Here is a 56,956-nt window from a genome sequence, read left to right as displayed (position 1 = left end):
CCGTCGCGGCGTGCGCATGGCGGGCGGCCTGTTGGTGATCCTGTTTGGCCTGTGGACCCTGCCCGGCCCGCACCAGGCCTGGCTGATGGGCCACTAAATCAGCGTCGCCCCAGGCCACACCTGCATGATCCAGGTCAAAACGCCTCCAGCCCAGCCTGCTTAGACTCCCGGCATTGCTTGCCCAACCTGGGACCACCCGCATGCTTGACGCCATTCGCTGGGACACTGACCTGATTCATCGCTACGACCAGGCCGGCCCACGCTATACCTCCTACCCGACCGCCGTGCAATTTCACGACGGTATCGGCTCGTTCGAGCTGCTACATGCCCTGCGCGATAGTCGCAAAGCCCAGCGACCATTGTCGCTGTACGTGCATGTGCCGTTCTGCGCCAACATTTGCTACTACTGCGCCTGCAACAAGGTCATCACCAAAGACCGCGGCCGCGCGTTGCCCTACCTGGAGCGCCTGGAAAAAGAAATCGAACTGATCAGTTGCCACCTCGACCCCAAGCAACAGGTCGAACAACTGCACTTCGGCGGCGGCACCCCGACCTTCCTCAGCCACGATGAGCTGCGTCGGCTGATGGCCAAGCTGCGCAAGCACTTCAATCTGCTGGATGACGACTCCGGCGACTACGGCATCGAGATCGACCCGCGCGAAGCCGACTGGTCGACCATGGGCCTGTTGCGCGAACTCGGTTTCAACCGCGTCAGCCTCGGCGTACAGGACCTTGACCCCGAGGTGCAACAAGCCGTTAACCGCTTGCAAACCCTGGAACAAACCCGCGCCATCGTTGAGGCCGCACGCACCCTGCAGTTTCGCTCGGTGAATATCGACCTGATCTATGGCCTGCCCAAGCAGACACCGGAAAACTTTGCCCGCACCGTCGACGCTGTAATCGCCCTGCAACCCGATCGCCTGTCGGTGTTCAACTACGCACACCTGCCGGAACGTTTTCTGCCGCAGCGCCGCATCAACGCCAGCGATCTGCCTGCGCCCGCCGACAAGCTGCAGATGCTGCAAAGCAGCATCGAGCAACTCACCGCTGCCGGCTACCGCTACATCGGCATGGACCACTTCGCCCTGCCGGATGACGAGCTGGCCAGCGCTCAGGAAGACGGCACCCTGCAACGTAACTTCCAGGGCTACACCACCCACGGCCATTGCGACCTGGTGGGCCTTGGCGTGTCCTCGATCAGCCAGATCGGCGACCTCTACTGCCAGAACACCAGCGACCTGGCGTTGTACCAACAGTCCCTGGACAACGGCCAGCTAAGCACCTGCCGCGGCCTGCAATGCAATGACGATGATCGCCTGCGCCGCGCCGTGATCCAGCAGCTGATCTGCGCCTTCAGCCTGGAATTTGCCACTATTGAGAAGCAGTTCAACATTGAGTTTTATCGCTACTTTGCTGACATCTGGCCGCAACTGGAGCAAATGGCCAACGATGGCCTGATCGACTTGAACGACGAGGGCATCGACATCCGCCCCGCCGGCCGCCTGCTGGCCCGCTCGGTGTGCATGCTGTTTGATCGGTACCTCAGCAACATGACCACTCAGCGCTTCTCCCGAGTGATCTAAAACGGCCATCAAACCCTTAGTTCAGTGGCGTTTTTGGGGCCTGGCCAATCCTGATTAGTTGAACAGATTGCACAGCCGTCTGGTCCTGCAGATGCGGCTGCGTTACCCTTAGTGGCATTGCCGGTAAACACTAAGGAATTGTCCATGTCCGAGACCATCAAGGCGCGCGCGTTACCCCAGGCTCACTGCAAGGATTGCAGCCTGGCCTCACTGTGTTTGCCGCTGGCGCTCAACACTGAAGATATGGATTCGCTCGACGAAATCGTCAAACGTGGCCGTCCGTTAAAGAAAGGCGATTTCCTGTTTCGCCAGGGCGATCCCTTCGCTTCCGTGTTCGCAGTGCGCTCCGGCGCTCTGAAAACCTTCAGCGTGACCGATGCCGGCGAAGAACAGATCACGGGCTTCCACCTGCCCAGTGAACTGGTCGGCCTGTCTGGCATGGACAGCGAGTTTTACCCGATGTCCGCCCAGGCCCTGGAAACCACTTCGGTATGCGAAATTCCGTTTGACCGCCTAGACGAACTGGCCCTGCAGCTGCCCCAGCTACGCCGCCAACTGATGCGCATCATGAGCCGCGAGATTCGAGACGATCAGCAAATGATGCTGCTGTTGTCGAAAAAAACCGCCGACGAGCGCATCGCCACGTTCCTGGTCAACTTGTCTGCGCGTTTCCGTGCTCGCGGCTTCTCCGCCAATCAGTTCCGCCTGGCCATGTCGCGCAATGAAATCGGCAACTACCTCGGCCTGGCCGTAGAAACCGTTTCGCGGGTGTTTACCCGCTTCCAGCAAAACGGTTTGTTGGCTGCCGAAGGCAAGGAAGTGGAAATCACCAATGCGATCGAGCTCTGCGCCCTCGCGGGTGGCAACCTCGACGGCTGATTGCCTGCGTCAACGGGTCTACGCCCTGCAGACCCGTGCTCCATCCCCTCGCATCACCTGCCTGCTAGCCCCAACGGCCCCCAACCTACATTCAAGCCGCCCTGCGCCCGTCGAAAGTTGGCCCGCATTAGGCGCATTTGGCCATATTTGACCTCGCAGCAATCGCCTGTAAATCCAATAGTAGTGAGCAGCGGTCGCGCCTCTCCAAGGCACTCGACCAGCCCATAACAATCAAGGTCGCGCACTGTCTGCGACCCTTACTACCGAGGACTTTGCCATGTCGACCAGCGCCAGCGCAGCCCCTGCTCCCCAGGCCAGCTTCCCCGTCCGCCGTATGGATTTCAGCTTTGCCGACGGCAAGAAATACTGGTGGAGCGGCAACCCGTTCATGACCCAGTTCATGAACAACCTGTCGTCCCTGTTTCCCTACGGGGAGAAGTTCTTTGTCGACAGCGTGCGTGCCGTGCGTGAAGAGATCAAAGACCCGCAACTGCAGAAGGACATCAGCGCCTTCATCGGTCAGGAGGCCATGCACTCCAAGGAGCATGCGACCTACAACGAATACGCCGAGGCCCATGGGATCGACCTGCACACCCTGGAACTGCGCATCAAAGTGCTGCTGGAGTGGATCACCAAGTTCACCACGAAAAAGCAGCGCCTGGCCGCCACCTGCGCCCTTGAGCACTTCACCGCGACCATGGCCGAACAGCTTTTGCTGCGCGAAGACCTGACCACTCAGATCGACGACGAGAAGATGTACAAGCTCTGGCTGTGGCACGCCATCGAGGAAAACGAGCACAAATCGGTAGCCTACGATGCCTACCAGGCCATCGGCGGTGGCTACTGGATTCGCACCATCACCATGGCCCTGAGCACCGTCATGTTTATCGGCGTGATCGCCTGGTTCCAGGTCGACCTGCTGCGCAAGGATGGCCAGTTGTTCAACTGGAAGAGCTGGGGCTACGGCCTGAAAACCTTGTTTGGCCCGCGCAACGGCTATCTCACCGGCCTGATCCTGCCGTATCTGCAGTACTACAAACCTGGCTTCCACCCCGCACAGCAAGACACCCAACGCCTGGAAAAACGCTGGCGTACCCGCCTGGGCTTTGACGGCTAGGCATTAAGCACCTGAACACCGCAGGGCTGCGCAACGCAGCCCTGCAGCTGCAGCCCCCACCACACTCCCCCTGCGACAAAACCTCCCTGTGACACCACGCCACGGCACCCCTTGCCAATTTCTCTGCTTCAATACTGGTACCCGTATGCACAGCGCCGTGCACACCCGAGGGTCACCACGATGCAAACACCTGCAAAATCCCATTGGCGCATTCCTCTGGTCCGTGAACTCGCTGCGATCCTGCTGATCAAGCTGGTGTTGCTGCTGGTGATCAAACACATCTGGTTCGACGCGCCGACGGTGCCACCGGATGGCACCGCCCAGGTTGCTGCCCACTTGCTTCGCCCTGCCGCCACCCTGCCTTCGCCTGCTATTGAGGAGACACCGAGATGATCTCGGAAACCGTCGTCGACCTATCCCGTCTGCAATTTGCCATGACGGCCATGTACCACTTCCTGTTCGTGCCGCTGACCCTCGGGCTGGCGTTTATCCTGGCGATCATGGAGTCGGTGTATGTCATCACCGGCAAACAGGTCTACAAGGACATGGTCAAGTTCTGGGGCAAGCTGTTCGGCATCAACTTTGCCCTGGGCGTGACCACCGGCCTGACCATGGAGTTCCAGTTCGGCACCAACTGGGCCTATTACAGCCACTATGTCGGCGACATCTTCGGCGCGCCATTGGCCATCGAAGGGCTGATGGCGTTCTTCCTCGAGTCGACCTTTATCGGCCTGTTCTTCTTCGGCTGGGATCGCCTCACCAAGGTGCAACACCTGGCCGTGACCTGGCTGGTGGCCATCGGTTCGAACATGTCGGCGCTGTGGATTCTGATCGCCAACGGCTGGATGCAGAACCCGGTGGGCGCCGAATTCAACTTTGAAACCATGCGCATGGAGCTGACCAGTTTCAGTGCCCTGTTGTTCAACCCGGTAGCCCAGGTCAAGTTTGTGCACACCGTCGCCGCCGGCTATGTGACCGGCGCCGTCTTCGTCCTGGCGATCTCCAGCTGGTACCTGCTCAAGGGCCGCGACCTGGGCTTTGCCCGCCGCTCCTTTGCGATTGCGTCGGCGTTTGGCATGGCCTCGATCCTCTCGGTGATCATCCTTGGCGACGAATCCGGCTATGAGATCGGCGACGTACAAAAGACCAAGCTGGCCGCCATCGAAGCCGAGTGGCACACCGAACCGGCCCCCGCCGCATTCACGCTGTTTGGTCTGCCTAACCAGGCTGAGCAACGCACGGACTACGCGGTAAAAATCCCCTACGTGATGGGCATCATCGCCACCCGCTCCCTGGACACCGAAGTCACCGGCATCAAGGACCTGGTCAAGCAGCACGAAGTGCGCATCCGCAACGGCATCAAGGCTTATGCCCTGCTGGAGAAGCTGCGCAGCGGCGAGAAAACCCCGGAGAACCTCGCTGCCTTCAATCAGCACAAACAAGACCTCGGTTACGGCCTGCTGCTGAAGAAGTACACCCCGGCAGTCGTCGACGCCAGCGAAGCGCAAATCAAGCAGGCTGCCCTGGACACCATTCCTAATGTGGCCACGGTGTTCTGGAGTTTCCGCCTGATGGTGGCCTCGGGCTTCTTGATGCTTGGGTTGTTTATCTGCGCCTTCTGGGCCTCGGCACGCAAGAATGAAGAGAAAAAGCGCTGGCTGTTGAAGTGGGCCCTGTACAGCCTGCCGCTGCCCTGGATTGCCGCGCAAACCGGCTGGCTGGTGGCCGAGCACGGCCGTCAGCCTTGGTCGATTGCTGAGGTACTGCCGGTGCATCTGTCCACGTCCACCATCAGCGCCGCCGATGTCTGGGGTTCGCTGCTGGCGCTTCTGGCCTTCTACAGCGTGCTGCTGGTGATCGAGATGTACCTGATGATCAAGTTCGCCCGCTTGGGACCAAGCAGCCTGCACACCGGCCGTTATCACTTCGAACAGCAGCCTGCCTGAGGAGAGAACCATGTTTGATTACGAAAGCCTCAAGCTGATCTGGTGGGTACTGGTTGGCGTCTTGCTGATCGGCTTTGCCCTGACCGACGGTTTCGACCTTGGCGCCGCCGCCCTGATGCCCTTTGTCGGCAAGACCGACAGCGAGCGACGGGTGGTGATCAACACCATCGCCCCGCACTGGGATGGCAACCAGGTCTGGCTGATTACCGCTGGCGGCGCGCTGTTTGCCGCCTGGCCACTGGTGTATGCCGCCTCCTTCTCCGGTTTTTACTGGGCCATGTTGCTGGTGTTGTTCGCCCTGTTTGTGCGCCCGGTAGGTTTTGACTACCGCAGCAAACTGGACGACCCACGCTGGCGTCAGGCCTGGGACTGGGGTCTGTTCGTGGGCGGCCTGGTACCGGCCCTGGTGTTTGGCGTGGCCTTCGGCAACCTGTTGCTGGGCGTGCCGTTCGAGTTGGACAGCACCCTGCGCAGCAGCTATCAGGGCAATTTCTGGCAGTTGCTCAGCCCCTTTGGCCTGCTCGCCGGCCTGGTCAGCTTGAGTATGTTGCTGTTGCACGGCGGCACCTGGCTGATGATGCGTACCGACGGCGACGTGGCCCGGCGCAGTCGCCGCGCGGTGCAGCTGTTTGCTGTGCTGTTTCTCCTGTGTTTCAGCGGCGCCGGCCTCTGGCTGTGGCTGGGCAATATTCAGGGACTGGTCATCAGCTCCGGCTTCGATGCCAATGTTGGCCTCAACCCGCTAAGCAAAAGCGTCGTCACGGGCAACCCGGGCTGGCTGGCTAACTACACCACCTACCCACTGAGCCAACTGGCACCGCTGGGCGGCATCCTCGGTGCTCTGCTGGCGCTGGCTGCAGCCTCAGGCCAACGCGCAGGGCTGGCCTTTGTCGGCTCCAGCCTGGCCATCACCGGCACCCTGTGCACCGCCGGTTTTGCCCTGTTCCCGTTCATCATGCCCTCCAGCATCGACGCGGCCTCAAGCCTGACCGTCTGGGATGCGGTATCCAGCCACAAGACCCTGGGCATCATGCTGGTCGCCGCCTGCATCTTTATTCCGCTGATCCTCTGCTACACGCTGTGGGGCTACGTGAAGATGTGGGGCAAGGTCACCACCGCACAGATCGAAGGCAACAGTCACGGGCTGTACTGATCGCAGATTGATTGAGGGTTACGCACATGTGGTATTTCACCTGGATTCTCGGCGTATTGCTCGCCTGCAGCTTTGGCATCATCAACGCCTTGTGGTTGGAGGCCACCCAGGACCTGGACAAGGAGCCGGCGGTTGACGACTGACCCCCGCCACTGGCTGCACAGCGGCTGGGCACGCAGCCTGTCGTTACTGCTGGCCAGCCCGCTGGCTTTGCTGCTGCTGATTCACCCCGCCGCCATGCTGGATGCCAACGGCCACTACAGCCACAACCTGCTGATGCTGGTGATGCTTGGAGTGGCTGGCGGCTTCGTCCATGGCGTGGGGTTTATCCCCCACGCCTGGTATTGGCGCGCAGTGTTTGGCCCGTTGCTGGCCTGGCCTTTGCTGTTCCTGGGCTATGGCTTATTGCTGCGGGCGCAGCAGCTATGCCCCGCCTGGCTGTGTGCCTGACCCGGCGCCACAGCCCCTCTAACATCACGCCGATTAACTTTCCGGCAGTTGCAATAAACCAAGGCTCTGCAGCACGGCAGCACCGGTAAATTGCATGATGATCTGCTCTTCGGCCAGCGCCCTTATCGCCATTTTGCGCTCTGGCTGGGCAAGGTAATCGAGCGCCTGGTTAAACAGACCATGACTGACCAGGGCAGAAATCTGCCGCACTTTGCCTTGATCGAGGTTGTCTGGCAGCAGATTAAACTCAAGCAAGTCGATCGCCATGTCCTCAGCGAACTCATCCATCACCTTGACCAGCGCCTGGCGCAACACCGGTGATGAGCCATGCAGCTCGCGCACGCCAATGATGAACACGCTGGGGTGCTGATCAACAAAGTCGAAGAACAACTGCACGGTTTCGTGGGTCACCCGCCGGCCACGCTGCAGATCGATGCCGAACAACTGTGGCTGGCGCAACAGATCGCAGCAGGCCGCCCGCGCCGCAGCCTCACGCCGCAGGTCCCGTAGCGGCTGGCGCAGCTGGCTGGAAATATCATCGATCAGGGCCATGCCCAAATCATCGACATCGCGAAAGTGCCGGTAAAACGTATTGGGGTTCAAACCCGCCTCACGGGCCAGCTCGCGCAAGCCAAGGCTGCTAAGGCTGCGACTGGTTGAACTCAAACGCAGTGCCGCCGCCATCAACTGGCGCTTGCCCGGAGCCTCAGTGGCTTTTTGACGTGCGGGCACATCTTCTAGTTCTGCGTCCATAACCCTACCTAAAGTTGGCTTGCCGTGAGGCCGCTTGCCGGCAAGTATACACTCGTCTACATTGGTAGACACTTGTATACGCCAGCCATAACGATAACAGGAGTCTGGTCATGAACGCACCTGCAGCCCCCCTGCCCACCCGCCATTGCAAGATCGCCATCATCGGCACCGGATTTTCCGGCTTGGGCATGGCAATTCGCCTAAAACAGCAAGGCGAGAACGATTTCCTGCTGTTTGAAAAGGAGTCTGGCGTCGGCGGCACCTGGCGCGTCAATCATTATCCAGGCTGCGCCTGCGATGTGCAGTCGCACCTGTACTCGTTCTCGTTCGAGCCCAACCCGAACTGGACGCGCATGTTCGCACCGCAGCCAGAGATCAAAAGCTATCTCGAGGGCTGCTGGAACAAATACGCCCTGCAGGACAAAACCCTGCTCGGCACCGAAATCCGCAGCCTGCGCTGGGATGAAAACCGCGAGCTGTGGCTGATCGAAGACGCCAGCGGCCAGCACTTCACCGCTCAATTCGTGGTTTCCGGCATGGGCGCCCTGTCGACCGCCTCGATTCCACAGTTGAATGGCGTCGAAACCTTCAAAGGTGCGATGTTCCACTCCCAGCAGTGGAACCACGATTACGACCTCAAGGGCAAACGCGTGGCGGTGATCGGCACCGGCGCCTCGGCCATTCAGTTCGTGCCAGAGCTGCAAAAGCAGGTCGCCCAACTAGACCTCTATCAACGCACCGCGCCGTGGATCATGCCCAAACCGGACCGCGAGATCAGCGCCCGCGAACGCAACCGCTTCCAGCGCCTGCCGCTACTGCAAAAAGCCTGGCGCGGCCTGATCTATGGCCTGCTGGAAAGCCGCGTGATCGGTTTTGCCATGGCCCCGCGGATCATGAAAGTGGCCGAGTGGGTGAGCAAAGGCTTTATCAAGCGCTCGATCAAAGACCCGGTACTGCGTGCCAAGGTCACCCCTAATTACCGCATGGGCTGCAAACGCGTACTGATCTCCAACAATTACTACCCGGCGCTGGCCCAGGCCAACGTCAACGTAATCAGCGACGGCATCCGCGAGATCCGCGCCAACAGCATCGTCACCAGCGACGGCCAGGAACGGCCAATCGACGCCATCATCTTCGGCACCGGCTTCACCCCAAGCGACCCATTGCCACGCAACGTGCTGTTTGGCCGCGATGGCGTCGACCTGCTGGACACCTGGCCGGAAGGCCCTGAGGCCTACAAAGGCACCATGACCGCTGGCTTCCCCAACCTGTTCTTCCTCATGGGGCCGAACACCGGGCTGGGCCACAACTCGATGGTGTACATGATCGAGTCGCAGATTCACTACATCCTCGGCGCCCTCAACTTGCTCAACAACCGCCAACTGGCCAGCCTCGAGCCCAAGCGCGAAGCTCAGGACGCCTTCAACGGCAAGATCCAGAACAGCCTGGGCAAAACCGTATGGAATGCCGGCGGCTGCAACAGCTGGTACCTGCACCCGGTCAGCGGCCGCAACTGCACGGTATGGCCCGGTTTCACCTGGCGCTACCGTTTGCTCACCCGTAACTTTGACCCGGCGGCCTACCACTTCAGTCGTTTGAGCCCCGCCCACCCGGCGCAGAAATTCGCCATCGCCAGCCAAACCATCACCGAGGTCAGTGCATGAAATCGTTCGAGAATAAAGTTGCCGCCATCACTGGCGCAGGTTCTGGTATCGGCCGCGCCCTGGCCCTCGGGTTGGCGCGCCAGGGTTGCCACGTGGCCCTGTCGGATGTGAACAGCGCCGGCCTTAAGGAAACCGCCGAGCTGGTACGCAAGCTTGGGGTCAAGGCCAGCGAGGCCCTGGTCAACGTCGCTGACCGTGACGCGGTGCAAGCCTGGGCCGACCAGGTGATGGCTGAATACGGCCAGGTCAATGCCATCTTCAACAACGCCGGCGTCGCCCAGGGCGGCACCGTGGAAGGCAATGACTACGCCGACTACGAGTGGGTGATGAGCATCAACTTCTGGGGCGTGGTCAACGGCACCAAGGCGTTCCTGCCGTACCTGAAAAGCACTGGTGAGGGCCATATCGTCAACACGTCGAGCATCTTCGGCCTGTTCGCCCAGCCCGGCATGAGCGCCTACAACGCCAGCAAGTTTGCCGTGCGCGGCTTTACCGAATCGCTGCGCCAGGAGCTGGACATGGCCGCCTGTGGCGTTTCCGCCAGCTGCGTGCACCCTGGCGGGATCAAGACCAATATCGCCATCACCGCGCGAATGAACGACAGCCTGGCCAGCGTAACCGGCCAGGACGCCAACCAGGCGCGCCAGCAATTCAATGACCAGTTGCTGCGTACCACGCCAGAACAGGCCGCCAAGGTCATCATCAATGGCGTGCTGGCTAACAAGCGGCGGATTCTGATCGGTGGCGACGCCATCGCCAGCGACCTGATGCAGCGCCTGCTGCCGGCCTTGTACCAGCGCCTGGTAGTCGCCTCCATGGGCCTGGCGGCGCGCTTTGCGCCAAAAGGCAAAGGCAAGCCGCTGACCGAATAAACGCCAGCAGCTGAAACGCAACAGGCCCCGCAATGCGGGGCCTGTTGCGTTTCAGCGAGCCAGCTTAGCTGGCGATCACCGGGCCGCCTTTGGCCAGAGCCCGCTGGTAGGCCGGACGCGCCTGCATGCGCGCGTTGTAAGCGCAAATATGCGGATAGCGTGCCGCCTCGGTGCCCCGCGACAACAAGGCCTCCACCGCGAAACTCATCTGGAAGTCGGCCATCGACAGCTGCTCGCCGGCAAACCAGGTGTGCTCAGCCAGATGCTGCTCAATAAAGTCGCGGGCACTCTGCAAGTTGGGCTCGATCAGCGTGGCCTGCACCTTGCCGCACAACACACGGGCAATCGGTCGCACGAAAAAGGGCATCGGCTGGGTGGGAATTACCGTGAACACCAGCGTCATCACCAACCAGTTCATCAGCGAGCCTTCGGCATAGTGCATCCAGAAGCGGCACTGGCGGTGTTCTGGCGTACCCAGGGCGGGCTGCAGGCCAGCCAGCTCGGCGCCGGCCAGATGGCCGTAGGTTTCCACCAGGTATTCGATGATGGCTGCCGACTCGGCCACCACTTCGCCGTCATCGCTGATCACCGGCGACTTACCCAGCGGGTGCACGGCTTTGAGCTCTGCCGGTGCCAGACGGGTCAGCGGGTTGCGCGCGTAGATTTTCAGCTCATAAGGCACGCCCAGCTCTTCGAGCAGCCAGAGAATGCGCTGCGAGCGCGACGTTTGCAGGTGATGGACGATAAGCATGACGACATCCTGAGTGATTTCGCCATGCACAGGCACGGCCAGAGGACCGCGAGCATAAGGACTGTGGCCCGCAGAAGTAAATCAATCAGGCACGGCGCCCATTCCAGACCTTTGGCCGGCCTGGCCCACCCCCCCACATTCGGAAAACCGAACGCCACCCAGGCCGCTATTCGACATCCCGAACAAGTCGACGTCAGACCGCCTCTAAAAGATAAAAATAATTGTTTATTTTCAATGAGTTAAAAAACAAATCAAAAACAAAATCACTGGCACAGTTTCTGCTCTTAGGTAATCCAGCAAGCATCAGTGCCTGACTCGACTCAGGCGCCTGGTCGCATTGCCCCTACAACAATAAGCCGAGGAAAAGACTCATGCGCATCGTCCCCCATTTGCTGGGTGCAGCCATTACCGCTGCCCTGTTGTCGACATCCCTGCAGGCTGCCGAACTCACCGGCACCCTGAAAAAAATCAAGGACAGCGGCACCATCACCCTCGGGCATCGCGATGCCTCGATTCCGTTTTCCTACCTGGGCAATGACCCGCGCCAACCAGTGGGTTACTCCCACGACCTGCAACTGAAAGCCGTCGAAGCGATCAAGCAGGAGCTGGGCATGCCCGAGCTTAAAGTGCGCTACAACCTGGTCACCTCACAGACCCGTATCCCGCTGGTGCAGAACGGCACCGTGGACCTCGAGTGCGGCTCCACCACCAATAACGTCGAGCGCCAACAGCAGGTGGATTTCTCCGTCGGCATTTTCGAGGTCGGCACCCGCCTGCTGACCAAGAAGACCAGCGGCGTCAGCGACTTTGCCGACCTCAAGGGCAAGAACGTGGTGACCACCGCCGGCACTACCTCCGAGCGCCTGCTCAAGGCCATGAACGCCGACCAGCAGATGGGCATGAACATCATCTCGGCCAAGGACCACGGCGAATCCTTCCTGATGCTCGAATCCAGCCGCGCCGTGGCGTTTATGATGGATGACGCCCTGCTCTACGGTGAAATGGCCAAGGCCAAGAAGCCCGCTGACTGGGCCGTAGTCGGCACGCCACAATCCTTTGAAATCTATGGCTGCATGCTGCGCAAGGGCGACCTGGCCTTTAAACAGGTGGTTGACCGCGCCATCAGCAACACCTTCAGTTCCGGTGATATTCACGCCATCTACGCCACCTGGTTCCAACAGCCGGTGCCGCCCAAAGGCCTGACCCTGAACTTCCCCATGAGCGCCGAGCTGCAAAAGCTCATCGCCAACCCCACCGACAAGGCTGCCGAACAGCTCTGACGGGGTCCGCGCGGCGCCTTCACAAGGGGCGCCTGCGCTGGCCAACCGCGCGGCGTTAACGCGCCGAACGGTCTCCCCCCGAATGAACACCGCGTCCAGTCGCTACCCGTGACTGTGGGCCACTGCGCCCGGCGCCGGTGTTCGCCCTTTGCCTCATCCGATGGAAAACGCCATGAATTACAACTGGGACTGGGCGATGTTTTTCAAGCCCACCGGGATTGGCAGCGAAATCTACCTGGACTGGTTTGTCAGCGGTCTCGGCTGGACCATCGCCATTGCCCTGGCCGCCTGGGTTATCGCCCTGCTGCTGGGTTCGCTACTGGGCGTGCTGCGCACTGTGCCCAACCGCTGGGTGGCCGGCATGGCTACCACCTATGTGGAAATCTTCCGCAACGTGCCGCTGCTGGTGCAGCTGTTTCTTTGGTACTTCCTGGTCCCCGACCTGCTGCCAGAGCCGTTGGAGCTGTGGTTCAAGCAGGACCTCAATCCTGCTACGTCAGCCTACATCAGCGTGGTCGTGTGCCTCGGCCTGTTCACCGCCGCGCGGGTCTGCGAGCAGGTGCGCACGGGCATCCAAGCGCTGCCCAAGGGCCAGCTCGGCGCCGCCCGCGCCATGGGTTTCAAGCTGCCGCAGATCTACGCCTACGTGCTGCTGCCACAAGCCTACCGGATCATCATTCCGCCGCTGACGTCGGAGTTCCTCAACATCTTCAAAAACTCCTCGGTGGCGTCGCTGATCGGCCTGATGGAGCTGATGGCGCAAACCAAACAGAGCGCCGAATTCAGCGCCAACCTGTTCGAGGCCTTCACCCTGGCCACGCTGATCTACTTCACCCTGAACATGAGCCTGATGCTGCTGATGCGCGTGATTGAACGCCGCGTGGCGGTGCCCGGCCTGCTCGCCGCAGGAGGCAAATAATGGACTTCAGCGCGATAGTGCCGGCCCTGCCCGGCTTGTGGGAAGGCATGCAGATGACCCTGCAGCTGATGGCCCTCGGCGTGCTGGGCGGTGTAGTACTGGGCACCCTGCTGGCGCTGATGCGCCTGTCATCAAGGCCGTGGATCGCCAACCTGGCCGGCGCCTACGTCAACTACTTCCGCTCCATTCCGCTGCTGCTGGTGATCACCTGGTTCTATTTCGCCGTGCCGTTCATCCTGCGCTGGATCACTGGCGAAGACACCCCAGTGGGCGCCTTCAGCTCATGCCTGGTGGCGTTTGTGATGTTCGAGGCGGCGTATTTCTGCGAGATCGTCCGGGCCGGCATCCAGGCCATTCCCAAGGGCCAACTGGGCGCCGCCCAAGCCCTGGGCATGAGTTATGGCCAGTGCATGCGTCTGATCATCCTGCCCCAGGCGTTTCGCAAGATGACCCCGTTGTTGCTGCAGCAAAGCATCATTTTGTTCCAGGACACCTCACTGGTGTACACCGTCGGCCTGATGGACTTCCTCAACGCCGCCCGCTCGCGTGGCGACATCATCGGCCAACCCCATGAATTCCTGATCTTCGCCGGTCTGGTGTATTTCGCCATCAGCTTCTCCGCCTCCCTGCTGGTGAAGCATCTGCACAAGAGGTTAGCCGTATGATTTCCATCCAGAACGTCAACAAGTGGTACGGGGACTTCCAGGTGCTGAGCGACTGCAGCACCCAGGTCAACAAGGGTGAAGTGGTGGTGGTGTGCGGCCCGTCCGGCTCCGGCAAATCGACCCTGATCAAGTGCGTTAACGCCCTGGAAGCTTTCCAGCAAGGCGACGTGGTAGTCGACGGCACCTCGATCGCCGCCCCTAAAACCGACCTGCCCAAGCTGCGCTCGCGGGTCGGCATGGTGTTCCAGCACTTCGAGCTGTTCCCGCACCTGAGCATCGTCGAAAACCTGACCATCGCGCAGATCAAGGTGCTCGGTCGCAGCCAGGCCGACGCCACGGAAAAGGGCCTCAAACTGCTCGACCGCGTTGGCCTGCTGGCCCATGCCCACAAACACCCTGGCCAACTCTCCGGCGGCCAGCAGCAACGCGTGGCCATTGCCCGCGCCCTAGCCATGGACCCGATCGTGATGCTGTTCGACGAGCCGACCTCGGCCCTCGACCCGGAGATGGTCAACGAGGTGCTGGATGTCATGGTGCAGTTGGCCCAGGAAGGCATGACCATGATGTGCGTGACCCACGAGATGGGCTTTGCGCGCAAGGTCGCCGACCGGGTGATCTTTATGGACCGCGGGCAGATCGTCGAAGACTGCGCCAAGGAGGCGTTCTTCGGCGACGTTTCGGCGCGCTCCGAACGTGCCCAGCAGTTCCTCGCCAAAATCCTCCAGCACTGATCCGTGTGACCGCGCGACAGCGGCTTCCCGCCTTGTGCGGGGCGCCGCTCGCCGCGCACAACTGGTCAGCCTAGGATGACTGTGATGCAATGCCCCTCCTCCAGCCTTCGCGCCGTCCCGCCCGCCCTGACCGTGAAACCACGCCTGCTACGTCACCTGCTGCTGACTGTGCTGATGCTCCTGCTGGTGCTCGGCTGCGGCTACGCGGGCTATTTGATCAGCGAAAAATTCGCCATCGCCGCCCTCACTGACAGCGGCGAACGTCAACTGGGCCTACATGCCCGCGCGCTGGAAAGCGAAATCAGCACCCACACCTACCTGCCCAGCCTGCTGGAACTGGAGTCCGGCGTCAGCCAACTGTTGCTCAACCCCAGCGAAGCTCGGCGCCTCAAGGTCAATCGCTACCTCGAAGGCCTCAACCGCCGCAGCGGCAGCCGGGCGATCTTTCTGCTCGATCTCGGCGGCCGCGTGCAGGCCACCAGCAACTGGCGCGACGCCGACAGTTTCCAGGGCGAGGACCTGTCCTTTCGTGCCTATTACCAAGATGCCGTGCAGGGTAAGCCGGGACGCTTCTTCGGCGTCGGCAGCACCACCGGCGAGCCCGGCTATTACCTGGCCCACGGCCTGCGCCAACGCGACAAAATCATCGGCGTGGCGGTGGTCAAGGTGCGCCTCGAACCCATCGAGCAACGCTGGGCCCGCGCGCGCCTGCAGGCGTATGTCAGCGACGAGAACGGCATCATCATCCTCTCCAGCGACCCCGCCTTGCGCCTCAAATCCATTCGTCCCTTGAGCGAACAGACCCGCACCAGCCTGGCCAGTAGCCTGCAATACCACTGGACCCGCCTGGACGCGCTGCAACCTCTGGCGCGCCAGCCGCTGGACAGCAACACCGAACTGCTCACCCTGGCGGCCAACACGGCCCAGAACGATCCGACCCAAGCCGTCAGCTACCTGGCCCAAACCCGTCGCCTGGAGGCCTCGCCCTGGAGCTTCACCCTGCTCTCACCGCTGCAGGATGTGCGCCGCCAGGCCATCAGCCAAGGCGTACTGGCTGCGGTGGCGGTGGCCCTGCTGGCCTTTCTGCTGATTGCCTGGAACCAGCGACGCAAGGTCATCGCCACCCGCCTGGCGGCCCGCGAAGCGCTGCAGCAAGCCAACGATCACCTGGAGCGCAAAATTGCCGAGCGCACCCGCTCGCTACGCGCCAGCAACGACCGCCTGAAGGCGCAGATTCGTGAACGCCGGCAAGCCGAAGAAACTCTGCGCAAAGCCCAGGACAGCCTGGTGCAGGCGGGCAAACTGGCGGTCATCGGCCAGCTGTCCACCAGCATCGCCCACGAACTCAACCAACCGCTGGCGGCCTTGCGCACCCTGTCCGGCAACACCATGCGCTTCCTCCAGCGCGGCGCCCTGGACACGGTCACCAGCAACCTCGCCACGATTAACCAATTGGTCGACCGCATGGGTCGCATCACCGCCAGCCTGCGCGCCTTCGCCCGCCGCGCCGATGACGGCGGCGAGGCACAACTGGGCAAGGCCATGGATGCGGCGTTGTTTCTCCTCCAGGGTCGCCTGCAACAGACCCCCGTGCAGTTGCATACCAACTTCGCCGATGCGCGCCTGGCCATCGACCAGACGCGCCTGGAGCAAATTCTGGTCAACCTACTGGTCAACGCCCTCGACGCCATGCAGGCGCAGCCCGAGCGCCAGCTGTGGCTCAGCGGTCAAGCCGCCGACGGCGTCTATCGCCTGCAGGTGCGCGACAACGGCCCAGGCATTCCACTGGCGTTGCGCAAACATTTGTTCGAGCCCTTTTTCACCACCAAACCGGGCGAACAAGGCCTCGGGCTGGGCCTGACCTTATCAGCCAGCCTGGCCGTGGCCGCCGCCGGCAGTCTGGCGGTGCAGTATCCTGAAGCAGGTGGCACGGCCTTTGAGCTGTGCCTGCCGCTGGCCACCCCTTCCCCCGTCGAGCCCCCTACCGATGCATGAGCCCCTCAGCGTCCTGATCGTCGAAGACGACCCCCATGTACTCCTCGGTTGCCAGCAAGCCCTGAGCCTGGAAGACATTTCCAGCATCGGCGTCGGCAGTGCCGAAGAGGCCCTGCAGCAGATCGGCGATAACTTCGCCGGGATTGTCATCAGCGATATCCGCTTGCCCGGCATCGACGGCTTGCAACTGCTGGCCCAACTCAAGGCCCGCGACCGCAGCCTGCCGGTGGTGTTGATCACCGGCCACGGCGATATCAGCATGGCGGTCGGTGCCATGCGTGATGGCGCCTACGACTTTATGGAAAAACCCTTTTCCCCGGAGCGTTTGGTCGACGTCACCCGCCGCGCCCTCGAACAACGGCGCCTGGCCCGCGAGGTGGCGCAACTGCGCCGCCAGCTCAGCGGCACTCAGGACTTGGCCGAGCGTCTGCTGGGCCGTTCGCCGGCCATGCAGGCGCTGCGTGAATTGATCGCCAACGTCGCCGACACCTCCGCCAATGTGCTAATCGAGGGCGAAACCGGCACTGGCAAGGAATTGGTCGCGCGCTGCCTGCACGACTTCAGCCGACGCAAGAGCCAGCAATTCGTGGCCCTCAACTGCGGCGGTCTGCCGGAAAACCTGTTCGAAAGCGAGATTTTCGGCCACGAGGCCAACGCCTTCACTGGCGCCGGCAAACGCCGGATCGGCAAGATCGAGCACGCCAACGGCGGCAGCCTGTTTCTTGATGAAATCGAAAGCATGCCCCTCAGTCTGCAAATCAAACTGCTGCGGGTGCTGCAGGAACACAGCCTGGAACGCCTCGGCTCGAACCAGAGCGTGAGCGTCGACTGCCGAGTGATTGCCGCCACCAAGGCCGACCTGGATGAACTGGGCAAAGCCGGACAATTTCGCAGCGACCTTTATTACCGCCTGAACGTGGTCACCCTGGAGCTGCCGCCGCTGCGCGAACGCCGCGAAGATATCCCGCTGTTGTTTGAGCACTTCGCCCAGCAGGCGGCGCTGCGCTTTGACCGCAGCGCCCTTGAGCTCGACCGGCAGAGCCTGGCCAAGCTGTTAGCCCATGACTGGCCGGGTAATGTCCGCGAACTGCGCAACGTCGCCGAGCGCTTCGCCCTTGGTTTGCCGCTGTTTAAAAAGGGCGAGCAAGCTCTGGAAAACGCCGGCCCATCATTCGCCGAGGCGGTCGAAGCGTTCGAGAAGAACCTGCTCAGCAGTGCGCTTGAACGTCATCAGGGCAACCTCAGCCAAGCCAGCGTGGCCCTGGGCATGGCCAAAACCACCCTGTTCGACAAGGTAAAAAAACACGGTCTGCAATAACCGTAGCGCAGGTCATGTCAGCAAACGCTGCCGTCATACGCTGGCTGGTCGACTTCTTCGCCAGCGCCTGTGCGTCGAATTCGTGGCCAGTGGCTTGAGTCAGGAGTGAACGTCGGCGAAATCAGCTGCGCCCATGGGCGCGCTGGATCTGCTTGATGCGCTCGCGGGTTTCCTCATTGGCACCAGGGCCTGCACTCAGGCCGATATCGGCCAACGCCAACGGCGTGCCCTCTTCATCCTGAAAACACAGCGGCGCCAGCGGCACGCGCGTCTGCCGGTTGACCAGCACTACAGGCGGGCCTTCGGCTTGCGGATACCAGCGGTCACCCCATTGCAGCAGGCTGACGATGACCGCCTGCACCTCACGGCCTTTGGCAGTGAGGTGGTAATCAACGCTGCTGCCCTGGCTGCGTTTTTCCAGAATCTCGTGCTCCAGCAGCAGCTTCAGGCGCTTCGACAGAATGCTCTTGGACATCCCGAGATGACGCTGAAACTCATCGAACTTGCAGGTGCCCCACAGCGCCTCGCGGATGATCAGCACGTTCCACCAATCACCCAGCACATCCAGGGCGCGGGCGATCGAGCAATTGCGGTCTTCGAAACACACTCTTTCCATGGGGCTGTCCTGACGGTCGGATGATTCCAGCGGCAAGGCGCTAAAGGCCTTGACAGGTTCTGTTATGAAACCTAATGTCGATCCCAGGTTCCATCATGGAACCAGATGCCACAAACGTCAAACCCAAGGAGCAATCACCATGAGCCCACTACTGTCTGTGAGTCTGGCGGCCGCGATCGCCGTCAGTGCTGCATTTCCCGTTTCGGCGGCACAGCCGTACTGCCTGACCACCGAAATCGAGCCCGAATTGATCGACAGCCGCCTGGCGCTCGGCATTGGCCAGTGCCACCTCGAAGCGGCTGCAGCCGAGCCCGCACAGGCACTGAGCCATGCTCAATATGCCTACAGCTGGTTTGCCCAAGCCGAACAACTGCAGGCTGGCAGTGCGACCGGCAACCTCAAGCAGACCCACCAGATGCTCAATGACATTGCCCGGCAAGGCCTCACCCCAGCACTGACCGCACACGTCAGTGGGCAGTGATCTGTTTCTCCATACCCAAGTCGCAACGAGGAAAAGCCGATGAATACCGAGCAGAACATGTCCTGTGTCGAAGTGGGCGAACCGCAGCAGTGGATGAACTACCTGTTTGCCCATCCTCTGCTACCAAGGCCAGCCAAGGGCAAGCACTTCCTCAAAGAAGCGCTTGGGCTGAGCGGGATGGAAATCTCCATCAACTCGCTGCCCGCAGGCGTCTCCATGCCGTTCACCCATACCCACAGGCTCAACGAAGAGGTGTATTTCTTTCTCAGCGGCGCCGGCGAGTTTTGCGTGGATGACCGCAGTGTGCCGGTAGGGCCGGGTTCAGTGATCCGGGTGGCACCGGAAGGACAACGCTGTTGGCGCAATACCGACGACCAGCCACTCAACTACCTGGTGATTCAGGCCCGCCACGGCAGCATGGCATCGAGCGCCATTGAAGATGGCCTCGCTACCCCCGGCAATCCATGGCAGTGACAGCTGCGCAGCGGTTATCCGCACGTGGCGTTCAGGCAGGTGCGAATCAGCCCACCTGCCTATCCAGGACTACTTTACTTTTGACCGTGCACGCGCTGCCTCTGCCACCGACTGCACACCGCGACTGAACAAGGCGGCCAATTGCTGCAACACAGCAGCATCACCGTCCTGCACAAGCTGATCCAAGTGTTGCTCGATGCGCTGCAGCGAGGTCTCCCCCGGCAGGGAGAATTTCAGGTGTTCTTCAAGGATCTCCGCACCGCTTACCAACAGGGCAAAGTGCATGACGTTTTCTAGCTCCCGGGTATTGCCGGGCCAGCCGTACGTCTCCAAGGCTAATTGGGCCTGCGCACTGATCTGCGGGATCGGCAGATCGAGGCGCTGGGCGTACAAGCCGAGGAAGTACTCCGCCATTGGCAGGATATCCGCCGGCCGCTCGCGCAGAAGCGGTAGATCCAGGCGTCCCTCATTGAGGTAGTGATACAGGCGCTGATCAAACTTACCGACCAGCACCGCCTGGGCCAGATCAATGCTGGTGGCCGCCACCAGGCGCACATTGACCGGCGTCGGCTGCAGGGCATCGACCCGAGTAACCTCATGGTTTTCCAGGGCCGCCAGCAACTTGCCTTGTAACGGCAAGGACAGGTCACCGATTTCATCCAGGTACAAGGTGCCGCCATTGGCCGAGCCAAACCAGCCCGCCCGGCTACTGGCGGAGGCGCCACGGCTGCCGGCATGGCCAAACAACTCGGCCTCGGCAAACTGCTTGCTGATGGCGCCGCAATTGACCGCCACAAACAGCCCTGCGCGCTCACTGCGCTGATGAATCTGCCGCGCCAACAATTCCTTGCCGGTGCCCATATCGCCCTGAATCAGCACTGCAAAACTGGTCGCCGCCAGTTCCTCCAGTTGGTGAAGCAGGCGTTTGGAACGCGGGTCGAAAAACACCAACGCCCGCGCACGAATGCTTAAAGGGCTGCGCTCGGCATCGGCGAAGCTGAGAAATGCCGGTGATGTTTGAAAGTGCTGGCTCATGATCCCTCTCCTAGCACAAGAAATAGGTGAACGGCTCGCGCCCAAATGGGGCAAGCGGTTCAGTAATGTTGAGGTCCCGGTACAACCGGGTAGTTGTTTCAGGCGCGGCGCTTGGCGTGCTGCTCGACCTGACTTTGCAGGCGGAACAGATAGGCGAAACCCAGCTCCCAGTGGCTGAAGCCCGACTTCACGTTGATATGCCCGGCCCCAGGCAGAATGGCGACCTCGCTGCCCCACTGCTGGGCCAACTCAAGCACCCGCGGCACCGATGCGGCCGGATCATTATCCGAGCCCACCACACGAGTAGGAAACGGCAGTGATTGGCACGGAATCGGCGCAAAACTACGCAGTTCCTGCGGACAACCCGGACGTTCGACATCGGCCGGCGCCACCAGCAAAGCGCCCCGCACACGCTGCAAGGCATGGCTACTGGCCTGCGCCGCCCAACGCGCGACGGTGATGCAGCCCAGGCTGTGGGCAATCAGAATGGTCGGTGTGCTGGCCTCAGCCAAACGTCGATCAAGACTGGCGACCCACTCGCGTGGATCAGGATTATCCCAATCGAACTGCTCGACCCGGCTAGCCGTCGGCAAGCTTTGCTGCCAGTGACTCTGCCAATGGTCTGCGGGTGAGCCCTGCCAGCCCGGCAAAATCAGATAGCGGATAGCTTGGCTGCGCATGACACACCCTCCAGAGACGTTGATGGAGGGAAGTGTAGAGACGGAAAATACTTATTAAAAAGAATAAGAAATTATTTATTTATAACCAAAATAAAATAAACCCATAACCGAAGCCTGATCCAAGCAACCCCTGGATCAAGCCCACGTTTGTAGAGCCACCTAATCAGGGGGTTGGACCGACGACCGATCAATGCGCGACGCTTAACATCCACGTCCACTACTTGGCTCTCACCGACCACAACTCACTGAAGTTGGTGGTGTAGCTTGGGCTCATCATCTCCCGCTGCATCGCCCATTCCGGCGCTGCCGGCACACCCGCAGGCCGCAACGTGCCCCTGCCCCATTTGCGATTGATCTGATCAAGCACAGCCATCACCTGCTCGGCAGCGGCCGGCTGGGTGGTGGCGAACATGTCGTCGGTAAACTCGCCGCGCTGACGCAGATCGAGCAGCATGATTTCGGCTTTGCTGTAGGCGTAGCCGTCTCTGAACACATGCTGCAAACCGGCAGTGGCGGCCTTGGTAATCAGGCGGGTGTCATCGGTGGGATAAGGCAGCTCGCAGATGATGCCTTTGGCGTACTTGGCTTCGTCCGGATTGAACATACCGGTGCGGATACTCACCCTCACCTGCTTGCACAACGAGCCTTGCCTGCGCAGCTTTTCGCAGGCCCTGGCGGCATAGGTGGCCACCGCCTCGCGGATGGGGGCAATCGCTTTCAGGCGCTGGCCAAACATTCTGCTGCAGCAGATCTCCTGCTTGGTGGTCACCGCCTCATCCAGCCCCAGGCATGGGGTGCCGCGCAGTTCGCGGGCGGTTTTCTCGACAATCACGCTGAACTGCTTACGGATCAGCGCCGCATCCGCCTGGGCCAGTTGCCAAGCCGTGGTGATGTTCATGCCTTGCAAGTGAGTTGTGAGCTTGCGACCGATGCCCCACACCTCACCCACCGGGGTCACCTTGAGCAGCTTGTCGCGCTTCTCTGGATCACGCAGATCCACCACGCCACCGGTCTGCTGGTGCCAGCGTTTGGCGGCATGATTGGCGAGTTTGGCCAAGGTCTTGGTGGTGGCGATGCCCACGCCTGTGGGAATGCCGGTGCTCTGTAAGACCTGGGCGCGAACCTCACGGCCGAGCTGTTCCAGTGAGCCGGGGATGCCGGTCAAATCGGCGAACGCCTCATCAATGCTGTACACCTCCAACGCTGGCACCAGGCTTTCGATCACGCTCATCACACGTTCGCTCATGTCGCCGTAGAGGGCGTAATTGCTGCTAAACGGGACAATGCCCCAGCGTTTGAGATCGTGTTTGATTTGAAAGTACGGCGCGCCCATTTTCACGTAGGGCTTGGCGTCGGCGGAGCGAGCGATCACGCAGCCATCGTTGTTCGACAGCACCACAATGGGAGTGCGCAGCAGGTCGGGGCGAAACACCCTTTCGCAGCTGGCATAGAAGCTGTTGCAGTCTATCAGCGCGATGGCGGATTCATGCATGGCAGTGGTGACGGCGGATGCTGCCGATGACCACGCCCCAAATCAGCAGCTCGTCGCCCTCCAGAATGTAGCGCGGTGCAAACGTGGGATTCTCCGACTGCAGCACGATCTGCGGGCCATTCTGAATCAGGCGTTTGACGAAGGTGTCGCCATTGATCGCGGCGATCACGATGTCGCGGTGCCGCGCCGGCATGGCCCGGTTGACCACCATCACGTCGCCATCAAAAATACCGATGCCCACCATGCTCTCGCCATCGGCCCGCACCAGGAAGGTGTGAGGCGCGTCGACATCCAGCAGTTGATCCAGGGAAAGTTTTTGTTCCAGATGATCCTGCGCCGGGCTCGGAAAGCCAGCAGGAACGCGGGAGGAAAAAAAGGGCAGCTCAATAACGGAGCTGCCCACGGGGCCTAGGATAGTTGCGGTGGCCATTAGGGGGATGCCTGCAGAATAATACTGTATAGATAAACAGTACAAGTTAAACTCCGCTCGGTCAATTCGCGGCGCTGAAAGGCGGCATAATCTCCGCCAACAATCCTGCCGCTCTCCCCGTCCATGTTGCATTGCCCGCCCGGCGAGGCGCTGATACCCGAACCATGCAAACAGCCCCTGGCACACCCATGCAATCGCCGCTCGATGCGCGCTTCTATTACCTGGCGAATTTCCAGCAGGCCCTCACCTGGCTGCAAGAACGCTCTGGCGATTTGTTGAGTGAATCCGAGCACGGGTTCTTGCTGCAGTTCTGGGCCATGGACACGGCAGCCCAAGCGCTGCTGGTAAGGATGATCATGCGCAAGGGCTCGCACTTTCGCCTCAGCAAGCTGGACTACGCCGAGATCGGTTGCACCCGCCAGGCCGCACAATCATTGCTCGACGCTGGCTGGATTCAGCACGACGCCGAGTTGACACTGGACGAGCTGTTCAACCTGCTGCGCAAGGATGAAGTGCTCGAACACCTGGCTAACAACCCCAAACAAAGAGCACTAAAGAAAAGCGAACTGCTGGAGCAGCTCAGCGAGACCTACACCAAACCCCGCCCCTTCGCCGCATGGTGCCCCACGGCTGATGAGCAGATCCTGAGCCTGACCATTGATGCGCTGTGTGAACGTCTGCGCCTGATGTTCTTCGGCAACCTGCATCAGGACTGGTCGGAGTTCGTGCTCGCCGAGCTGGGTATTTTCCGTTACGAGCCTGTGGCGCTGACCGCCGACTCTCGGGCCTTTCGCCACCGCACCGATGTGGACTGCTACCTGCAGCTGCAACGCAGCCGTGAGCAGTTCGAGGCCGGCGCGCCGATCAGCAGTGTTCTGCAGCAGATCAGCGCCCTGGTCTGCGACACGCCGTTCCTGGCCGCGCGCCGCCACAAACTGCTGTTCCGCATGGGCCAACAATTGGAGCGCGAGGCCGATCTGCAGGGTGCGCTGAGCTTTTATGCCGATTGCCGTTATGTCGGTGCCCGCCTGCGGCAGATCCGGGTGCTGGAACGTCTGGGGCAGCAGGAGCAGGCCTACATACTGGCCAGCCAAGCGGCACAAGCACCCGAAAGCGATGCCGAAGCGCAAGCCGTCGAGCGCACTTTGGTGCGTCTGACGCGCCATCTGGGGCAACCGCAGCCAGGAAAAGCCAAGGCCATCGCGCCAACCCGCCTCGATCTCTGCCTGCCCAAACCCGAAGCTCAGAGTGTCGAGTTCGCCGTCAAAGCCCATCTGAGCGAGCCCGAAGGGCCGGTGCACTATGTCGAGAACAGCCTGATCTGCAGCCTGTTCGGTCTGCTGTGCTGGGAGGCGATCTTCGCGCCGCTACCAGGAGCCTTCTTCCACCCTTTCCACACCGGCCCGGTCGATCTGCTCAGCGCTGACTTTCATCCACGGCGCGCCGAGCTGTTTGCGGCGTGCCTGGCGCACCTCGACTCGGATGCTTACAAACAGGTGATCCGACAACGCTACGCGGACAAGTTCGGCATTCAATCGCCGTTCGTGTTTTGGGGCGCTCTTGATCAGGCCTTGCTGGAGCAGGCACTCGATTGCCTGCCAGCCGCGCATCTGCGGGCCTGGTTTAAGCGCCTGTTGCTGGACATCAAAGCCAACCGCGCCGGCATGCCTGACTTGATCCAGTTTTGGCCGGCCGAGCAGCGCTACCGAATGATTGAAGTCAAAGGCCCCGGCGACCGCCTGCAGGACAACCAGCGCCGCTGGCTGGCCTTCTGTGCCGAGCACGGCATGCCGGTGGATGTCTGTTACGTGCAGTGGGCAGACGCGTGAACTATCAGGTCGCCGTCCGCGCGCTGTGCGAGTTCACCGCCAAGGTCGGCGACCTGGATTTGCGCTTCACCCCCTCGCCCACCGCCCAGGAAGGCATGACCGGCCACGCCATCGTAGTGGGTCGGCGTGGCCCGACCTATTACGCCGAACTGCCGTTGAGCGGCGAATACCAGGGTTTGCAGGTGCGCGGCCGGGCGGACGGTTATGACCCGGATGAAAACCTGCTGGAAGAGATCAAGACTCACCGCGGCGACATCAGCCGCATCCCCGAAAACCACCGTTTGCTGCACTGGGCACAGGCCAAGGTTTACGGCTGGCTGCTCTGCCGTGAGCGCGATATGCCGGAGATCAATCTGGCGGTGGTCTACTTCAACGTCATCACCCAGCATGAAACAGCCTTTCACCTGACTGCGACGGTGGATGAGCTGCGCGAGTTCTTCGAGCTGCAATGCAGCCGCTATATCCGCTGGGCCGAGTACGAGCGCGAGCATCGCCGCCAGCGGGACGAAGCACTGACACGACTGCGCTTTCCCCATGCTGAGTTTCGCAGCGGTCAACGCCAGTTGGCCAACACGGTATACCGCGCCGCGCGCGATGGTCACTGCCTGATGGCTCAAGCCACCACCGGTATTGGCAAAACCCTCGGCACTCTCTTTCCGCAGTTGAAGGCTTTTCCCGAGCAAGAGCTGGATCGATTGTTCTTTCTCACCGCCAAAACACCGGGCCGACGCCTGGCCCTGGATGCCCTGGCCACCCTGCGTAGCCAGGAAGACGCGATGCCGCTGCGAGTGTTGGAGCATGTCGCCCGTGACAAAGCCTGCGAGCACCCGGACAAAGCCTGCCATGGCGACTCCTGCCCGCTGGCAAAGGGCTTTTATGATCGCCTGCCGGCAGCCCGCAAGGCGGCGCTCGAAGGCCAATGGCTGAGCCACGAGCGCGTGCGGGAAGTCGCTCTGGCCCACCAGATTTGCCCCTACTACCTGAGCCAGGAACTGTGCCGTTGGGCTGACGTGGTGGTCTGTGATTACAACTACTACTTCGACATGGGCGGCCTGCTGTATGGCCTGACACTGCTCAACGAATGGCGTGTCACCCTGCTGGTAGACGAAGCCCACAACCTGATTGAACGCGCCCGCAGCATGTACACCGCCGAACTCAATCAGCTGCGTTTTGAAGCCGTGCGGCGAATTTCACCCAGCGTCATGAAGGCACCGCTGGAGCGCATCAGCCGGCACTGGCGACAGTTGGAGCGTGATCAGGAGGTGACCTATCAGGTTTACCCCACCACGCCTGACCTGTTCATCATGGCCCTGCAAAAAGCCGTCAGCACCCTCACCGACCACCTGAGCGAGCAACCGGCCGGCAATGCCGCCGAGCTGCTGCACTTTTATTTGGATGCGATGTTGTTCTGCCGGCTGGCCGAAGCCTTTGGCGCGCACTCGCTGTTTGATATCAGCCGGGATGAAAACAACAGCCAGTCAGTGTCGACGTTGTGCATCCGCAACATCGTGCCAGCTCCGTTTCTGGCGTCCCGCTTCGAAGATGCCCACAGCTGCACCTTGTTTTCTGCAACCCTGAGCCCGGCGCGCTATTACGCCGACCTGCTGGGCCTGCCGGAAGAAACACCCTGGATTGATGTGGAGTCGCCCTTCAGCGCCGAGCAGCTGCATGTGCAGGCCGTGAGCAACCTCTCCACCCGCTACGCCCATCGTGACTTCTCGCTGGCCCCGATTGCCGCACTGATGGCGCGCCAGTTCGCTGAACGACCTGGTAATTACCTGGCCTTCTTCAGCAGTTACGCCTACCTGCAATCCGTGCTGGATGAGTTTCGCGCGGCGCATCCGCAGATTCCGGTTTGGGTGCAGTCACGGCAAATGGATGAAGGCGAACGCCAGGCCTTTCTCGACCGTTTTTGCAGCAATGGCCGAGGCATTGGTTTTGCTGTACTAGGTGGCGCATTTGGCGAAGGCATCGACTTGCCCGGTGACCGCCTGATCGGCGCCTTCATCGCCACCCTCGGCCTGCCGCAGATCAACCCGGTCAACGAAGAAATCAAACAGCGCATGGAAGTGATGTTCGGCAGCAACAACGGCTACGACTACACCTACCTCTACCCCGGCCTACAAAAGGTTGTTCAAGCTGCCGGGCGCGTCATCCGCACCGTCAAAGATCAGGGTGTGGTCTACCTGATTGATGACCGCTTCAACCAGCACGCTATCCGCAAGCTGCTGCCTACCTGGTGGAAAGTGGATCGCTGTCGACTGCCGTTGAGTCAAGACCGCTAGCTATGCGCCTGAGCAACTCGGCGAATTGGGGGGGGTAACGCTGAGAATCGCATCACACAGCATGGAAAGCTGCGAGAGGGTTAAGTAGGTTTTTTGAAGACATGAAAAAGCCCGGTCGTTTCCGAACCGGGCTAAGTCATTGAATTATATGGTCGGGACGGAGTGATTCGAACACTCGACCCCTAGCACCCCATGCTAGTGCGCTACCGGACTGCGCTACGCCCCGACTAGGCGTTGTACCGCTTTCGAGAACATCCAAAAGCGCTGCAACTATACAATAAGCATTTGATATATGGAAGTTTTTTGCTTGGTGATAGGCTTACTTGCGTAGCACCAAGAGCACATCTTCCAGCTCGGCAATCATCTGCCGAATCATCTGCTTATATTGGGTCGCATCTTCTTTGGCTTCATCACCCGACATGCGCTGACGCGCTCCGCCGATGGTGAACCCTTGATCGTAAAGCAGGTCGCGGATTTGCCGAATCATCAGCACATCCTGGCGCTGGTAATAGCGCCGATTACCTTTTCGCTTTACCGGATTGAGCTGTGGGAACTCTTGTTCCCAGTAGCGCAAAACATGCGGTTTGACCGCACAGAGCTCGCTGACCTCGCCAATGGTGAAGTACCGCTTGCCGGGTATGGGCGGTAACTCGGCGTTATGACTTGGTTCCAGCATAGGCTTCGACTCTGGCTTTCAATTTTTGCCCTGGACGGAAAGTCACTACACGGCGCGCCGTGATGGGAATTTCCTCGCCTGTCTTTGGATTACGTCCGGGGCGCTGAGACTTGTCGCGCAAATCAAAATTGCCGAAACCGGACAATTTGACCTGTTCGTTGTCTTCCAGCGCGTGCCGAATTTCCTCAAAAAACAGTTCCACCAGTTCCTTGGCTTCCCGTTTATTCAGGCCTAGCTCTTCATACAGACGTTCGGCCATTTCAGCTTTCGTCAGAGCCCCCATACGCTACTTCCTTAACGTGGCGTTGAACCTTTGTTCCAGCGAGCTGAGGATATTTTCAATTGTAGTATTGACCTCATCGTCATTAAGAGTGCGCGATGGATGCTGCCAGGTCAAGCCAACCGCAAGGCTTTTTCTATGTGGATCAATACCTTTACCGTGATACACATCAAATAGCTTGAGGTCGGTCAGGCAGTCACCCGCCTGCGCGCGAATACCATCAAGCACCACAGTTGCAGCCACATCACGATCAACCAGCAGAGCCAAATCGCGGCGCACTTCTGGGAAGCGCGACAACTCTTGGAATTTAGGCAAGCGTCCGCTCGCCACTTCCGCCAGCACCAGCTCAAACAGATAAACCGGCTGATCGATGCCCAAGGTCTTGGCCAGCTCTGGATGCAGCGCACCGACAAATCCAACCAAGCAGCCATCACGCTCGATACGAGCCGTCTGACCGGGATGCAGCGCAGGATGCTCACCCGCGGCAAAGCTGAATTCGTTAGCCGAACCCGCGCACGCCAGCAGAGCCTCGACATCAGCTTTGATGTCGTAGAAATCCACCGTGTCGCGAGCATGCGCCCAGGCTTCAGGCAAACGGCCACCGCAGATAACGCCCGCGAGCATGGCCTCTTGCTTCAGGCCCTCCAGCTGACCGACAAAACGCAGGCCGCTTTCAAACATGCGCACGCGTGTCTGCTGGCGATTGAGGTTGTGCTGCAACGCCTTGACCAAACCTGGCCACAAGGAGGAGCGCATCGCCGCCATGTCAGCCGAAATCGGGTTGGCCAGCATCAGCGGCGCAACACCGGGGTTGAACAGCTCGAACATTTTCGGATCGATGAAGCTGTAGGTAATCGCTTCCTGATAACCGCGCGCAACCAGCAAACGCCGCAGTGCCGGCAGCTCAACCGCCGCTTCGGCTTTGCGCTGAGGCGCCAGGCGCGCTTGCGGGTAGCGTACTGGCAGACGGTTATAGCCATACAGGCGAGCCAGCTCTTCGATCAGATCGACTTCAAGGCTGATATCGAAGCGATGGCTCGGCACTACAACCTGCCAACGGCCAGGACCCTCCGCCGTTACACCCAAGCCCAAACCGCCAAGCAGACGCTCAACTTCGCTGTCATCCATAACCATGCTGAGCATTTGCTCAATACGCTCGGAGCGCAGGGTAATGGGGGCAATATTCGGCAAATCAGCGGCGCTTTCGACAGCAATGATTGGCCCAGGCTCGCCACCGACAATCTCCAGCAGAAGACCTGTAGCGCGCTCCATGGCCTCACGGGCCAGTTGCGAGTCGACACCACGCTCGAAACGATGCGATGAGTCGGTATGCAGACCGTAAGAGCGTGCTTTGCCAGCCAGGGCAATGGTGTCAAAGAAGGCGCTTTCCAAGAATAGATCACGCGTTGTGGCACTTACGCCACTGCTCTCGCCGCCCATGACGCCGGCAATCGCCAGTGCACGTTCATGGTCCGCAATAACCAGCGTGTTGGCGCGCAAGCTGATGTCCTGGCCGTCCAGCAACACCAGCTTCTCACCCTCTTCCGCCATGCGTACACGGATGCCACCGTTGATTTCGGCAAGATCGAAGGCATGCATGGGTTGACCGAGTTCAAGCATGACGTAGTTGGTGACATCAACGACGGCATCAATACTGCGCACATCAGCGCGGCGCAGACGCTCGACCATCCACAGGGGTGTCGGCTGCGACAAATCGACATTACGCACCACACGCCCGAGGTAACGTGGGCACGCCTTCGGCGTAAGCACTTCGACCGGCAATACCTGCTCGTGCACAGCAGCAACGGCCGCTACCTGTGGACGGCTAACTGGAGCGGCGTACAACGCGCCCACTTCGCGCGCCAAGCCGGCCAGCGACAAGCAATCACCGCGGTTAGGCGTGAGGTCAACTTCAATGCTGACGTCGTTGAGCTGCAGATAGGTGCGCACGTCTTCACCGACAGGCGCGTCGGCTGCCAATTCCAGCAGGCCGTCATTTTCTTCGCTTATCTGTAGCTCAGCAGCCGAACAGAGCATGCCGTTGGACTCAACACCACGCAGCTTGGCTTTTTTGATCTTGAAGTCGCCCGGCAACTCGGCACCGATCATGGCAAACGGAATCTTCAGGCCGGGGCGCACATTGGGCGCGCCACACACCACCTGAAATGTCTCGACGCCATTGCTGACCTGGCAAACGCGCAGCTTGTCGGCGTCCGGGTGCTGCTCAGTGCTCAGCACCTCACCGACCACAATGCCGGAGAACTGCCCAGCCGCCGGGGTCACACTGTCGACCTCCAGACCGGCCATGGACAAACGAGCCACCAGCTCGTCGCTGGAAACCTGCGGGTTAACCCAGGTCCGCAGCCACTGTTCGCTAAATTTCATCCTGCTCTCCTAAGCGCCCACCCACAGAGGGCGTGGCGCTTGGTCATATCTGGTTAAACACAGCCGCCCTGCAACGGGCGCGATGCGACAGCCTGCCCGACTAACGAAACTGCGCCAGGAAACGCAAGTCGTTATCGAAGAACAGGCGCAAGTCATTGACGCCATAGCGCAACATGGCGAGGCGCTCAACACCCATACCAAAGGCAAAGCCTTGGTATTTTTCCGGGTCGATGCCGGACATTTTCAATACGTTCGGATGCACCATCCCGCAGCCCATGACTTCAAGCCAGCCGGTTTGCTTGCACACACGGCAGCCTTTACCGCTACACATCACACACTGCATGTCGACTTCGGCAGAGGGCTCGGTGAACGGAAAGAATGACGGACGGAAACGCACGCCCAGGTCTTTCTCGAAGAACACCCGCAGAAACTCTTCGATGGTGCCTTTGAGGTCGGCAAAGCTGATGCCTTCGTCAATCAGCAGGCCTTCGACCTGGTGAAACATCGGCGAATGGGTGATATCCGAATCACAGCGGTACACGCGACCAGGGCAGACGATGCGGATTGGCGGCTGCTGCGATTCCATGGTGCGCACCTGAACCGGCGAGGTGTGGGTACGCAGCAACATGTTGGCATTGAAATAGAAGGTGTCATGCATCGCACGGGCCGGGTGGTGGCCAGGGATGTTGAGGGCTTCAAAGTTGTGGTAATCGTCCTCCACCTCAGGGCCTTCAGCGATGCCGTAGCCAATCCGGGTGAAAAACTGCTCGACGCGCTCCAGCGTGCGAGTCACGGGATGCAAGCCGCCCGAGGTCTGACCACGACCTGGCAGGGTTACATCGATGCATTCTGCGGCCAGCTTGGCCGTTAATTCCGCTTGCTCAAGCAATGCCTTGCGGGCATTGAGCACTTCCTGCACACGTTCCTTGGCCGCATTGATCAGCGCACCGACTTTCGGCCGCTCATCTGCCGGCAGATCGCCCAGGGTCTTCATCACCTGAGTCAACTCGCCCTTCTTACCAAGATAAAGAACACGCAATTGCTCCAGAGCATTTACGTCTTCAGCACGCTGCACGGCCTCAAGCGCTTGAGAGACCAGCGCATCCAGATTTTCCATGTACAAACTCCAGATACGAAATAGGGGAAGAGCCCGAAAGCTCTTCCCCTATTGGTGACGTTTAGCACCGGGCGAGCCCGGTGATTGTCGGGGACTTAAGCCAGGGTGGCTTTCGCTTTCTCGACAATCGCAGCAAACGCCGCTTTTTCGTTCACTGCCAGATCAGCCAGAACCTTACGGTCGATCTCGATCGCTGCCTTTTTCAAGCCAGCAATGAAACGGCTGTAGGACAGACCGTTAACACGAGCACCGGCGTTGATACGCGCGATCCACAGTGCACGGAACTGACGCTTCTTCTGACGGCGGTCGCGGTAGGCGTATTGGCCTGCCTTGATCACTGCCTGCTTGGCAACGCGGAACACGCGTGAGCGTGCGCCATAGTAGCCTTTAGCGAGTTTCAGAATTTTTTTGTGACGACGACGAGCGACGACACCACGCTTAACACGAGCCATGAGTAACTACCTCTAAATCTTGACCGAAATTAACGAACACGCATCATGCGATCCACTTTACGCACGTCAGACGGATGCACCATGGTGCTTCCGCGCAGCTGACGCTTACGCTTGGTAGACATTTTGGTCAGGATGTGGCTTTTGAAAGCGTGCTTGTGCTTGAAGCCATTCGCCGTTTTCAAGAAGCGCTTCGCAGCGCCACTTTTGGTTTTCATCTTTGGCATGTTCGGATACTCCGCATTCAGTTGATAAACATAACCGCAAGGCCTGCCGTGCCCTTTTGGTCACTTCTTCTTTTTGGGGGCGATGACCATGATCAGTTGGCGTCCTTCCATCTTAGGATGCTGTTCAACGGCGCCGTATTCGAGCAGGTCAGTCTCAACCCGCTTCAACAGCTCCATTCCCAGCTCCTGGTGGGCCATCTCTCGGCCGCGGAATCGAAGCGATACCTTGGCCTTATCCCCATCACTAAGGAAACGTACCAGGTTGCGTAGTTTTACCTGGTAATCCCCTTCTTCCGTCCCTGGACGAAACTTGATTTCTTTAACCTGAATCTGCTTCTGGTTTTTCTTCGCTGCGGCAACCTGTTTCTTCTTTTCGAAGATCGATTTGCCGTAGTCCATCAGCTTACAAACAGGTGGCACTGCATCGGCAGAAATCTCTACCAGATCCAGCTTTGCCTCTTCAGCCTTAAGAAGCGCGTCTTCAATTGACACAATTCCAAGCTGCTCGCCTTCAGCGCCAATTAACCGAACCTCACGGGCCGAGATATTCTCGTTGATCGGGGCCTTAGGTGCAGCTCGTTTATCCTGTCTCATTTCACGCTTAATAATGATTACTCCGAATCTTGGCGACCACGCCGGGAAACCGCCTGCGCAAGGAATTCAGCGAATTGGGCGACGGGCATAGAGCCCAGATCAGCACCTTCGCGAGTGCGCACGGCGACGGTTTGCATTTCAACTTCCCGATCTCCAATAACCAAGAGATAGGGAACCTTGAGCAAAGTATGCTCACGGATTTTAAAGCCGATCTTTTCGTTTCTCAAGTCAGACTTGGCACGAAACCCGCTCTGATTGAGAGTTTTCTCGACCTCGAGGGCAAAATCAGCCTGTTTATCGGTGATATTCAGGATCACCGCCTGGTTTGGCGCAAGCCAAGCCGGGAAGGCACCTTCGTAATGCTCGATAAGCATACCAATAAAGCGCTCAAAAGACCCCAAAATTGCGCGATGGAGCATAACTGGGTGCTTGCGACTGTTGTCCTCACTGACAAATTCAGCGCCCAAACGCACCGGCAAATTGAAGTCGAGCTGCAACGTACCGCACTGCCAGACGCGACCCAGACAGTCTTTCAGCGAGAACTCGATCTTCGGACCATAGAACGCACCCTCGCCCGGCTGCAGGTCATACGCCAGCCCTGCGCTGTCCAAGGCAGAAGCCAAAGCAGCCTCGGCGCGATCCCACAACTCGTCGGAACCCACGCGTTTTTCCGGACGCGTCGAGAGCTTGAGCTGGATATCGCTGAAACCGAAGTCAGCGTACACATCCAGGGTCAGCTTGATAAATGCTGCCGACTCGGCCTGCATCTGCTCTTCAGTACAGAAGATATGCGCGTCATCCTGGGTAAAACCGCGCACGCGCATGATGCCGTGCAGCGCGCCAGATGGCTCATTGCGGTGACAAGCACCGAACTCAGCCAGACGCATAGGCAGCTCGCGGTAGCTCTTCAAGCCCTGATTGAACACCTGCACGTGGCATGGGCAGTTCATTGGCTTGATGGCGTAATCGCGGTTTTCCGACTGTGTGGTGAACATGTTGTCGGCGTAGTTGGCCCAGTGCCCTGACTTCTCCCACAGACTGCGATCAACCACTTGCGGCGTTTTGATTTCCAGATAGCCGTTCTCACGCTGGATCTGGCGCATGTACTGCTCAAGCACCTGATACAGGGTCCAGCCATTAGGGTGCCAAAACACCATGCCCGGCGCTTCTTCCTGGGTATGGAAGAGGTCCAAGCGCTTGCCGATCTTGCGATGGTCGCGCTTTTCGGCTTCTTCAATACGCTGGATATAAGCCGCCAACTGCTTTTTATCGGCCCAAGCGGTGCCATAAACGCGCTGCAACTGCTCGTTCTTGGCATCGCCGCGCCAGTAGGCGCCAGACAACTTGGTCAGCTTGAAGGCTTTCAGAAAGCGCGTATTCGGCACATGCGGACCGCGGCACATGTCGACGTATTCTTCGTGGTGGTACAGGCCCATGGCCTGCTCATCCGGCATATCTTCAACCAGACGCAGCTTGTAGTCCTCACCACGGGCTTGGAACAGCTCGATCACCTGAGCACGCGGCGTAACCTTTTTGATCACATCGTATTCAGTGTCGATCAACTGCTGCATGCGCTGCTCGATTGCTGCCACGTCTTCCATGGTGAAAGGACGTTCGGACGCAATGTCGTAATAGAAGCCTTCATCAATCACCGGCCCAATCACCATCTTGGCGGTTGGATACAGCTGTTTTACGGCATGACCGATCAGGTGCGCACAGGAGTGCCGAATGATCTCCAGACCTTCCTGATCCTTGGGCGTAATGATTTGCAGCGTTGCATCGGCCTCGATCAAATCGCACGCATCTACGAGCTTGCCGTTGACCTTACCGGCCACCGTAGCCTTGGCCAGACCAGCACCAATAGATTGCGCCACCTCAAGTACGGATACCGGGTGATCGAATGAACGCTGACTGCCGTCGGGAAGAGTAATGGTGGGCATGGCGCCTCCTCTCCTAGTGGTGACCCCTACCAAAGGTCACATGGGTTGGGATGAGCCAGTATCCGATTCGGCGGCGACCCCACCTAACAATGGCGGGAGCCCGTAGGCTACCTTTACCGAACCAGGGTCACTGGAGGTTTAAAACGGGAATGCTTTCAGAAAGCCGCCATACTGACAAGCGACCAATAAAAAAGGGCCGCATCAGCGACCCTTTTTAAGAAACTTGGTAGACGCGACTGGACTCGAACCAGCGACCCCCACCATGTCAAGGTGGTGCTCTAACCAACTGAGCTACGCGTCTGCAATGGAGGCGCATTCTACGGAGAAGCGCAGATGTGTCAACACCTTTAACACTAACCCCCTGAAAATGCGCCATTTTTACCGTTCGACTCAGCGTTTTATATTTCGCACAGGGGGCTAGCCGGTATTTGTTTACTCGGGTAGCATCTCGACATTCGTAAAAAATAACAAACATAGGTTGTAAATATGACACACACTCCTTATCCAGAATCCTACTACGCCGCGTCGGCTAACCCAGTTCCAGCCCGCCCGGAACTGCAAGGTGATGTCGAGACCGATGTGTGCATCATTGGCGCCGGCTACACCGGCCTGTCGACTGCCATATCCCTGCTGGAGAACGGCTTCAAGGTCGCCATTGTGGAAGCCGCCAAAGTCGGCTTTGGCGCCTCGGGTCGCAACGGCGGGCAGATCGTTAACAGCTACAGCCGTGACATCGACGTAATCGAACGCACCGTCGGCCCAAAACCTGCCCAACTGATGGGTCAGATGGCCTTCGAAGGCGGCCGCATCATTCGCGAGCGTATCGCCAAGTACAACATCAACTGCGACCTGAAAGACGGTGGTGTGTTTGCCGCCTTCACCCAGAAGCAGATGGGCCACCTGGAAGCGCAGAAAAAGCTCTGGGAACGCTACGGCCACACCCAGCTTGAGCTGATGGACAGCAAGCGTATCCGCGAAGTGGTCGGTACCGAGAACTACATCGGCGGCATGCTCGACATGAGCGGCGGCCATATCCACCCGCTGAACCTCGCCCTTGGCGAAGCAGCCGCTGTGGAGTCCCTGGGCGGCGTGATCTACGAACAGTCCCCAGCCACCCGCATTGAGCGCGGCGCCAACCCGGTTGTGCACACACCAAATGGCCGCGTCAAAGCCAAGTTCATCGTCGTCGCCGGTAACGCCTACCTGGGCAACCTGGTGCCGGAACTGGCCGCCAAAACCATGCCCTGCGGCAGCCAGGTGATCGCCACCGAGCCGCTCAGCGCGGAAATGGCCAAGAGCCTGATCCCCAACGATTACTGCGTGGAAGACTGCAACTACCTGCTCGACTACTTCCGCCTGACCGGCGACAACCGCCTGATCTACGGCGGCGGCGTGGTCTACGGCGCCCGTGATCCGGCCAACATCGAGGCTATCATCCGCCCGATGATGCTCAAAACCTTCCCGCAATTGAAAAACGTGAAGATCGACTACGCCTGGACCGGCAACTTCCTGCTGACCCTCTCGCGCTTGCCGCAAGTGGGCCGCATTGGCGACAACATCTATTACTCGCAAGGCTGCAGCGGCCACGGCGTGACTTACACCCACTTGGCGGGCAAGGTACTGGGCGGAGCCCTGCGTGGCCAGGCCGAGCGCTTCGATGCGTTCGCTGGCTTGCCGCACTACCCGTTCCCGGGCGGCCAGCTGTTCCGCGTACCGTTCACCGCCGTCGGTGCCTGGTACTACGCACTGCGTGACAAGTTCGGTATCTAAATCGATCTGCACAAACGGCCACGAATCGACCGCTGACGTCAAAATCAGCACGCCGTAACGCCGGTTATGAAAAAGCCCTCTATTGAAAAATAGAGGGCTTTTTTGTGGCACTGCAGACGCAACGCAGATAAAAAAACGCCCCGAACAGGTCGGGGCGTTTTTTCCGGCTTACCACCAACGAGGCGACACAGCCTGATCAGTCGGCACGCCTACCAGCGTGCGGCGGTTAATCCGCCAAACGCCAGCTCGTGACGCCCTTGGCGTCTTCAAGCAGCACGCCCATGGCGCTCAATTGATCACGGATCTGGTCGGAAGCCGCCCAATCCTTAGCCGCTCGCGCCGCCAAACGCGCTTCGATCAAGGCCTCTACAGCTGCGGCATCGACACGCCCCGCCGCATCCGCCTGCAAGAAAGCCTCAGGCTCCAACTGCAAAACCCCGAGCAACGCCGCCAACGACTTCAAGCGCGCAGCCAGAGCCGCGGCCGCCTGGATATCGCTGTCGCGCAGGCGATTGACTTCCCGCGCCAACTCGAACAACACCGAACAGGCGCTAGCCGTATTGAAGTCGTCATCCATAGCCGCCGAGAAGCGCGCAACAAACTCATCCGCTGCTGCTGGCTCAGCCTCCGGCAAACCCTTAAGGGCGTTATAGAAACGCTCAAGCGCCGCCTTCGACTCGCGCAGATTGTCTTCCGAATAGTTGATCGGGCTGCGGTAGTGACTGGCGATCAACAGATAACGCACCACCTCCGGATGGTACTTCTCCAGCACCTCACGGATGGTGAAGAAGTTGCCCAGGGACTTGGACATCTTCTCGCCATTGATGGTGATCATCCCGCAGTGCAACCACGACTTGGCGTACGGCTTACCGGTGGCCGCCTCGCTTTGGGCGATCTCGTTTTCGTGGTGCGGAAACTCCAGATCGTTACCGCCGCCGTGGATATCAAACGAATCCCCCAGGCAGCAGGTGGACATCACCGAGCACTCGATATGCCAACCCGGACGCCCATCACCCCAAGGCGAAGACCAGCTTGGTTCGCCCGGTTTAGCGGCCTTCCACAGGACGAAATCCAGCGGATCCTGCTTCGACTCGCCCGGCTCGATGCGCGCGCCGATGCGCAAGTCCTCAACCTTGCGCCGCGACAACTTGCCGTAGCCCTCGAACTTGCCCACCCGGTAATACACGTCACCATTACCGGGCGCATAGGCATAACCCTTGTCGATCAGGGTCTGGATCATCGCATGCATGCCCGCGATATGGTCGGTAGCGCGCGGCTCCATATCCGGTTTGAGGATATTCAGGCGCGCTTCATCCTCGTGCATCGCCGCGATCATGCGCTCAGTCAGCACCTCAAACGCTTCGCCGTTTTCATTGGCGCGATTGATGATCTTGTCGTCGATGTCAGTGATATTGCGCACATAAGTCAGCTCATAGCCGCTATGGCGCAACCAGCGCGTAATCACGTCAAAGGCCACCATGCTGCGGCCGTGGCCCAGGTGGCAAAAGTCGTACACGGTCATGCCGCAGACGTACATGCGCACCTGATTACCTTGCAGCGGCGTGAAGACTTCCTTGCTCTTGCTCAGGGTGTTGTAGATCGACAACGCCATTATTGGCCCCAGGAGTCACGCAGGGTGACAGTACGGTTGAACACAGGTTTACCTGGCGCAGAGTCTTTCAGGTCCACGCAGAAGTAGCCTTCGCGCTCGAACTGGAAACGCTCTTCTGCCTGCGCCTCGGCCAGCGATGGCTCGGCACGGCAGCCGGTCAGCACCTGCAGGGAATCCGGGTTGATGTTGTCGAGGAAGCTGGCACCGTCTTCGGCCTTCTCCGGCTGCGCGGAGCGGAACAGGCGATCATACAGACGCACTTCACACTCGACGCTGGCCGCTGCCGGCACCCAGTGGATCACGCCTTTGACCTTGCGCCCTTCCGGGTTTTTGCCGAGGGTGTTTTCGTCATAGGAGCAATGCAGCTCGACGATGTTGCCATCGGCATCCTTGATCGCCTCATCGGCACGGATGACATAACTGCCGCGCAAGCGCGCCTCACCACCTGGCACCAAACGTTTGTAACCCGCTGGTGGCACCTCTTCGAAGTCGCCGGCATCGATGTAAATCTCGCGACTGAACGGCAGTACGCGCACGCCCATGTCCTGTTTGGGATGGCGTGCCAGCTCGAGGTTTTCCACCTGCCCTTCTGGGTAGTTGGTAATGACTACTTTCAGCGGCTTGAGCACGCACATGGCGCGCGCGGCGTTTGCATCCAGGTCGTCACGAATGGCGAATTCGAGCATGCCGATATCCACCAGACCACCGGCGCGGTTGACGCCGATCATGTCGCAGAAATTGCGGATCGAAGCCGGGGTGTAGCCGCGACGACGGAAGCCCGACAGCGTCGACATGCGCGGATCGTCCCAGCCATTCACGTGCTGCTCATCCACCAACTGCTTGAGCTTGCGCTTGCTGGTGATGGTGTAGTTCAGGTTAAGGCGCGCAAATTCGTACTGACGCGGCTGCGCGGGCACCGGCAGATTGGCCAGAAACCACTCATACAGCGGGCGGTGATCCTCAAACTCCAGTGTGCAGATGGAGTGGGTAATACCTTCCAGCGCGTCCGACTGGCCATGGGTGAAGTCGTAGCTGGGGTAGATGCACCATTTATCACCGGTCTGATGGTGATGGGCGTGACGAATGCGATAAAGGATCGGGTCGCGCAGGTTCATGTTCGGCGCAGCCATGTCGATCTTCGCCCGCAAGGCGCGTGCGCCGTCAGGGAACTCGCCGGCCTTCATGCGTGCAAACAGGTCCAGGTTTTCCTCGACGCTGCGCTCACGGAACGGGCTGTTCTTGCCCGGCTCAGTCAGGCTGCCACGGTATTCGCGCGCCTCGTCCGGCGACAGGTCATCAACATAAGCCTTGCCGGTGTTGATCAGGTGCAGCGCCCACTCGTGCAATTGGTCGAAGTAGTTGGAGGCATAACGCGCCTCGCCCGACCACTCAAACCCCAGCCACTTAACGTCGCTTTCAATGGCGTCGATGTACTCCTGATCTTCCTTGGCCGGGTTGGTGTCATCGAAGCGCAGATTGCACTCGCCACCAAACTCTTTGGCCAGGCCGAAGTTCAGGCAGATCGACTTGGCGTGACCGATATGCAGATAGCCGTTGGGCTCCGGCGGAAAGCGCGTGACGATTTTGACGTGCTTGCCGGCATCCAGATCGCTCTGAACAATCTGGCGGAGGAAGTTCGAAGGAGAAACGCTGGGGATTTCAGGCTTGCTCATGGTGTCCTTGATCGTACAGGTGCCTGGCCAGGGTAGGCCGGCCAAGTCAAAGCGCTTATGATAGCGAACCCGTCAACCCCCTGACAGACGCAAAGCACCTGCACAGGCGGATTGCACCGTAAAAGATTCGCACAACGGCTTGTCAGCCACCGGCAAGACAGGTCATTAGCGCATTCGCACCGTTTTTACCGGCAACTCAACTGGAACCGATCATGATCAAACTGCACACCAACCACGGCGTCATCACCCTCAACCTGTTCGAAGACAAGGCGCCGCTGACCACCGCCAACTTCAAGGAATATGTCGCTGCCGGTCACTACGACAACACCGTTTTCCATCGTGTGATCAGCAACTTCATGATCCAGGGCGGCGGTTTCGAGCCTGGCATGAAACAAAAAGCCACTCGCGCCACCATCAAGAACGAAGCCAACAACGGCCTGTCGAACAAAGTCGGCACCGTGGCCATGGCTCGCACCATGGAACCGCATTCGGCCTCCGCGCAGTTCTTTATCAACGTTAAGGACAACGATTTCCTCGACCACAGCGCACCGACCGTACAAGGCTGGGGTTACACCGTGTTCGCCGAAGTCGTTGAAGGCATGGACGTGGTCGAGAAGATCAAAGGCGTCGCCACTGGCTCGAAATCCGGCCACCAGGACGTCCCCCTGGAAGACGTGATCATCGAGCGCGCAGAGATCGTTGAGTGATACTGCTGATCTCCGATCTGCACCTTGAACAACAACGCCCGGACATCACCCGGGCGTTTGTGCATTTTCTGCAGACTCGCGCCCGCCAGGCCGAAGCCCTGTACATCCTCGGTGATTTTTTCGAGGTATGGGTGGGCGACGATGCCATGGGGCCGTTCCAGCACGAGATCGCCAGCGCCCTGCGCGAATTGGCAGACAGCGGCACCCGCCTCTATTTAATGCATGGCAACCGCGACTTCATGCTCGGCCAAGGGTTTTGCCAGTTGGCCGGCTGCACCCTGCTCAGTGACCCGTGCCGCGTAAGCTTCAACGGCGAGCCCGTATTGCTGATGCATGGCGACAGCCTGTGCACCAGCGACGCGGCCTATATGCGCATGCGCCGCCTGCTGCGCAACCCGCTCAGTCTGTGGCTGCTGCGTCATCTACCACTGGCCAAGCGGCATGCCCTGGCGCGCAAACTGCGCAAGGAAAGCCAGCTGCAAACCCGCCAGAAAGCGGCCAGCATCATCGACGTGACGCCCAGCGAAGTGCCGCGCCTGATGGCCAAATACAGCGTACGCACCCTGATTCACGGCCACACCCACCGCCCGGCCAGCCACACGCTGGAGGTCAACGGCCAAACGGCGCAACGCATCGTTTTGGGTGACTGGGACCAGCAAGGCTGGGCCCTACAAGTCGACGAAAAGGGCTACCAGCAGAGCGCCTTTACCCTCAACGACTGACTACACAGCGCTGCTGACGGGTACGCCGCTGTGAAAGCGGAACTCCACATCGGGCGACTCGATCAGCTCACGCTCAGCCACCCGCACGCGCTCGATGGTGCGCTCCACATCCGCCGCCTCGCCGTACTGATAGGCCAGGCGCAGATACCCCTGAAAATGCCGCGCCTCGCTTTTCAGCAGACCGAAATAGAACTTGCCCAGCTCCGCATCCAGGTGCGGCACCAGCGCCTCGAAGCGCTCGCAGCTGCGCGCCTCGATAAAGGCACCAACCACCAGGGTATCGACCAGCTTGACCGGCTCATGGGTACGCACCACTGAGCGCAGGCCTGACGCATAGCGACCGGCCGACAAAGGCCGCAGGGCAATCTTGCGGCGCTTCATCAAGCGCATCACTTGTTCGTGATGCACCAGCTCCTCACGGGCCAGACGCGACATCAGGTTGATCAAGTCGACGTGGGTGTTGTACTTGGCCATCAGGCTCAGCGCGGTGCTGGCGGCCTTGAACTCACAGTTTTTGTGATCCAGCAGCAAGGTTTCCAGGTCGGCTAAAGCCGCCTGCACCCAGCCATCGGGTGTTTTGCAGCCAAGGAATTCAGCAATTTCAGGAAGCAACATAGTGGGCTGGCCGCTGTCATCAAAGCCGCGCATTATACGTTGAGGATTGGCGATGATGGCTGCCAATCAGCTGAGTTACGGTTGACATATATCAACCCAGCCGCAATAGAATCCAACTAAAGTTAATTTAGTTATAAACACCCTCAGGGAGATGATCATGCAAGCTATTCGCAGCATTCTGGTAGTCGTCGAGCCCCATCAGCCAGATGGGCTGGCCATCAACCGTGCCAAGCTGATTGCCGGCGTGACCCAGTGCCATCTGCACCTGCTGGTCTGTGAGAAAAAGCACGACCACCAAGCTGACCTCGACGCCCTGGCCAAAACCCTGACCGACGAAGGCTTCAGTGTCAGCACCCAGCAAAGCTGGCTGGACAGCGTCCACCAGACCATCATCGCCGCCCAGCAAGCAGAAGGTTGCAACCTGATCGTCAAGCGCCACAAGCCCGAGAACCCGCTGAAAAAAGCCTTGCTGACCCCAGACGACTGGAAACTGCTGCGCTACAGCCCAGTCCCGGTACTGATAGTGAAAACCGATACGCCGTGGGCCAATGGCAAAGTTCTCGCTGCTGTCGACGCCGGCAATGCCGACGGTCCGCACCGCGCCCTGCACACCAGCATCATCAGTCACGGTTATGAAATCGCCCAACTGGCGCAGTGCGAACTGCATGTCATCGGCGCTTACCCGTCGCCCATGCTCTCTGCCGCCGACCCGACCTTTCAACTGAAAGAAAGCATCGAAGCGCGCTACCGGGCCAACTGCAAAATCTTCCAAAACGAGTTCGCCATCGCCGACGAATGCCTGCACATCGAGGAAGGCCCGGCTGACGTACTGATCCCCTACACCGCCAAGCGTCTCAACGCAGCCTTGACCATCCTCGGCACCGTGGCGCGCACCGGCCTGTCTGGCGTGCTGATCGGCAATACTGCGGAAGTGGTGCTGGATGCCCTGGAAAGCGATGTTCTGGTGCTCAAGCCAGACGACATCATTGACCGCCTGGAAGACCTGGTCGCTCAGCGCTAAGTCTGCCGAGCAACAAAAAAGCCGCCTGCACAGGCGGCTTTTTTATGCCTGACAACGGCCTCAGTCAGAGCCCTCCAGCCCATCACGCAAAAAACTCGGCGCGATATACCGCTGGTAGTGAGCCTCGGAAAGCAAAAAGAACTCGCGATCAATTGCGTCACGCAAGGCCGGCAGCGTCCAGTCGCGAAACTCCGGCAGCAACACCATGCCATAAGCGTCCAGCTGGTTAATCACTCGCGCACCACGGGCAATCAATTGATACGCCCAGCAATAGGGTGACTGCTCGGGCGCGAAGCGAATGCTGCGTTGCTCCAGTTGCTGCCGCAGCCGTGCAGGGTCAAACACCTCCAGTTTGGCGGCCATCACCTGCACCAGCAAAATCTCCAGGCGCCGCCAGACGGCGTACTTTTGCTCGTCGCCATACAGGTTCCAGTTCACCACTTCGTGATGAAAACGCTTACAGCCACGACAGACCAGATCCCCATAAACCGTTGAGCAGAGGCCGACGCAAGGCGTCTTGATACATTGAGAAGACATGGCGAACAGCTACACAGGCGGCAAAACAGGCGGGCATCTTAGACCTTTGTCCATACGCGGTCACCACGCCCGCATGGGCTTTGCGGCTTAACTTTAACGTCTTGTTGCAGTAGAATCGGCCGGCCTTTAAGGCGCCAATGTCCGTTGGAAGCTGTTTTCAAAGCGTCACGAGCACAGTTGGGAAGGCGTTGAGCAACCCGTACAGGGCAGCTCCGAGCGAACCGCACTTCCCTTGACCCGGCAGGAAATCGTTGCGACAGACACGCTGACCCGTTCAGCAGCCCGCCGCCGCCCTCATCAGGCCTCCTGCCGGCGTAAAACTTTGAAAACAGCTTCTGTTCGAAGACACTGAAACCCTGGTCCAACGGCTCAAAAAGCCGCGCGACGCTTGTGTTCAGTGATTTATGGATGCGCGTTCCGGACCCACCGGGACCACTGATGAGGGTAAAAACTGTGCTTGTAGCCTATCGCAAACATGTTGAAGAGCGTGCCGCTCAGGGCATCGTGCCCCAGCCGCTGAACGCCGAACAAACCGCAGGCCTGATCGAGCTGCTGAAAAACCCACCTGCTGGCGAAGAAGCCTTCCTGGTTGACCTGATCACCAACCGCGTTCCTGCGGGCGTGGATGAGGCTGCTTACGTCAAGGCCGGTTTCCTCTCTGCCATCGCCAAGGGCGAAGCCACCTCCCCGCTGATCAGCAAGACGCGCGCCGTCGAACTGCTGGGCACCATGCAGGGCGGCTACAACATCACCACCATGGTTGAACTGCTGGACAACGCCGAACTGTCGGCCGTTGCCGCTGAGCAGCTGAAGCACACCCTGCTGATGTTTGACGCCTTCCACGACGTTGCCGAAAAAGCCAAAGCTGGCAATGCCAACGCCAAAGCTGTGCTGGCTTCCTGGGCCGAAGGCGAGTGGTTCAAGAACCGCGCTGCCGTTCCAGAAAAAGTCACCCTGACCGTGTTCAAGGTCACTGGCGAAACCAACACCGACGACCTGTCGCCAGCACCTGATGCCTGGTCCCGCCCAGACATCCCGCTGCACGCCCTGGCCATGCTGAAAATGGCCCGCGACGGCATCAACCCAGACGCGCCTGGCAGCGTTGGCCCGATCAAGCAGATGGAAGCCCTGAAAGCCAAAGGCTTCCCGGTTGCCTACGTCGGCGACGTAGTGGGTACTGGTTCTTCGCGTAAATCCGCCACCAACTCGGTGCTGTGGTTCTTCGGCGACGACATCCCGAACGTGCCTAACAAGCGCGCTGGTGGTTTCTGCTTCGGCAGCAAAATCGCCCCGATCTTCTACAACACCATGGAAGACGCCGGCGCCCTGCCGATCGAATTCGATTGCAGCAACCTGGCCATGGGCGACGTCATTGACGTGTACCCGATCAAAGGCGAAGTGCGCCGTCATGGCAGCGACGAACTGGTTACCAGCTTCCAGCTGAAAACCGACGTACTGCTCGACGAAGTTCGCGCTGGCGGCCGTATTCCGCTGATCGTCGGCCGTGGCCTGACCGAAAAAGCCCGTGCTGAACTGGGTCTGGCACCGTCCGACCTGTTCAAGAAGCCGGAAGCGCCGGTCGACAGCGGCAAGGGCTTCACCCTGGCCCAGAAAATGGTTGGCCGCGCTTGCGGTCTGGCAGAAGGCCAAGGCGTACGTCCAGGCACCTACTGCGAACCGAAGATGACCACCGTGGGTTCGCAAGACACCACCGGCCCCATGACCCGTGACGAGCTGAAAGACCTGGCTTGCCTGGGCTTCTCTGCTGACCTGGTGATGCAGTCCTTCTGTCACACCGCGGCCTATCCAAAGCCGATCGACGTCACCACTCACCACACCCTGCCAGACTTCATCATGACCCGTGGCGGCGTGTCCCTGCGTCCGGGCGACGGCATCATCCACAGCTGGCTGAACCGTATGCTGCTGCCGGATACCGTCGGCACCGGTGGTGACTCGCACACCCGCTTCCCGATGGGCATCTCCTTCCCGGCCGGTTCCGGCCTGGTCGCCTTCGCCGCAGCCACCGGCGTTATGCCGCTGGACATGCCGGAGTCGGTACTGGTGCGCTTCAAAGGCAAGCTGCAGCCAGGCATCACCCTGCGCGACCTGGTCCACGCGATCCCTTACTACGCCATCAAGGCTGGCCTGCTGACCGTTGAGAAGAAGGGCAAGATCAACGCCTTCTCCGGCCGCATCCTCGAGATCGAAGGTCTGGACGAGCTGACCGTTGAACAGGCTTTCGAGCTGTCCGACGCCTCCGCAGAGCGCTCCGCTGCCGGTTGCACCATCAAGCTGCCGGAAAAAGCCATTGGCGAATACCTGCAGTCCAACATCACCCTGCTGCGCTGGATGATCGGCGAAGGCTACGGCGATGCTCGCACCCTGGAGCGTCGTGCTCAGGCCATGGAAGCTTGGCTGGCCAACCCGCAACTGCTGTCGGCTGACAGCGATGCGGAATACGCCGAAGTCATCGAAATCGACCTGGCTGACATCAAAGAGCCAGTCCTCTGCGCCCCGAACGACCCGGACGATGCCCGTCTGCTGTCGAGCGTACAAGGCCAGAAGATCGACGAAGTGTTCATCGGTTCGTGCATGACCAACATTGGTCACTTCCGTGCCGCCGGCAAACTCCTGGAGAAAAATCCAGGCAACCTGCCGACTCGTCTGTGGCTGGCTCCGCCAACCAAGATGGACGCACACCAGCTGACCGAAGAAGGCTACTACGGCATCTACGGCAAAGCTGGCGCGCGCATGGAAATGCCAGGCTGCTCGCTGTGCATGGGTAACCAGGCACGGGTAGAAACCGGTTCGACCGTGGTTTCCACGTCGACCCGTAACTTCCCGAACCGCCTGGGCGACGCGACCAACGTGTACCTGGCGTCTGCCGAACTGGCAGCCGTTGCGGCAATCACCGGCAAACTGCCGACCGTTGAAGAGTACATGGTCTACGCGGCCGACATCGACAGCATGGCTGCCGACGTTTACCGCTACCTGAGCTTCGACCAGATTGCCGAGTTCCGTGAAGTTGCTGCGAACGCCAAGATCCCGGTCGTTCAAGCCTAACGAGCACAGCGTCAATAAAAACCCCGCCTAGTGCGGGGTTTTTATTGCCTGAGCACTAGGCAAATCGCAGCCAAATGGTTAGCGTAACTTCAGCTATTGAAGAAACATCGTGATCATTAGGGGGAACACCATGAAGCAACTGATTCTTGCCGCCTGCTGCGTACTGAGCCTGGCCGGCTGCTCCAGCGAATACATTATCGCCACCACCGACGGCCAGCTGATCAGCACCGACGGCAAGCCAAAACTCGACACCGACACCGACATGTACCGCTTCGAAGACAGCGAAGGCCGCGATCAACAGATCCAGAAATCGTCGGTCAAGCAAATCCTCGAGCGCTAACAGTCGCTTGATAGTGAACAGACCCCGCCGTGTGCGGGGTTTTGTTTATCCGCCGCACAACGCCACTCTGGCATATCGCTTGCTAAGGGTTATGTACAGCTAACGACCTGCCAACGGCGGCAGGCATAAATCAGACAACGGCGTCGCTCTCTGGCAGTGCACAAGCACGGCTGGACAGTGATTTTTTGTGCTTGGACGGAAAAAATAATGACCGACTCTCACCCGCAAAATCACCTTGACCCGCTCGCCTGGGTGGCGGGTTCCGACGCCCCGGAAAAAAGCGCCATCAACCTTGGCTTTATGGCCCTGACCGACTCAGCCTCACTGATCGTGGCGGCCACCCAGGGCTTTGCCCAGCCTTACGGACTGACGCTGAACCTGCAGCGCCAGGCGTCCTGGGCCACCCTGCGGGACAAACTGCTGAGCGGCGAACTGGATGCGGCCCAAGGCCTGTATGGTCTGCTGTATGCCGTACACCTGGGCATCGGCGGCACCCCGCCGGTGGACATGGCCGTGCTCATGGGCCTGTCCCAGAATGGCCAAAGCATCAACCTCTCACGTCCGCTGCAGACCGCCGGCGTGACCAGCGCTGAAGCACTGCGCGAACATGTGCGCCAAAGCAGTGCAAAACTGACCTTCGCCCAGACCTTCCCCACCGGCACTCATGCCATGTGGCTCAATTACTGGCTGGCCAGCCAAGGCATCCACCCACTGGAAGACGTCAACAGCGTGGTCGTGCCGCCATCGCAGATGGTCGCTCACCTCAAGGCCGGGCGTATCGACGGCTTCTGCGCCGGCGAGCCCTGGGGCGCCCACGCCATTGATGAACAGATGGGCTTTACCCTGACCACCAGCCAGGCGATCTGGCCCGATCATCCGGAGAAAGTTCTGGGCTGCACCCGCGCCTTTGTCGAGGAATACCCCAACACCGCGCGTGCCCTGGTCATGGCGGTACTGGAAGCCAGCCGTTTTATCGATGCCAGCGAAGAGAACAAACGCAGCACCGCCCAACTGCTCAGCGGCAGTGAGTATCTGGATACGCCGCTGAACGCCATCCAGCCGCGCTTCCTCGGCCAGTATGAGGACGGCATGGGCTACGCCTGGCAGGATCAGCACCCGCTGCGCTTCTTTGCCAACGGCGAGGTGAACATGCCCTACCTGTCCGACGGCTTGTGGTTTATGAGCCAGTTCCGCCGCTGGGGCCTGTTGCGCAATGATCCGGACTATCAGGCCATTGCCGGTCAGGTCCAGCAGCTCAACCTTTACCGTGAAGCCGCCAGCCAGTTGGGCATCGCCCTGCCGCCATCGGCCATGCGCAGCTCCACCTTGATAGACGGCAAAGTCTGGGACGGCAACGATCCCGCCGGCTACGCCCGCAGCTTTGCCTTGCACGCCTTGAGCGACAGCACTCAAGCCTCGGTCTCTGCCTAAGAGACGTACGTAATGGATATCACCGCCAAGATGTTACGAATCCTCCTGATCAATGACACCCCGAAGAAGGTTGGCCGGCTGCGCGCCGCACTGATTGAAGCCGGCTTCGACGTCATCGACGAGTCTGGCCTGATCATCGACCTGCCGGCCCGCGTAGAAGCCGTGCGCCCGGATGTAATCCTGATCGACAGCGACTCCCCCGGCCGCGACGTGATGGAGCAGGTCTGCCTGGTCACGCGTGACCAGCCACGGCCGATCGTCATGTTCACTGACGAGCAAAACCCCGACGTAATGCGTCAGGCCATTCAGTCGGGGGTCAGCGCCTACATCGTCGAGGGCATCCAGGCGCAGCGGCTCAAACCCATCCTCGATGTCGCCATGGTGCGCTTCGAGAGTGATCAGGCCCTGCGCGCCCAGTTGCATGCCCGTGACCAGCAGATGGCCGAGCGCAAGCGCGTGGAGCTGGCCAAGGGCATGCTGATGAAGATGAAAAACTGCAACGAAGAAGAGGCCTACACCCTTATGCGCCGCCAGGCCATGAGCCGCCAGCAGAAGCTGATCCAGGTCGCCGAACAGATTATCGCCATGAGCGATCTGCTCGGCAGCTGAGCCAACAGGCTTGCCGCCTCACGCCGAGAGGCGTATTTTCCTCGACTGGCCAGCGCACTGGCCAACGTCGCTCGGACGGTTCCGGGCGCTTACGTTATCGAGGTTTACATGGCCGAACACCGTTCGCCGCGCCGCTTTGCGCGCATTGATCGTCTCCCCCCCTACGTTTTCAACATCACCGCCGAGCTGAAAATGGCGGCACGCCGCCGTGGTGAAGACATTATCGACTTCAGCATGGGCAACCCCGACGGCGCCACGCCGCCCCATATCGTCGAGAAGTTGGTACAGGTCGCCCAGCGCGATGACACCCACGGCTACTCCACCTCGCGCGGCATCCCGCGCCTGCGCCGCGCCATCTCGCACTGGTACAAAGACCGCTACGCCGTCGATATCGACCCGGACAGCGAAGCCATTGTCACCATCGGCTCCAAAGAAGGCCTGGCGCACTTGATGTTGGCCACACTCGACCACGGCGACACCGTGCTGGTGCCCAACCCCAGCTATCCGATTCATATCTACGGCGCCGTGATTGCTGGCGCCCAGGTGCGCTCGGTACCGCTGATTCCCGGCGTGGATTTTTTCGTCGAACTGGAAAAGGCCATCCGCGAAAGCATCCCCAAGCCGAAGATGATGATTCTCGGCTTCCCGTCCAACCCCACCGCCCAGTGCGTGGAGCTGGAGTTCTTCGAGCGCGTGGTGGCCCTGGCCAAGCAGTACGACATTCTGGTGGTCCACGACCTGGCCTACGCCGACATCGTCTTCGATGGCTGGAAGGCGCCGTCGATCATGCAAGTGCCCGGCGCCAAGGATATCGCGGTGGAGTTTTTCACCCTGTCCAAGAGCTACAACATGGCCGGCTGGCGCATCGGCTTTATGGTTGGCAATAAAGAACTGGTCAACGCCCTGGCGCGGATCAAGAGCTACCACGACTACGGCACCTTCACCCCGCTGCAAGTAGCCGCCATTGCCGCACTGGAAGGCGACCAGCAATGTGTGCACGACATCGCCGAGCAGTACAAACAACGGCGCGACACCATCGTCCGCGGCCTGCATGACGCAGGCTGGATGGTCGAGAATCCCAAGGCAGCGATGTACATCTGGGCCAAAATCCCCGAGCCGTACGCCCATCTCGGCTCCCTGGAGTTCGCCAAGAAGCTGCTCAGCGACGCCAAGGTCTGCGTTTCTCCCGGCATTGGTTTTGGCGATTACGGCGACGATCACGTGCGCTTCGCCCTGATTGAAAACCAGGACCGTATCCGCCAGGCCGTACGTGGCATCAAGGCCATGTTCCGCGCCGATGGCTTGATACCAGCCACTGCCGCGCGCAAAGCCAGCCCGTCTCAGGACTGACGCCCGCCCTTCGCCCAGAGCACCCAAACAGGCGCTCTGGGCGCACCAAGGTATGGCGCTGGTACCAGGCACATGCACCAGCACATACCATCCACGCGTCCTTGCGCGCCCGCTTACGCTTGTCCAACACACCTAAAGATCTATCCTATCTACCTGTTTTAAATAGAGAAATAATTTAAAACAGAAGTTGGCAAGGTGCTTGCTAAAGCTCTGATACCACGTCTTAGGATCGCCAACGGCGGTGATCGGGACGAACAGACAAAGACGTCAAAGGCTCTCAGCCCCTCAAGGGTTTGATTGTCCGCGACGTCTTTTTTCGTTTCTGACCCCGAGGTATTAGTCATGCTCAACAACCGCCGTAACCTGCTGAAGAAAGCCCTGGCCGCCAGCCTGCTGGTGCTCTCGCCCCTGAGCCTGCAGATCGCTCACGCCGCCGACCCAGAAAAAGTCGAACTCAAACTCGGCTTTATCAAGCTCACCGACATGGCCCCGCTGGCCATCGCCTACGAGAAAGGCTTCTTCGAAGACGAAGGTCTGTACGTCACCCTTGAAGCCCAAGCCAACTGGAAGGTGCTGCTCGACCGGGTGATCATGGGCGAACTGGACGGTGCACACATGCTGGCCGGTCAACCGCTCGGCGCCACCATCGGTTTTGGTACCAAGGCGGACGTGGTCACGGCCTTTTCCATGGACCTCAACGGCAACGCCATCACCATGTCCAACGCCGTTTGGGCCGAGATGAAGAAACACGTGCCGATGGAAAATGGCAAGCCGGTGCATCCAATCAAGGCCGACGCCCTCAAACCGGTCATCGAGCAGTTCAAGGCCCAAGGCAAGCCCTTCAACCTGGCCATGGTGTTCCCGGTTTCCACTCACAACTATGAGCTGCGCTACTGGCTGGCCGCCGGCGGCATCAATCCTGGCATGTACGCCCCGGAGAAAGGCGACATCAGCGGTCAGCTCAATGCTGACGCCCTGCTTTCGGTAACCCCGCCGCCACAAATGCCCGCCACCCTGGAAGCCGGCACCATCAATGGTTACAGCGTGGGCGAGCCGTGGAACCAGGCTGCCGTATTCAAGGGCATTGGTGTGCCGGTGGTTACCGATTCGCAGATCTGGAAGAACAACCCGGAAAAAGTCTTTGGCGTCTCCAAAGACTGGGCCGATGCCAACCCGGAAACCCACAAACGCCTGGTCAAGGCCCTGATCCGTGCGGCTAAGTGGCTGGATGCCGATAACAACGCCAATCGCATGGAGGCGGTCAATATCATCTCGCGGCCCGAATACGTGGGTGCCGACGCCAAGGTGATCGCCAACTCGATGACCGGCTCATTCGAGTTCGAAAAAGGCGACGTACGAGACGCCAAGGACTTCAACGTGTTCTTCCGCTACAACGCCACCTACCCCTACTACTCGGACGCCATCTGGTACCTGACGCAAATGCGTCGCTGGGGTCAGATCGGCGAGCCGAAGTCGGATGACTGGTACCTGCAAACCGCCAAGAAAGCCTACCTGCCGGCCGTGTATCAGGAAGCCGCCAGCGAACTGGTCAAGGAAGGCAAGGCCAGCGCCAGCGACTTCCCGGCCGCCAGCGAAGAGGGCTTCCGCGCACCCAGCAACGAGTTCATCGATGGCATCACCTACGACGGCCGCAAGCCTAACGCTTACCTGTCTTCGTTCAAGATCGGTCTGACCCAGTAACCCCGCCGCACCCGGCAGCCGATCCAGGCTGCCGACCACGGGGCTGCCGCGCAGCCCCCTCATGACTTACTGAGGAACGGACGATGAGTAATCCAAGCGTCGCCACCCCGATCACCGACACTGTGAAAGCAGCCAAAAAACAGGCACTACTGAAAAAGTGGGCGCCTGCGATGATTCTGCCCATGGCCGGCATCTTCATCTTCCTGGTGCTCTGGCAGATGCTGGCGAGCAACATCAACACCAGCCTCGGCCAGTTCCCAGGGCCGATCCAGGTGTACAGCCAGGCCAGCGGTCTGCTCGACAATCACTTTCAGGAGCAGGAAAAAGCCGCGCAATTCTATGCCCGCCAGGAGAAACGCAACGCTGAGACCCTGGCCCGTGACCCACAGGCCAAGGTGCAGACCCGCGTCTACACCGGCAAGCCAAGCTTCTTTGCGCAGATTTTCACCAGCCTCTACACGGTGCTCACCGGTTTTGCGATTGCCGCATTGATCGCCGTACCGCTAGGGATCGTCTGCGGCCTGTCAAAAAGCCTGTACACCGCCGTCAATCCTCTGATTCAGCTGTTCAAGCCGGTATCACCCCTGGCCTGGTTGCCACTGGTGACCATGGTGGTCAGCGCCGTGTACACCAGCACCGACCCGCTGTTTGCCAAATCCTTCGTGACCTCGGCCGTGACCGTGGCCCTGTGCTGCCTGTGGCCAACGGTGATCAACACCACGGTCGGGGTGGCCAATATCGACAAGGACCTGCTCAACGTCAGCCGCGTGCTGAGCCTGTCGCCCATCAGCCATGTACGGCGGATCGTCTTGCCGGCGGCTATGCCGATGATCTTCACCGGCCTGCGCCTGTCCCTGGCCACCGGCTGGATGGTACTGATCGCCGCGGAAATGCTGGCGCAGAACCCAGGCCTAGGCAAATTCATCTGGGATGAGTTCCAGAACGGCAGCTCCAACTCCCTCGGCCGCATCATGGTTGCCGTACTCACCATCGGCCTGATCGGTTTTATGCTCGACCGCCTGATGCTCATGCTCCAGCGCTATGCCAGCTGGGACAAGAATGCCGATCTGCGTTAAGCCCTTATTTACCAGGAGCCTGCCATGAGCACTGCTACCCATCTTGAACTCAGCAACGTCGGCATCAGCTTCCCCACCGACCAAGGCCTGTTCTGCGCCCTGCAGAACGTCAATCTGAAAATCGCCAAAGGCGAGTTCGTCTCGCTAATCGGCCACTCCGGCTGCGGCAAATCGACTGTCCTCAACATCGTTGCCGGTCTGTATCAGGCCAGCACTGGCGGTGTGATTCTCGACGGCCGCGAGGTCAACTCGCCCGGCCCGGAGCGCGCCGTGGTGTTCCAGAACCACAGCCTGCTGCCCTGGCTGAGCTGCTACGAAAACGTCGAACTGGCGGTGCGCCAGGTGTTCAAACACAGCAAGTCGCGGCCGGAAATGCGCGAGTGGATTGAGCACAACCTCAATCTGGTGAACATGATGCACGCCAAGGACAAACGCCCCAGCGAGATCTCCGGCGGCATGAAACAGCGTATCGGCATCGCCCGTGCGCTGGCCATGCAACCCAAGGTCCTGCTGATGGATGAACCCTTCGGCGCCCTCGACGCCCTCACCCGCGCCCACCTGCAAGATTCTTTGATGGCCATCCATCAGGAACTGGGCAACACGGTGATCATGATCACCCACGACGTCGACGAGGCCGTGCTGCTCTCCGACCGTATTGTGATGATGAGCAACGGCCCGGCCGCCACCATCGGCGATATTCTTCAGGTCGATCTGCCGCGCCCGCGCGAGCGCCTGGCCCTGGCCAACGACGCCCGCTACCACGAGTACCGCGCCGCCGTGCTGGAGTTCCTCTACCAGAAGCAGCAGCGCCCCGCCGCCTAGTCAAAGGCGCAGACCCTACGCGCCTGCTTGCGGGCGCTGTGGGGCCAAACCTGCACAGAGCTGATAAACTGCCCGCAGCTGGCCGTCTAACTCTTGCAGAGAGCAACACCTTGGAACTGTTCAAAGAATTCACCTTCGAATCAGCACACCGCCTCCCCCATGTACCGGCAGGCCACAAGTGCGGGCGCCTGCATGGCCATTCGTTCCGCGTCGCCATCTATATCGAAGGCGATGTCGACCCGTACACCGGCTGGATTCGCGATTTCTCCGAGATCAAGGCCATCTTCAAGCCGCTCTACGAGCGCCTTGACCACAACTACCTAAACGACCTGCCAGGCCTCGACAACCCCACCAGCGAAAACCTCGCCAAGTGGATCTGGCAAGAGCTCAAGCCGTTGCTGCCAGAGCTGTCGCGCATCCGTATTCACGAAACCTGCACCAGCGGCTGCGAATACCGCGGCGACTAGCCGCGCACCGTTCTCGCCGACCCGCCTCTAGCCCTTAGGCTCAACGCCCTGAACGGCCGTTAAGCCTAAGGCGCCGGCCAGACAACTGGCCACTGCCCCACATCGACCCTCTATAACCGACGCCTGCACCTGCAGCGCCAAACGGACGCACTGTGCCTGATGAACCCATTAGCACAGGCTCTCCGAGAAAAATTCCGGGTATAAAAAAACCGCAGCCTAGGCTGCGGTTTTTAATGACGCGCTCGGATTAGTGAGCGAACAGCGAGTTGCCTACCTTGCCTGCCAATTTCTCAGGCTTGATCAAGAATCGAGCCAGGGCTGGCAGCAGCCACAAGGCACCGAACATGTTCCACAGCAACATGAAGGTCAGCATCAGGCCCATGTCGGCCTGGAACTTGATGGCCGAGAAGATCCAGGTAGCGACACCAATCGCCAGGCACAGACCGGTGAACAAGACCGCCTTACCCGTGGACTTGAGGGTCTCGTAGTAGGCTTCTTGCAAGGTCAGACCGGCGCGCAGGAAGCTTTCCAGACGGCTGTAGATGTAAATACCGTAATCCACCCCGATACCCACACCCAAGGCAATCACTGGCAAGGTCGCAACTTTGACGCCGATGCCGAGGAATGCCATCAGTGCGTTACCCAGTACCGAGGTCAGTACCAGCGGCAGCACGATACACAGGGTGGCGGCAAACGAGCGGAAGGTGATCATGCACATGGTGGCCACGCAGATGTACACCAGAATCAACACGGTCAGCTCGGAGTGTTTGATCACTTCGTTGGTGGCCGCTTCGATACCGGCGTTACCGGCTGCCAGGAGGAACTTACGATCTTCAGTATCGTGCTCCTTGGCAAACTGCTGCACCGCTTTCACCGCGCTGTCGAGGGTCTCCGCCTTGTGATCGTTGAGGAACACCAGCACGGGCGCCAGGGAACAATCGGTGTTGTACAGACCATCAGCACGGGAGATGGAGTTGTTCAACACATCCTGGTTACGCGACAGGGTTTCCCATTTCAGGTTGCCCTCGTTCATGCCCTTGATCACCTGCTTGGACACGGTGACCAGCGAGATGGCCGACTGCACACCTGGCGTGTTCTCCATGGTCCACATCAGCTCATCGATCGGCGCCATGGTGTCATGGGTCGAGCAACCTTCAGCCGAGGTTTTGACCATGACCACCAGCACATCAGAACTGGTCGAGTAGTTGCTGATGATGAAGGCGTTGTCGTTGTTGTAGCGCGAGTCAGGACGCAGCTCAGGCGCACCCTGGTCGAGGTCACCGATCTTGAGGTTCTGGCCGTACCACAGGCCGCCGGCAAAACCAGCCAGGGCAATCACCACCGAAATAGGCGCCACCACCGGGTGGGCAAAGTTCGACAGCAAACGCCAGAACGGATGGTTAGGCGCCGCGGCGTCCTTCTTGCTGCGTTCAATGGCCTTCTTGCTGATGCCCAGGTAGGAAATGGCAACCGGCAGCAGGATCAGGTTGGTGAATACGATCACGCCCACACCGATCGAGGCACCAATGGCCAGTTCACGGATCACGCCAATGTCCATGATCAGCAGGGTAATGAAGCCAACAGCATCGGCCAGAATCGCAATCATGCCCGGCAAGAACAACTGACGAAACGTGCGTCGCGCGGCCGTCAGGGCGTTATCGGCATTGCTCGAGTGCAGTGCAATACCGTTGATTTTCTGCACGCCGTGGGAAATACCGATGGCGAAAATCAGGAACGGCACCAGCATCGAGTAAGGGTCGATACCAAAACCAACCAGATGCATCAGGCCCAGCTGCCAGATCACCGCCACCAGGGTGGTGGTCAGTACGGCAATGGTGCTGCGCATACACCAGGTGAACCAGTACAGCAGCACCCAGGTGATGCCGAAGGCGATGGCGAAGAACATCACCACCATCATCAGGCCATCAATCAGGTCGCCGACCTTCTTGGCAAAACCGACAATGTGAATTTTCACATTGGGATTCTGGGCCTCGAATTTGGTGCGGATTTTTTCTTCCAGCAGATGGGAGAACTGCTGATAGTCGATCTTGATCAACTTGCCCTGATCTTGCGGGTCGGGAAACGACTCCAGCAACGGCACGTCAACAATGCTCGACTTGAAGTTGTTGGCCACCAGACGACCAACCTGACCTGACTTGAGCACGTTGTTACGCAGCTCATTGAGGCTGTCCGCCGTGCCGTTGTAGGTCTGCGGAATCACTTCACCACCGGCAAAGCCCTCCTCGGTCACTTCGCTCCAGCGCACGTTTGGCGTCCACAGCGACTTAAGCCCGGAACGATCAACACCAGGGATGTAGAACACCTCGTCGTTGATCTGCCGCAGGGTCTCCATGTACTCCTTGGAGAAAATATC

Annotated in this window: 54 protein-coding genes and 2 tRNA genes (2 of these 56 only partly in view); 34 read left to right on the top strand and 22 right to left on the bottom strand. The window is 59.8% G+C overall.

Going from position 1 to position 56,956, the window contains the following annotated elements; all coding sequences use genetic code 11:
• The 9 genes from AC56DI_RS03660 to AC56DI_RS03620 all read left to right on the top strand — a co-directional run.
• On the top strand, window positions 1–97 hold the 3' portion of the coding sequence (locus AC56DI_RS03660; protein ID WP_496344985.1) for a sulfite exporter TauE/SafE family protein. Its footprint begins 587 nt before the window's first position; only the last 97 of its 684 coding nucleotides appear in the window; the start codon falls outside the window, past its left edge; the stop codon is at window positions 95–97.
• Window positions 98–200: 103 nt separating this feature from the next.
• A complete protein-coding gene (gene hemN / locus AC56DI_RS03655) occupies window positions 201–1,583 on the top strand; it encodes an oxygen-independent coproporphyrinogen III oxidase (RefSeq protein ID WP_496344984.1) in 1,383 nt (460 codons plus the stop codon).
• 144 nt (window positions 1,584–1,727) lie between these two features.
• Window positions 1,728–2,462: a fumarate/nitrate reduction transcriptional regulator Fnr gene (gene fnr / locus AC56DI_RS03650; RefSeq protein ID WP_496344983.1), complete on the top strand. Its 735-nt coding sequence runs from the start codon at window positions 1,728–1,730 to the stop codon at window positions 2,460–2,462.
• A 277-nt stretch (window positions 2,463–2,739) separates the two neighbouring features.
• Window positions 2,740–3,579 (top strand): metal-dependent hydrolase, encoded by an 840-nt coding sequence (locus AC56DI_RS03645; protein ID WP_496344982.1) that lies wholly within the window; start codon window positions 2,740–2,742, stop codon window positions 3,577–3,579.
• 180 nt (window positions 3,580–3,759) lie between these two features.
• Window positions 3,760–3,972: a cytochrome oxidase putative small subunit CydP gene (gene cydP / locus AC56DI_RS03640; RefSeq protein ID WP_496344981.1), complete on the top strand. Its 213-nt coding sequence runs from the start codon at window positions 3,760–3,762 to the stop codon at window positions 3,970–3,972.
• On the top strand, window positions 3,969–5,525 hold the full coding sequence (locus AC56DI_RS03635) for a cytochrome ubiquinol oxidase subunit I (protein WP_496344980.1): 1,557 nt from the start codon (window positions 3,969–3,971) through the stop codon (window positions 5,523–5,525). Before cydP ends, AC56DI_RS03635 begins: the two co-directional genes overlap by 4 nt.
• A 10-nt stretch (window positions 5,526–5,535) precedes the next feature.
• On the top strand, window positions 5,536–6,678 hold the full coding sequence (gene cydB / locus AC56DI_RS03630) for a cytochrome d ubiquinol oxidase subunit II (protein WP_496344979.1): 1,143 nt from the start codon (window positions 5,536–5,538) through the stop codon (window positions 6,676–6,678).
• A 26-nt stretch (window positions 6,679–6,704) separates the two neighbouring features.
• A complete protein-coding gene (cydX, locus tag AC56DI_RS03625) occupies window positions 6,705–6,821 on the top strand; it encodes a cytochrome bd-I oxidase subunit CydX (protein ID WP_324521773.1) in 117 nt (38 codons plus the stop codon).
• Window positions 6,811–7,128, top strand: a complete 318-nt coding sequence (locus tag AC56DI_RS03620) for a cyd operon YbgE family protein (protein ID WP_496344978.1) — start codon at window positions 6,811–6,813, stop codon at window positions 7,126–7,128. The genes cydX and AC56DI_RS03620 overlap by 11 nt, the downstream gene beginning before the upstream one ends.
• A gap of 33 nt (window positions 7,129–7,161) precedes the next feature.
• Here AC56DI_RS03620 and AC56DI_RS03615 read toward each other — a convergent pair whose 3' ends face one another.
• Window positions 7,162–7,881 carry a TetR family transcriptional regulator gene (locus AC56DI_RS03615; protein WP_496344977.1) on the bottom strand — a complete coding sequence of 240 codons (720 nt, stop codon included), beginning with the start codon at window positions 7,879–7,881 and terminating at the stop codon, window positions 7,162–7,164.
• 110 nt (window positions 7,882–7,991) lie between these two features.
• On the opposite strand from AC56DI_RS03615, the gene AC56DI_RS03610 reads away from it, so the two are divergent.
• Both AC56DI_RS03610 and AC56DI_RS03605 read left to right on the top strand, forming a co-directional pair.
• Entirely contained in the window at window positions 7,992–9,545 is a 1,554-nt protein-coding gene (locus AC56DI_RS03610) for a flavin-containing monooxygenase (RefSeq protein WP_496344976.1), read from the top strand.
• Complete coding sequence (locus tag AC56DI_RS03605; protein WP_496344975.1) at window positions 9,542–10,417, top strand: SDR family NAD(P)-dependent oxidoreductase; 876 nt, start codon at window positions 9,542–9,544, stop codon at window positions 10,415–10,417. Before AC56DI_RS03610 ends, AC56DI_RS03605 begins: the two co-directional genes overlap by 4 nt.
• Window positions 10,418–10,481: 64 nt before the next feature.
• Here AC56DI_RS03605 and AC56DI_RS03600 read toward each other — a convergent pair whose 3' ends face one another.
• Entirely contained in the window at window positions 10,482–11,168 is a 687-nt protein-coding gene (locus AC56DI_RS03600) for a glutathione S-transferase family protein (protein ID WP_496344974.1), read from the bottom strand.
• Between the two features lie 371 nt (window positions 11,169–11,539).
• On the opposite strand from AC56DI_RS03600, the gene AC56DI_RS03595 reads away from it, so the two are divergent.
• The 6 genes from AC56DI_RS03595 (at window position 11,540) to aauR (ending at window position 18,076) form a co-directional block, all read left to right on the top strand.
• On the top strand, window positions 11,540–12,448 hold the full coding sequence (locus AC56DI_RS03595) for a glutamate/aspartate ABC transporter substrate-binding protein (RefSeq protein WP_496344973.1): 909 nt from the start codon (window positions 11,540–11,542) through the stop codon (window positions 12,446–12,448).
• A 172-nt stretch (window positions 12,449–12,620) separates the two neighbouring features.
• Window positions 12,621–13,367, top strand: a complete 747-nt coding sequence (locus AC56DI_RS03590; protein ID WP_496344972.1) for an amino acid ABC transporter permease — start codon at window positions 12,621–12,623, stop codon at window positions 13,365–13,367.
• On the top strand, window positions 13,364–14,032 hold the full coding sequence (locus tag AC56DI_RS03585; protein WP_324521797.1) for an amino acid ABC transporter permease: 669 nt from the start codon (window positions 13,364–13,366) through the stop codon (window positions 14,030–14,032). Before AC56DI_RS03590 ends, AC56DI_RS03585 begins: the two co-directional genes overlap by 4 nt.
• Window positions 14,029–14,763, top strand: a complete 735-nt coding sequence (locus AC56DI_RS03580) for an amino acid ABC transporter ATP-binding protein (protein WP_496344971.1) — start codon at window positions 14,029–14,031, stop codon at window positions 14,761–14,763. Before AC56DI_RS03585 ends, AC56DI_RS03580 begins: the two co-directional genes overlap by 4 nt.
• Before the next feature lie 84 nt (window positions 14,764–14,847).
• Window positions 14,848–16,758, top strand: coding sequence for a sensor histidine kinase (locus AC56DI_RS03575; protein ID WP_496344970.1), 1,911 nt, complete (start codon window positions 14,848–14,850; stop codon window positions 16,756–16,758).
• Complete coding sequence (gene aauR, locus AC56DI_RS03570) at window positions 16,751–18,076, top strand: two-component response regulator AauR (RefSeq protein WP_496344969.1); 1,326 nt, start codon at window positions 16,751–16,753, stop codon at window positions 18,074–18,076. The genes AC56DI_RS03575 and aauR overlap by 8 nt, the downstream gene beginning before the upstream one ends.
• A 121-nt stretch (window positions 18,077–18,197) precedes the next feature.
• Here the strand turns inward: aauR and AC56DI_RS03565 are convergent, their stop codons facing one another.
• Complete coding sequence (locus tag AC56DI_RS03565; protein ID WP_496344968.1) at window positions 18,198–18,692, bottom strand: winged helix-turn-helix transcriptional regulator; 495 nt, start codon at window positions 18,690–18,692, stop codon at window positions 18,198–18,200.
• 139 nt (window positions 18,693–18,831) lie between these two features.
• Between AC56DI_RS03565 and AC56DI_RS03560 the strand changes: the two genes are divergently transcribed.
• Window positions 18,832–19,173: a hypothetical protein gene (locus tag AC56DI_RS03560; protein ID WP_496344967.1), complete on the top strand. Its 342-nt coding sequence runs from the start codon at window positions 18,832–18,834 to the stop codon at window positions 19,171–19,173.
• 39 nt (window positions 19,174–19,212) lie between these two features.
• Entirely contained in the window at window positions 19,213–19,647 is a 435-nt protein-coding gene (locus tag AC56DI_RS03555; protein WP_496344966.1) for a cupin domain-containing protein, read from the top strand.
• Window positions 19,648–19,716: 69 nt separating this feature from the next.
• Here AC56DI_RS03555 and AC56DI_RS03550 read toward each other — a convergent pair whose 3' ends face one another.
• The 4 genes from AC56DI_RS03550 to AC56DI_RS03535 all read right to left on the bottom strand — a co-directional run bounded on the left by AC56DI_RS03550 (window position 19,717) and on the right by AC56DI_RS03535 (window position 23,284).
• Window positions 19,717–20,682, bottom strand: coding sequence for a sigma 54-interacting transcriptional regulator (locus AC56DI_RS03550; protein ID WP_496344965.1), 966 nt, complete (start codon window positions 20,680–20,682; stop codon window positions 19,717–19,719).
• 98 nt (window positions 20,683–20,780) lie between these two features.
• Entirely contained in the window at window positions 20,781–21,362 is a 582-nt protein-coding gene (locus tag AC56DI_RS03545; protein ID WP_496344964.1) for an RBBP9/YdeN family alpha/beta hydrolase, read from the bottom strand.
• A 217-nt stretch (window positions 21,363–21,579) separates the two neighbouring features.
• The gene (gene umuC / locus AC56DI_RS03540) at window positions 21,580–22,854 is read right to left on the bottom strand and encodes a translesion error-prone DNA polymerase V subunit UmuC (RefSeq protein ID WP_496344963.1); all 1,275 of its coding nucleotides are present in this window, start codon (window positions 22,852–22,854) and stop codon (window positions 21,580–21,582) included.
• On the bottom strand, window positions 22,847–23,284 hold the full coding sequence (locus AC56DI_RS03535) for a LexA family protein (RefSeq protein ID WP_496344962.1): 438 nt from the start codon (window positions 23,282–23,284) through the stop codon (window positions 22,847–22,849). The genes umuC and AC56DI_RS03535 overlap by 8 nt, the downstream gene beginning before the upstream one ends.
• Before the next feature lie 188 nt (window positions 23,285–23,472).
• On the opposite strand from AC56DI_RS03535, the gene AC56DI_RS03530 reads away from it, so the two are divergent.
• Together AC56DI_RS03530 and AC56DI_RS03525 are read left to right on the top strand one after the other, a co-directional pair.
• Window positions 23,473–25,113: a VRR-NUC domain-containing protein gene (locus AC56DI_RS03530; RefSeq protein ID WP_496344961.1), complete on the top strand. Its 1,641-nt coding sequence runs from the start codon at window positions 23,473–23,475 to the stop codon at window positions 25,111–25,113.
• On the top strand, window positions 25,110–27,398 hold the full coding sequence (locus AC56DI_RS03525; protein ID WP_496344960.1) for an ATP-dependent DNA helicase: 2,289 nt from the start codon (window positions 25,110–25,112) through the stop codon (window positions 27,396–27,398). Before AC56DI_RS03530 ends, AC56DI_RS03525 begins: the two co-directional genes overlap by 4 nt.
• 149 nt (window positions 27,399–27,547) lie before the next feature.
• On the opposite strand, the gene AC56DI_RS03520 is transcribed toward AC56DI_RS03525, so the two are convergent.
• The 10 genes from AC56DI_RS03520 to AC56DI_RS03475 all read right to left on the bottom strand — a co-directional run bounded on the left by AC56DI_RS03520 (window position 27,548) and on the right by AC56DI_RS03475 (window position 35,367).
• Window positions 27,548–27,624, bottom strand: a tRNA-Pro gene (locus tag AC56DI_RS03520).
• A gap of 93 nt (window positions 27,625–27,717) precedes the next feature.
• Window positions 27,718–28,074, bottom strand: coding sequence for a MerR family transcriptional regulator (locus tag AC56DI_RS03515; RefSeq protein ID WP_324520278.1), 357 nt, complete (start codon window positions 28,072–28,074; stop codon window positions 27,718–27,720).
• A complete protein-coding gene (ihfA, locus tag AC56DI_RS03510; protein ID WP_305654907.1) occupies window positions 28,055–28,357 on the bottom strand; it encodes an integration host factor subunit alpha in 303 nt (100 codons plus the stop codon). Before ihfA ends, AC56DI_RS03515 begins: the two co-directional genes overlap by 20 nt.
• 3 nt (window positions 28,358–28,360) lie before the next feature.
• Window positions 28,361–30,739: a phenylalanine--tRNA ligase subunit beta gene (pheT, locus tag AC56DI_RS03505; protein ID WP_496344959.1), complete on the bottom strand. Its 2,379-nt coding sequence runs from the start codon at window positions 30,737–30,739 to the stop codon at window positions 28,361–28,363.
• Window positions 30,740–30,839: 100 nt separating this feature from the next.
• Window positions 30,840–31,856, bottom strand: coding sequence for a phenylalanine--tRNA ligase subunit alpha (pheS, locus tag AC56DI_RS03500; protein ID WP_324520275.1), 1,017 nt, complete (start codon window positions 31,854–31,856; stop codon window positions 30,840–30,842).
• Between the two features lie 95 nt (window positions 31,857–31,951).
• A complete protein-coding gene (gene rplT, locus AC56DI_RS03495; RefSeq protein WP_324520274.1) occupies window positions 31,952–32,308 on the bottom strand; it encodes a 50S ribosomal protein L20 in 357 nt (118 codons plus the stop codon).
• A gap of 29 nt (window positions 32,309–32,337) precedes the next feature.
• Window positions 32,338–32,532 carry a 50S ribosomal protein L35 gene (rpmI, locus tag AC56DI_RS03490; RefSeq protein ID WP_496344958.1) on the bottom strand — a complete coding sequence of 65 codons (195 nt, stop codon included), beginning with the start codon at window positions 32,530–32,532 and terminating at the stop codon, window positions 32,338–32,340.
• A 60-nt stretch (window positions 32,533–32,592) separates the two neighbouring features.
• On the bottom strand, window positions 32,593–33,144 hold the full coding sequence (gene infC, locus AC56DI_RS03485; RefSeq protein ID WP_324520281.1) for a translation initiation factor IF-3: 552 nt from the start codon (window positions 33,142–33,144) through the stop codon (window positions 32,593–32,595).
• The gene (gene thrS / locus AC56DI_RS03480; RefSeq protein ID WP_496344957.1) at window positions 33,144–35,066 is read right to left on the bottom strand and encodes a threonine--tRNA ligase; all 1,923 of its coding nucleotides are present in this window, start codon (window positions 35,064–35,066) and stop codon (window positions 33,144–33,146) included. Before thrS ends, infC begins: the two co-directional genes overlap by 1 nt.
• Before the next feature lie 224 nt (window positions 35,067–35,290).
• Window positions 35,291–35,367, bottom strand: a tRNA-Val gene (locus tag AC56DI_RS03475).
• 185 nt (window positions 35,368–35,552) lie between these two features.
• Here AC56DI_RS03475 and AC56DI_RS03470 point away from each other — a divergent pair.
• Window positions 35,553–36,836: an NAD(P)/FAD-dependent oxidoreductase gene (locus AC56DI_RS03470; RefSeq protein ID WP_496344956.1), complete on the top strand. Its 1,284-nt coding sequence runs from the start codon at window positions 35,553–35,555 to the stop codon at window positions 36,834–36,836.
• Window positions 36,837–37,062: 226 nt separating this feature from the next.
• Here the strand turns inward: AC56DI_RS03470 and cysS are convergent, their stop codons facing one another.
• Both cysS and AC56DI_RS03460 read right to left on the bottom strand, forming a co-directional pair.
• Window positions 37,063–38,448 carry a cysteine--tRNA ligase gene (gene cysS, locus AC56DI_RS03465; protein WP_496344955.1) on the bottom strand — a complete coding sequence of 462 codons (1,386 nt, stop codon included), beginning with the start codon at window positions 38,446–38,448 and terminating at the stop codon, window positions 37,063–37,065.
• Window positions 38,448–40,121: a glutamine--tRNA ligase/YqeY domain fusion protein gene (locus AC56DI_RS03460; protein WP_496344954.1), complete on the bottom strand. Its 1,674-nt coding sequence runs from the start codon at window positions 40,119–40,121 to the stop codon at window positions 38,448–38,450. The genes cysS and AC56DI_RS03460 overlap by 1 nt, the downstream gene beginning before the upstream one ends.
• A gap of 212 nt (window positions 40,122–40,333) precedes the next feature.
• Here AC56DI_RS03460 and AC56DI_RS03455 point away from each other — a divergent pair, with 212 nt between their 5' ends.
• Entirely contained in the window at window positions 40,334–40,828 is a 495-nt protein-coding gene (locus AC56DI_RS03455) for a peptidylprolyl isomerase (RefSeq protein ID WP_324520058.1), read from the top strand.
• Complete coding sequence (locus AC56DI_RS03450; RefSeq protein ID WP_496344953.1) at window positions 40,825–41,550, top strand: UDP-2,3-diacylglucosamine diphosphatase; 726 nt, start codon at window positions 40,825–40,827, stop codon at window positions 41,548–41,550. Before AC56DI_RS03455 ends, AC56DI_RS03450 begins: the two co-directional genes overlap by 4 nt.
• On the opposite strand, the gene AC56DI_RS03445 is transcribed toward AC56DI_RS03450, so the two are convergent.
• On the bottom strand, window positions 41,551–42,165 hold the full coding sequence (locus AC56DI_RS03445; RefSeq protein WP_496344952.1) for a MiaE family protein: 615 nt from the start codon (window positions 42,163–42,165) through the stop codon (window positions 41,551–41,553).
• A gap of 157 nt (window positions 42,166–42,322) precedes the next feature.
• On the opposite strand from AC56DI_RS03445, the gene AC56DI_RS03440 reads away from it, so the two are divergent.
• The gene (locus tag AC56DI_RS03440; protein WP_496344951.1) at window positions 42,323–43,186 is read left to right on the top strand and encodes a universal stress protein; all 864 of its coding nucleotides are present in this window, start codon (window positions 42,323–42,325) and stop codon (window positions 43,184–43,186) included.
• 60 nt (window positions 43,187–43,246) lie between these two features.
• Here the strand turns inward: AC56DI_RS03440 and AC56DI_RS03435 are convergent, their stop codons facing one another.
• Window positions 43,247–43,723 (bottom strand): DUF1289 domain-containing protein, encoded by a 477-nt coding sequence (locus AC56DI_RS03435; protein WP_496344950.1) that lies wholly within the window; start codon window positions 43,721–43,723, stop codon window positions 43,247–43,249.
• 453 nt (window positions 43,724–44,176) lie between these two features.
• Here AC56DI_RS03435 and acnB point away from each other — a divergent pair, with 453 nt between their 5' ends.
• The 9 genes from acnB (at window position 44,177) to queD (ending at window position 54,582) form a co-directional block, all read left to right on the top strand.
• Window positions 44,177–46,786 carry a bifunctional aconitate hydratase 2/2-methylisocitrate dehydratase gene (gene acnB, locus AC56DI_RS03430; RefSeq protein ID WP_496345252.1) on the top strand — a complete coding sequence of 870 codons (2,610 nt, stop codon included), beginning with the start codon at window positions 44,177–44,179 and terminating at the stop codon, window positions 46,784–46,786.
• 130 nt (window positions 46,787–46,916) lie between these two features.
• Window positions 46,917–47,126: a YgdI/YgdR family lipoprotein gene (locus AC56DI_RS03425; RefSeq protein WP_324520053.1), complete on the top strand. Its 210-nt coding sequence runs from the start codon at window positions 46,917–46,919 to the stop codon at window positions 47,124–47,126.
• Window positions 47,127–47,333: 207 nt separating this feature from the next.
• On the top strand, window positions 47,334–48,557 hold the full coding sequence (locus AC56DI_RS03420; RefSeq protein ID WP_496344949.1) for a CmpA/NrtA family ABC transporter substrate-binding protein: 1,224 nt from the start codon (window positions 47,334–47,336) through the stop codon (window positions 48,555–48,557).
• A 30-nt stretch (window positions 48,558–48,587) separates the two neighbouring features.
• Window positions 48,588–49,166, top strand: coding sequence for an ANTAR domain-containing response regulator (locus tag AC56DI_RS03415; RefSeq protein WP_324520129.1), 579 nt, complete (start codon window positions 48,588–48,590; stop codon window positions 49,164–49,166).
• Between the two features lie 108 nt (window positions 49,167–49,274).
• Window positions 49,275–50,516: an alanine transaminase gene (gene alaC / locus AC56DI_RS03410; RefSeq protein ID WP_496344948.1), complete on the top strand. Its 1,242-nt coding sequence runs from the start codon at window positions 49,275–49,277 to the stop codon at window positions 50,514–50,516.
• A gap of 342 nt (window positions 50,517–50,858) precedes the next feature.
• Entirely contained in the window at window positions 50,859–52,217 is a 1,359-nt protein-coding gene (locus AC56DI_RS03405) for a CmpA/NrtA family ABC transporter substrate-binding protein (protein ID WP_496344947.1), read from the top strand.
• An 83-nt stretch (window positions 52,218–52,300) separates the two neighbouring features.
• Window positions 52,301–53,293, top strand: a complete 993-nt coding sequence (locus tag AC56DI_RS03400) for an ABC transporter permease (RefSeq protein WP_496344946.1) — start codon at window positions 52,301–52,303, stop codon at window positions 53,291–53,293.
• A gap of 24 nt (window positions 53,294–53,317) precedes the next feature.
• Window positions 53,318–54,115: an ABC transporter ATP-binding protein gene (locus AC56DI_RS03395; protein WP_496344945.1), complete on the top strand. Its 798-nt coding sequence runs from the start codon at window positions 53,318–53,320 to the stop codon at window positions 54,113–54,115.
• A 110-nt stretch (window positions 54,116–54,225) separates the two neighbouring features.
• Entirely contained in the window at window positions 54,226–54,582 is a 357-nt protein-coding gene (queD, locus tag AC56DI_RS03390) for a 6-carboxytetrahydropterin synthase QueD (RefSeq protein ID WP_324520044.1), read from the top strand.
• A gap of 247 nt (window positions 54,583–54,829) precedes the next feature.
• Here queD and AC56DI_RS03385 read toward each other — a convergent pair whose 3' ends face one another.
• Window positions 54,830–56,956, bottom strand: partial view of an efflux RND transporter permease subunit gene (locus AC56DI_RS03385; protein ID WP_496345251.1) — the 3' portion only. 261 nt of this gene lie beyond the right edge of the window; only the last 2,127 of its 2,388 coding nucleotides appear in the window; its start codon lies off the right edge, out of view — the gene reads right to left on this strand; its stop codon occupies window positions 54,830–54,832.

The sequence above is a fragment of the Pseudomonas sp. BGA-UO-ETr-WB11 genome, assembly GCF_059567785.1.
This window is presented reverse-complemented; position numbering and strand designations above follow the sequence as displayed.

Bases quoted from the DNA above. Each gene is read 5' to 3' on its own strand.
- alaC (WP_496344948.1), top strand. From the start codon at position 49,275: ATGGCCGAACACCGTTCGCCGCGCCGCTTTGCGCGCATTGATCGTCTC.
- AC56DI_RS03635 (WP_496344980.1), top strand. From the start codon at position 3,969: ATGATCTCGGAAACCGTCGTCGACCTATCCCGTCTGCAATTTGCCATG.
- AC56DI_RS03565 (WP_496344968.1), bottom strand. From the start codon at position 18,692: ATGGAAAGAGTGTGTTTCGAAGACCGCAATTGCTCGATCGCCCGCGCC.
- pheS (WP_324520275.1), bottom strand. From the start codon at position 31,856: ATGGAAAATCTGGATGCGCTGGTCTCTCAAGCGCTTGAGGCCGTGCAG.
- AC56DI_RS03515 (WP_324520278.1), bottom strand. From the start codon at position 28,074: ATGCTGGAACCAAGTCATAACGCCGAGTTACCGCCCATACCCGGCAAG.
- rplT (WP_324520274.1), bottom strand. From the start codon at position 32,308: ATGGCTCGTGTTAAGCGTGGTGTCGTCGCTCGTCGTCGTCACAAAAAA.
- AC56DI_RS03405 (WP_496344947.1), top strand. From the start codon at position 50,859: ATGCTCAACAACCGCCGTAACCTGCTGAAGAAAGCCCTGGCCGCCAGC.
- AC56DI_RS03425 (WP_324520053.1), top strand. From the start codon at position 46,917: ATGAAGCAACTGATTCTTGCCGCCTGCTGCGTACTGAGCCTGGCCGGC.
- AC56DI_RS03395 (WP_496344945.1), top strand. From the start codon at position 53,318: ATGAGCACTGCTACCCATCTTGAACTCAGCAACGTCGGCATCAGCTTC.
- AC56DI_RS03645 (WP_496344982.1), top strand. From the start codon at position 2,740: ATGTCGACCAGCGCCAGCGCAGCCCCTGCTCCCCAGGCCAGCTTCCCC.
- umuC (WP_496344963.1), bottom strand. From the start codon at position 22,854: ATGCATGAATCCGCCATCGCGCTGATAGACTGCAACAGCTTCTATGCC.
- AC56DI_RS03560 (WP_496344967.1), top strand. From the start codon at position 18,832: ATGAGCCCACTACTGTCTGTGAGTCTGGCGGCCGCGATCGCCGTCAGT.
- AC56DI_RS03440 (WP_496344951.1), top strand. From the start codon at position 42,323: ATGCAAGCTATTCGCAGCATTCTGGTAGTCGTCGAGCCCCATCAGCCA.
- AC56DI_RS03415 (WP_324520129.1), top strand. From the start codon at position 48,588: ATGTTACGAATCCTCCTGATCAATGACACCCCGAAGAAGGTTGGCCGG.
- AC56DI_RS03595 (WP_496344973.1), top strand. From the start codon at position 11,540: ATGCGCATCGTCCCCCATTTGCTGGGTGCAGCCATTACCGCTGCCCTG.
- AC56DI_RS03530 (WP_496344961.1), top strand. From the start codon at position 23,473: ATGCAATCGCCGCTCGATGCGCGCTTCTATTACCTGGCGAATTTCCAG.
- AC56DI_RS03455 (WP_324520058.1), top strand. From the start codon at position 40,334: ATGATCAAACTGCACACCAACCACGGCGTCATCACCCTCAACCTGTTC.
- thrS (WP_496344957.1), bottom strand. From the start codon at position 35,066: ATGCCCACCATTACTCTTCCCGACGGCAGTCAGCGTTCATTCGATCAC.
- AC56DI_RS03615 (WP_496344977.1), bottom strand. From the start codon at position 7,881: ATGGACGCAGAACTAGAAGATGTGCCCGCACGTCAAAAAGCCACTGAG.
- AC56DI_RS03600 (WP_496344974.1), bottom strand. From the start codon at position 11,168: ATGCTTATCGTCCATCACCTGCAAACGTCGCGCTCGCAGCGCATTCTC.
- AC56DI_RS03605 (WP_496344975.1), top strand. From the start codon at position 9,542: ATGAAATCGTTCGAGAATAAAGTTGCCGCCATCACTGGCGCAGGTTCT.
- AC56DI_RS03580 (WP_496344971.1), top strand. From the start codon at position 14,029: ATGATTTCCATCCAGAACGTCAACAAGTGGTACGGGGACTTCCAGGTG.
- AC56DI_RS03555 (WP_496344966.1), top strand. From the start codon at position 19,213: ATGAATACCGAGCAGAACATGTCCTGTGTCGAAGTGGGCGAACCGCAG.
- AC56DI_RS03590 (WP_496344972.1), top strand. From the start codon at position 12,621: ATGAATTACAACTGGGACTGGGCGATGTTTTTCAAGCCCACCGGGATT.
- pheT (WP_496344959.1), bottom strand. From the start codon at position 30,739: ATGAAATTTAGCGAACAGTGGCTGCGGACCTGGGTTAACCCGCAGGTT.
- AC56DI_RS03470 (WP_496344956.1), top strand. From the start codon at position 35,553: ATGACACACACTCCTTATCCAGAATCCTACTACGCCGCGTCGGCTAAC.
- AC56DI_RS03400 (WP_496344946.1), top strand. From the start codon at position 52,301: ATGAGTAATCCAAGCGTCGCCACCCCGATCACCGACACTGTGAAAGCA.
- AC56DI_RS03550 (WP_496344965.1), bottom strand. From the start codon at position 20,682: ATGAGCCAGCACTTTCAAACATCACCGGCATTTCTCAGCTTCGCCGAT.
- AC56DI_RS03460 (WP_496344954.1), bottom strand. From the start codon at position 40,121: ATGAGCAAGCCTGAAATCCCCAGCGTTTCTCCTTCGAACTTCCTCCGC.
- aauR (WP_496344969.1), top strand. From the start codon at position 16,751: ATGCATGAGCCCCTCAGCGTCCTGATCGTCGAAGACGACCCCCATGTA.
- AC56DI_RS03610 (WP_496344976.1), top strand. From the start codon at position 7,992: ATGAACGCACCTGCAGCCCCCCTGCCCACCCGCCATTGCAAGATCGCC.
- AC56DI_RS03545 (WP_496344964.1), bottom strand. From the start codon at position 21,362: ATGCGCAGCCAAGCTATCCGCTATCTGATTTTGCCGGGCTGGCAGGGC.
- rpmI (WP_496344958.1), bottom strand. From the start codon at position 32,532: ATGCCAAAGATGAAAACCAAAAGTGGCGCTGCGAAGCGCTTCTTGAAA.
- ihfA (WP_305654907.1), bottom strand. From the start codon at position 28,357: ATGGGGGCTCTGACGAAAGCTGAAATGGCCGAACGTCTGTATGAAGAG.
- cydX (WP_324521773.1), top strand. From the start codon at position 6,705: ATGTGGTATTTCACCTGGATTCTCGGCGTATTGCTCGCCTGCAGCTTT.
- AC56DI_RS03435 (WP_496344950.1), bottom strand. From the start codon at position 43,723: ATGTCTTCTCAATGTATCAAGACGCCTTGCGTCGGCCTCTGCTCAACG.
- cydP (WP_496344981.1), top strand. From the start codon at position 3,760: ATGCAAACACCTGCAAAATCCCATTGGCGCATTCCTCTGGTCCGTGAA.
- AC56DI_RS03420 (WP_496344949.1), top strand. From the start codon at position 47,334: ATGACCGACTCTCACCCGCAAAATCACCTTGACCCGCTCGCCTGGGTG.
- AC56DI_RS03535 (WP_496344962.1), bottom strand. From the start codon at position 23,284: ATGGCCACCGCAACTATCCTAGGCCCCGTGGGCAGCTCCGTTATTGAG.
- cydB (WP_496344979.1), top strand. From the start codon at position 5,536: ATGTTTGATTACGAAAGCCTCAAGCTGATCTGGTGGGTACTGGTTGGC.
- cysS (WP_496344955.1), bottom strand. From the start codon at position 38,448: ATGGCGTTGTCGATCTACAACACCCTGAGCAAGAGCAAGGAAGTCTTC.
- hemN (WP_496344984.1), top strand. From the start codon at position 201: ATGCTTGACGCCATTCGCTGGGACACTGACCTGATTCATCGCTACGAC.
- AC56DI_RS03445 (WP_496344952.1), bottom strand. From the start codon at position 42,165: ATGTTGCTTCCTGAAATTGCTGAATTCCTTGGCTGCAAAACACCCGAT.
- fnr (WP_496344983.1), top strand. From the start codon at position 1,728: ATGTCCGAGACCATCAAGGCGCGCGCGTTACCCCAGGCTCACTGCAAG.
- AC56DI_RS03575 (WP_496344970.1), top strand. From the start codon at position 14,848: ATGCAATGCCCCTCCTCCAGCCTTCGCGCCGTCCCGCCCGCCCTGACC.